This is a genomic window from Haloarcula nitratireducens (genome assembly GCF_019599505.1).
This window is the reverse complement of sequence record NZ_RKLT01000002.1, coordinates 439,527-494,150: the sequence shown is the minus strand read 5'-3', so window position 1 is coordinate 494,150 and position 54,624 is coordinate 439,527. Positions and strand designations below refer to the sequence as shown.

54 protein-coding genes and 1 tRNA gene (1 of these 55 cut by a window edge) are annotated in these 54,624 nt (G+C 68.1%); 31 read left to right on the top strand and 24 right to left on the bottom strand.

Annotated elements, in window-relative coordinates; translation table 11 throughout:
- Nucleotides 1-584, top strand: partial view of a DUF368 domain-containing protein gene (locus EGH23_RS09255; RefSeq protein ID WP_220579709.1) — the 3' portion only. The gene continues 421 nt to the left of window position 1, outside the view; only the last 584 of its 1,005 coding nucleotides appear in the window; the start codon falls outside the window, past its left edge; it ends in the stop codon at nucleotides 582-584.
- Nucleotides 585-989: 405 nt separating this feature from the next.
- Here the strand turns inward: EGH23_RS09255 and EGH23_RS09250 are convergent, their stop codons facing one another.
- Nucleotides 990-2,081 carry an NADH:flavin oxidoreductase/NADH oxidase gene (locus EGH23_RS09250; protein ID WP_220579708.1) on the bottom strand — a complete coding sequence of 364 codons (1,092 nt, stop codon included), beginning with the start codon at nucleotides 2,079-2,081 and terminating at the stop codon, nucleotides 990-992.
- A gap of 123 nt (nucleotides 2,082-2,204) precedes the next feature.
- Between EGH23_RS09250 and EGH23_RS09245 the strand changes: the two genes are divergently transcribed.
- Nucleotides 2,205-2,993 (top strand): formate/nitrite transporter family protein, encoded by a 789-nt coding sequence (locus EGH23_RS09245; RefSeq protein WP_220579707.1) that lies wholly within the window; start codon nucleotides 2,205-2,207, stop codon nucleotides 2,991-2,993.
- A 57-nt stretch (nucleotides 2,994-3,050) separates the two neighbouring features.
- Here EGH23_RS09245 and cruF read toward each other — a convergent pair whose 3' ends face one another.
- The 3 genes from cruF to crtD are packed head-to-tail and all read right to left on the bottom strand — an operon-like array spanning nucleotide 3,051 to nucleotide 6,287.
- Entirely contained in the window at nucleotides 3,051-3,929 is an 879-nt protein-coding gene (gene cruF / locus EGH23_RS09240) for a bisanhydrobacterioruberin hydratase (RefSeq protein ID WP_220579706.1), read from the bottom strand.
- Entirely contained in the window at nucleotides 3,922-4,803 is an 882-nt protein-coding gene (locus tag EGH23_RS09235) for a prenyltransferase (protein WP_220579705.1), read from the bottom strand. The genes cruF and EGH23_RS09235 overlap by 8 nt, the downstream gene beginning before the upstream one ends.
- The gene (gene crtD, locus EGH23_RS09230) at nucleotides 4,800-6,287 is read right to left on the bottom strand and encodes a carotenoid 3,4-desaturase (RefSeq protein WP_220579704.1); all 1,488 of its coding nucleotides are present in this window, start codon (nucleotides 6,285-6,287) and stop codon (nucleotides 4,800-4,802) included. Before crtD ends, EGH23_RS09235 begins: the two co-directional genes overlap by 4 nt.
- Before the next feature lie 150 nt (nucleotides 6,288-6,437).
- Between crtD and EGH23_RS09225 the strand changes: the two genes are divergently transcribed.
- Nucleotides 6,438-7,130 carry an SDR family NAD(P)-dependent oxidoreductase gene (locus tag EGH23_RS09225; RefSeq protein WP_236044716.1) on the top strand — a complete coding sequence of 231 codons (693 nt, stop codon included), beginning with the start codon at nucleotides 6,438-6,440 and terminating at the stop codon, nucleotides 7,128-7,130.
- Nucleotides 7,131-7,193: 63 nt separating this feature from the next.
- Nucleotides 7,194-8,048: a ZIP family metal transporter gene (locus tag EGH23_RS09220; RefSeq protein ID WP_220579702.1), complete on the top strand. Its 855-nt coding sequence runs from the start codon at nucleotides 7,194-7,196 to the stop codon at nucleotides 8,046-8,048.
- Nucleotides 8,049-8,088: 40 nt separating this feature from the next.
- Here EGH23_RS09220 and EGH23_RS09215 read toward each other — a convergent pair whose 3' ends face one another.
- From EGH23_RS09215 to EGH23_RS09185, 7 genes are all read right to left on the bottom strand, one after another.
- Complete coding sequence (locus tag EGH23_RS09215; protein ID WP_220579701.1) at nucleotides 8,089-8,697, bottom strand: response regulator transcription factor; 609 nt, start codon at nucleotides 8,695-8,697, stop codon at nucleotides 8,089-8,091.
- A 577-nt stretch (nucleotides 8,698-9,274) separates the two neighbouring features.
- Nucleotides 9,275-9,616, bottom strand: coding sequence for a hypothetical protein (locus EGH23_RS09210; protein WP_220579700.1), 342 nt, complete (start codon nucleotides 9,614-9,616; stop codon nucleotides 9,275-9,277).
- 63 nt (nucleotides 9,617-9,679) lie between these two features.
- Nucleotides 9,680-10,003 (bottom strand): transcription factor S, encoded by a 324-nt coding sequence (locus tag EGH23_RS09205; RefSeq protein WP_220579699.1) that lies wholly within the window; start codon nucleotides 10,001-10,003, stop codon nucleotides 9,680-9,682.
- Nucleotides 10,004-10,035: 32 nt separating this feature from the next.
- A complete protein-coding gene (locus EGH23_RS09200) occupies nucleotides 10,036-10,575 on the bottom strand; it encodes a DUF8135 domain-containing protein (RefSeq protein ID WP_220579698.1) in 540 nt (179 codons plus the stop codon).
- A complete protein-coding gene (locus EGH23_RS09195; RefSeq protein WP_220579697.1) occupies nucleotides 10,568-11,485 on the bottom strand; it encodes a TFIIB-type zinc ribbon-containing protein in 918 nt (305 codons plus the stop codon). The genes EGH23_RS09200 and EGH23_RS09195 overlap by 8 nt, the downstream gene beginning before the upstream one ends.
- An 88-nt stretch (nucleotides 11,486-11,573) precedes the next feature.
- Nucleotides 11,574-12,410, bottom strand: a complete 837-nt coding sequence (locus tag EGH23_RS09190; protein ID WP_220579696.1) for an RAD55 family ATPase — start codon at nucleotides 12,408-12,410, stop codon at nucleotides 11,574-11,576.
- A 73-nt stretch (nucleotides 12,411-12,483) separates the two neighbouring features.
- Nucleotides 12,484-13,452 (bottom strand): beta-ribofuranosylaminobenzene 5'-phosphate synthase family protein, encoded by a 969-nt coding sequence (locus EGH23_RS09185; RefSeq protein WP_220579695.1) that lies wholly within the window; start codon nucleotides 13,450-13,452, stop codon nucleotides 12,484-12,486.
- 125 nt (nucleotides 13,453-13,577) lie between these two features.
- Here EGH23_RS09185 and ilvD point away from each other — a divergent pair, with 125 nt between their 5' ends.
- A complete protein-coding gene (ilvD, locus tag EGH23_RS09180) occupies nucleotides 13,578-15,308 on the top strand; it encodes a dihydroxy-acid dehydratase (protein ID WP_220579694.1) in 1,731 nt (576 codons plus the stop codon).
- Between the two features lie 115 nt (nucleotides 15,309-15,423).
- Complete coding sequence (locus EGH23_RS09175) at nucleotides 15,424-15,666, top strand: hypothetical protein (RefSeq protein ID WP_162317874.1); 243 nt, start codon at nucleotides 15,424-15,426, stop codon at nucleotides 15,664-15,666.
- Nucleotides 15,667-15,940: 274 nt separating this feature from the next.
- Here EGH23_RS09175 and EGH23_RS09170 read toward each other — a convergent pair.
- From EGH23_RS09170 to EGH23_RS09150, 5 genes are all read right to left on the bottom strand, one after another.
- Nucleotides 15,941-16,011, bottom strand: a tRNA-Pro gene (locus EGH23_RS09170).
- Between the two features lie 72 nt (nucleotides 16,012-16,083).
- Complete coding sequence (locus EGH23_RS09165; protein WP_220579693.1) at nucleotides 16,084-16,977, bottom strand: RNA-guided pseudouridylation complex pseudouridine synthase subunit Cbf5; 894 nt, start codon at nucleotides 16,975-16,977, stop codon at nucleotides 16,084-16,086.
- Between the two features lie 2 nt (nucleotides 16,978-16,979).
- Entirely contained in the window at nucleotides 16,980-17,558 is a 579-nt protein-coding gene (cmk, locus tag EGH23_RS09160; RefSeq protein WP_220579692.1) for a (d)CMP kinase, read from the bottom strand.
- 86 nt (nucleotides 17,559-17,644) lie between these two features.
- Nucleotides 17,645-18,538: a DUF106 domain-containing protein gene (locus EGH23_RS09155; RefSeq protein WP_220579691.1), complete on the bottom strand. Its 894-nt coding sequence runs from the start codon at nucleotides 18,536-18,538 to the stop codon at nucleotides 17,645-17,647.
- 37 nt (nucleotides 18,539-18,575) lie between these two features.
- Nucleotides 18,576-19,223 (bottom strand): adenylate kinase, encoded by a 648-nt coding sequence (locus EGH23_RS09150; protein ID WP_220579690.1) that lies wholly within the window; start codon nucleotides 19,221-19,223, stop codon nucleotides 18,576-18,578.
- 117 nt (nucleotides 19,224-19,340) lie between these two features.
- Between EGH23_RS09150 and EGH23_RS09145 the strand changes: the two genes are divergently transcribed.
- Nucleotides 19,341-19,793: a peroxiredoxin gene (locus EGH23_RS09145; protein ID WP_220579689.1), complete on the top strand. Its 453-nt coding sequence runs from the start codon at nucleotides 19,341-19,343 to the stop codon at nucleotides 19,791-19,793.
- 31 nt (nucleotides 19,794-19,824) lie between these two features.
- On the opposite strand, the gene EGH23_RS09140 is transcribed toward EGH23_RS09145, so the two are convergent.
- A complete protein-coding gene (locus tag EGH23_RS09140; RefSeq protein WP_220579688.1) occupies nucleotides 19,825-20,799 on the bottom strand; it encodes a C-terminal binding protein in 975 nt (324 codons plus the stop codon).
- A 43-nt stretch (nucleotides 20,800-20,842) separates the two neighbouring features.
- Nucleotides 20,843-21,667 (bottom strand): NAD-dependent epimerase/dehydratase family protein, encoded by an 825-nt coding sequence (locus EGH23_RS09135; RefSeq protein WP_220579687.1) that lies wholly within the window; start codon nucleotides 21,665-21,667, stop codon nucleotides 20,843-20,845.
- 129 nt (nucleotides 21,668-21,796) lie between these two features.
- On the opposite strand from EGH23_RS09135, the gene EGH23_RS09130 reads away from it, so the two are divergent.
- A complete protein-coding gene (locus tag EGH23_RS09130; protein WP_220579686.1) occupies nucleotides 21,797-22,012 on the top strand; it encodes a DUF2089 domain-containing protein in 216 nt (71 codons plus the stop codon).
- A 30-nt stretch (nucleotides 22,013-22,042) separates the two neighbouring features.
- Here the strand turns inward: EGH23_RS09130 and EGH23_RS09125 are convergent, their stop codons facing one another.
- Nucleotides 22,043-22,918, bottom strand: a complete 876-nt coding sequence (locus EGH23_RS09125) for a homoserine kinase (protein ID WP_220579685.1) — start codon at nucleotides 22,916-22,918, stop codon at nucleotides 22,043-22,045.
- A 210-nt stretch (nucleotides 22,919-23,128) separates the two neighbouring features.
- On the opposite strand from EGH23_RS09125, the gene EGH23_RS27000 reads away from it, so the two are divergent.
- The 3 genes from EGH23_RS27000 to EGH23_RS09110 all read left to right on the top strand — a co-directional run bounded on the left by EGH23_RS27000 (nucleotide 23,129) and on the right by EGH23_RS09110 (nucleotide 27,561).
- Complete coding sequence (locus EGH23_RS27000) at nucleotides 23,129-25,273, top strand: sensor histidine kinase (RefSeq protein WP_220579684.1); 2,145 nt, start codon at nucleotides 23,129-23,131, stop codon at nucleotides 25,271-25,273.
- 7 nt (nucleotides 25,274-25,280) lie between these two features.
- Nucleotides 25,281-26,627 carry an NAD(P)/FAD-dependent oxidoreductase gene (locus EGH23_RS09115; protein ID WP_220579683.1) on the top strand — a complete coding sequence of 449 codons (1,347 nt, stop codon included), beginning with the start codon at nucleotides 25,281-25,283 and terminating at the stop codon, nucleotides 26,625-26,627.
- 328 nt (nucleotides 26,628-26,955) lie between these two features.
- Nucleotides 26,956-27,561 carry a hypothetical protein gene (locus EGH23_RS09110; RefSeq protein ID WP_220579682.1) on the top strand — a complete coding sequence of 202 codons (606 nt, stop codon included), beginning with the start codon at nucleotides 26,956-26,958 and terminating at the stop codon, nucleotides 27,559-27,561.
- Nucleotides 27,562-27,570: 9 nt separating this feature from the next.
- Here the strand turns inward: EGH23_RS09110 and EGH23_RS09105 are convergent, their stop codons facing one another.
- On the bottom strand, nucleotides 27,571-28,167 hold the full coding sequence (locus tag EGH23_RS09105; protein WP_220579681.1) for a DUF6149 family protein: 597 nt from the start codon (nucleotides 28,165-28,167) through the stop codon (nucleotides 27,571-27,573).
- 130 nt (nucleotides 28,168-28,297) lie between these two features.
- On the opposite strand from EGH23_RS09105, the gene EGH23_RS09100 reads away from it, so the two are divergent.
- The 10 genes from EGH23_RS09100 to EGH23_RS09055 all read left to right on the top strand — a co-directional run bounded on the left by EGH23_RS09100 (nucleotide 28,298) and on the right by EGH23_RS09055 (nucleotide 37,817).
- Nucleotides 28,298-29,548, top strand: a complete 1,251-nt coding sequence (locus EGH23_RS09100; protein WP_220579680.1) for an NAD(P)/FAD-dependent oxidoreductase — start codon at nucleotides 28,298-28,300, stop codon at nucleotides 29,546-29,548.
- 68 nt (nucleotides 29,549-29,616) lie between these two features.
- A complete protein-coding gene (locus EGH23_RS09095; RefSeq protein WP_220579679.1) occupies nucleotides 29,617-29,826 on the top strand; it encodes a hypothetical protein in 210 nt (69 codons plus the stop codon).
- A 43-nt stretch (nucleotides 29,827-29,869) separates the two neighbouring features.
- Nucleotides 29,870-30,286, top strand: coding sequence for a DUF7124 domain-containing protein (locus EGH23_RS09090; RefSeq protein WP_220579678.1), 417 nt, complete (start codon nucleotides 29,870-29,872; stop codon nucleotides 30,284-30,286).
- Between the two features lie 81 nt (nucleotides 30,287-30,367).
- Nucleotides 30,368-31,150, top strand: coding sequence for a DUF7847 domain-containing protein (locus tag EGH23_RS09085; RefSeq protein WP_220579677.1), 783 nt, complete (start codon nucleotides 30,368-30,370; stop codon nucleotides 31,148-31,150).
- A 72-nt stretch (nucleotides 31,151-31,222) separates the two neighbouring features.
- Entirely contained in the window at nucleotides 31,223-31,759 is a 537-nt protein-coding gene (locus EGH23_RS09080) for a DUF5815 family protein (RefSeq protein WP_220579676.1), read from the top strand.
- Nucleotides 31,760-31,825: 66 nt separating this feature from the next.
- The gene (locus EGH23_RS09075) at nucleotides 31,826-32,587 is read left to right on the top strand and encodes a hypothetical protein (RefSeq protein WP_220579675.1); all 762 of its coding nucleotides are present in this window, start codon (nucleotides 31,826-31,828) and stop codon (nucleotides 32,585-32,587) included.
- 96 nt (nucleotides 32,588-32,683) lie between these two features.
- Nucleotides 32,684-32,914, top strand: a complete 231-nt coding sequence (locus EGH23_RS09070) for a hypothetical protein (RefSeq protein WP_220579674.1) — start codon at nucleotides 32,684-32,686, stop codon at nucleotides 32,912-32,914.
- A gap of 131 nt (nucleotides 32,915-33,045) precedes the next feature.
- Nucleotides 33,046-36,297 (top strand): carbamoyl-phosphate synthase large subunit, encoded by a 3,252-nt coding sequence (carB, locus tag EGH23_RS09065; RefSeq protein ID WP_220579673.1) that lies wholly within the window; start codon nucleotides 33,046-33,048, stop codon nucleotides 36,295-36,297.
- 108 nt (nucleotides 36,298-36,405) lie between these two features.
- On the top strand, nucleotides 36,406-36,786 hold the full coding sequence (locus EGH23_RS09060) for a hypothetical protein (protein WP_220579672.1): 381 nt from the start codon (nucleotides 36,406-36,408) through the stop codon (nucleotides 36,784-36,786).
- Between the two features lie 104 nt (nucleotides 36,787-36,890).
- Nucleotides 36,891-37,817, top strand: a complete 927-nt coding sequence (locus tag EGH23_RS09055; protein ID WP_220579671.1) for a 2-dehydropantoate 2-reductase — start codon at nucleotides 36,891-36,893, stop codon at nucleotides 37,815-37,817.
- 103 nt (nucleotides 37,818-37,920) lie between these two features.
- Here EGH23_RS09055 and carA read toward each other — a convergent pair whose 3' ends face one another.
- Nucleotides 37,921-38,967 carry a glutamine-hydrolyzing carbamoyl-phosphate synthase small subunit gene (carA, locus tag EGH23_RS09050; protein ID WP_220579670.1) on the bottom strand — a complete coding sequence of 349 codons (1,047 nt, stop codon included), beginning with the start codon at nucleotides 38,965-38,967 and terminating at the stop codon, nucleotides 37,921-37,923.
- Nucleotides 38,968-39,069: 102 nt separating this feature from the next.
- Between carA and EGH23_RS09045 the strand changes: the two genes are divergently transcribed.
- Nucleotides 39,070-39,483 carry an Lrp/AsnC family transcriptional regulator gene (locus EGH23_RS09045; RefSeq protein WP_162317825.1) on the top strand — a complete coding sequence of 138 codons (414 nt, stop codon included), beginning with the start codon at nucleotides 39,070-39,072 and terminating at the stop codon, nucleotides 39,481-39,483.
- Between the two features lie 241 nt (nucleotides 39,484-39,724).
- Nucleotides 39,725-40,591 carry a mechanosensitive ion channel family protein gene (locus EGH23_RS09040; protein WP_220579669.1) on the top strand — a complete coding sequence of 289 codons (867 nt, stop codon included), beginning with the start codon at nucleotides 39,725-39,727 and terminating at the stop codon, nucleotides 40,589-40,591.
- A gap of 11 nt (nucleotides 40,592-40,602) precedes the next feature.
- Here EGH23_RS09040 and EGH23_RS09035 read toward each other — a convergent pair whose 3' ends face one another.
- The 3 genes from EGH23_RS09035 to btuC are packed head-to-tail and all read right to left on the bottom strand — an operon-like array spanning nucleotide 40,603 to nucleotide 45,378.
- Complete coding sequence (locus EGH23_RS09035; RefSeq protein ID WP_220579668.1) at nucleotides 40,603-43,005, bottom strand: DEAD/DEAH box helicase; 2,403 nt, start codon at nucleotides 43,003-43,005, stop codon at nucleotides 40,603-40,605.
- Nucleotides 43,006-43,027: 22 nt separating this feature from the next.
- Nucleotides 43,028-44,251 carry a heme ABC transporter ATP-binding protein gene (locus tag EGH23_RS09030; protein ID WP_220579847.1) on the bottom strand — a complete coding sequence of 408 codons (1,224 nt, stop codon included), beginning with the start codon at nucleotides 44,249-44,251 and terminating at the stop codon, nucleotides 43,028-43,030.
- Between the two features lie 56 nt (nucleotides 44,252-44,307).
- Nucleotides 44,308-45,378: a vitamin B12 ABC transporter permease BtuC gene (gene btuC / locus EGH23_RS09025; RefSeq protein WP_220579667.1), complete on the bottom strand. Its 1,071-nt coding sequence runs from the start codon at nucleotides 45,376-45,378 to the stop codon at nucleotides 44,308-44,310.
- A 59-nt stretch (nucleotides 45,379-45,437) separates the two neighbouring features.
- Here btuC and EGH23_RS09020 point away from each other — a divergent pair, with 59 nt between their 5' ends.
- From EGH23_RS09020 to EGH23_RS08985, 8 genes are all read left to right on the top strand, one after another.
- Nucleotides 45,438-46,568 carry a PGF-CTERM-anchored ABC transporter substrate-binding protein gene (locus EGH23_RS09020; RefSeq protein ID WP_220579666.1) on the top strand — a complete coding sequence of 377 codons (1,131 nt, stop codon included), beginning with the start codon at nucleotides 45,438-45,440 and terminating at the stop codon, nucleotides 46,566-46,568.
- A 196-nt stretch (nucleotides 46,569-46,764) separates the two neighbouring features.
- Nucleotides 46,765-48,750, top strand: a complete 1,986-nt coding sequence (locus EGH23_RS09015) for an ABC transporter substrate-binding protein (RefSeq protein ID WP_236044715.1) — start codon at nucleotides 46,765-46,767, stop codon at nucleotides 48,748-48,750.
- 16 nt (nucleotides 48,751-48,766) lie between these two features.
- Nucleotides 48,767-49,720, top strand: coding sequence for an ABC transporter permease (locus EGH23_RS09010; protein ID WP_220579665.1), 954 nt, complete (start codon nucleotides 48,767-48,769; stop codon nucleotides 49,718-49,720).
- A gap of 2 nt (nucleotides 49,721-49,722) precedes the next feature.
- Nucleotides 49,723-50,763, top strand: coding sequence for an ABC transporter permease (locus tag EGH23_RS09005; RefSeq protein ID WP_220579664.1), 1,041 nt, complete (start codon nucleotides 49,723-49,725; stop codon nucleotides 50,761-50,763).
- Nucleotides 50,760-51,827, top strand: a complete 1,068-nt coding sequence (locus EGH23_RS09000) for an ABC transporter ATP-binding protein (protein ID WP_220579663.1) — start codon at nucleotides 50,760-50,762, stop codon at nucleotides 51,825-51,827. Before EGH23_RS09005 ends, EGH23_RS09000 begins: the two co-directional genes overlap by 4 nt.
- On the top strand, nucleotides 51,817-53,148 hold the full coding sequence (locus tag EGH23_RS08995) for an ABC transporter ATP-binding protein (protein WP_220579662.1): 1,332 nt from the start codon (nucleotides 51,817-51,819) through the stop codon (nucleotides 53,146-53,148). The genes EGH23_RS09000 and EGH23_RS08995 overlap by 11 nt, the downstream gene beginning before the upstream one ends.
- A gap of 45 nt (nucleotides 53,149-53,193) precedes the next feature.
- Nucleotides 53,194-53,736, top strand: coding sequence for a DUF7974 family protein (locus EGH23_RS08990; protein ID WP_220579661.1), 543 nt, complete (start codon nucleotides 53,194-53,196; stop codon nucleotides 53,734-53,736).
- 39 nt (nucleotides 53,737-53,775) lie between these two features.
- The gene (locus EGH23_RS08985) at nucleotides 53,776-54,621 is read left to right on the top strand and encodes a DUF8054 domain-containing protein (protein WP_220579660.1); all 846 of its coding nucleotides are present in this window, start codon (nucleotides 53,776-53,778) and stop codon (nucleotides 54,619-54,621) included.
- Nucleotides 54,622-54,624 lie beyond the last annotated feature (3 nt).

The window sequence follows — 54,624 nt, the reverse complement described above, 5'->3', positions numbered from 1 at the left end:
CTGCTGTCATCCTGCTGCGCGAGCTATCGCTCGAAAGCGCCTTTCAGGCCGTCTCGGGCGTCGTCGGCGTCGTCCTCGCCTTCCTGCTGGCCGGCCCGGTCGAGTTCCTGGAGGGCGGCGGCCTGCTCCTGATCTTCGTCGCCGGCGCGATCGGCGTCAGCGCGATGATCCTCCCCGGCATCTCCGGGTCGCTCCTGCTGGTCATCCTCGGGCAGTACACCCGGATGTCCGAGACGCTCAGCGAGTTCATCAACTCGCTGCTCGCCTCGGTCACCGGCGGCCCGCTCGCGCCGGTGATCGAGAACGGGACCGTCGTCGTGACGTTCATGGTCGGCGGTCTCGTCGGCCTGTTCACCATCTCGCGGGTGGTCCGCCGGGCGCTCGACCGCAACCGCCGCGCCACGATGGCCTTCCTCGTCGGCCTCGTCGTCGGCGCGCTCCGCGCCCCCGTGCAGGAAGTGAGCGCCGAGGTCGGCTTCACGACGGACGTGGCGCTGGCCTTCGCCGGTGCCGCCGTCGTCGGCGCGGTCTTCCTCCTGATACTGGACTGGTACGCCGTCGACCTCGACCTCGACTCTATCTGAGCCGTTCGAGATGTCGACGCTGAGAGAGCGGTAACTTCGACCTCGAACGGCCGGAAAGCCCCCGCTCGCTCGTGGGCTGCGACTCGCTGCGCGCTCACTTCGCTCGCGTGCTTACTTCGGCTCACTCCACGAGCGAGCGGCCCCTTTCGTTCCCACCCGTGCCGGCTGTGTCACAGGCTACAGGGAGGGACTGAAAGGGGCCGTCATCGGGCGGCTCGCCGCCCGATTGCTCGGGAGACCTTCGGTATTCCGGTGTCCGAGCGCGTTTACGTGGTCGCCTGCGCGACCCCTATTCGAGCGAGAACATATCACGCAGCGGCCGCGCTCGACCGGGGGCTTTCTGGCTCTCCACGGGTTCTCTCGTTCGACGATTTACGACCCGGAGCCCAAAAACGACGCCTCGAACTAGAAGGCGCGGTGGTACTGCACCGGCGGTTCGACCTCAGCGCCCAGTTCCTCGGCGGCGTGGAGCGCGAAGTACGGATCCCGGAGGTGCTCGCGGCCGACGATGGCGAGGTCGGCGCGGTCGGTGCCGACGATGGCCTCGGCCTGCTGGGCGGTCGTGATGCCGCCGACGGTGCCGACGCCGATATCGGAGTCGGTCTCCTCGCGGATCCGCTCGGCGTACTCCAGTTGGTAGTTCGGGCCGGCGTACGGCGGCGTGGAATCGGGCGCGATGGCCCCGCCGCTGACGTCGATGAGGTCCGCGCCGACCTCGCGGAGGTCGTCGGCCAGTCGCACCGAGTCCTCGACGGTCCACGACTCGCGGTCGGGGAGCCAGTCCGTCGCGGAGATGCGGACGAACACGGGCTTGTCGTCGGGCCACACGTCCCGAACGGCGGCGGTGACCTCGCGGGCGAGGCGGGTCCGGCCCTCGAAGTCGCCGCCGTAGTCGTCCTCGCGGTGGTTGGTCACGGGCGAGCAGAACTCGTGGAGGAGGTAGCCGTGGGCGGCGTGGACCTCCGCGACCTCGAAGCCGGCGTCGAGAGCCCGCTCGGCGGCCGCGCGGAACGAGTCGATGACCGCCTCGATGCCGTCCTGATCGAGCTTCTCCGTCTTCGGAGCCTCGCCGTCCTCGTAGGGCCACGGGTCGTCGCTCGGGCCGACGACGTCCCAGCCGCCCTCGTCGGGGCCGAGCGGGTCGTGGCCCTCCCACGGGCGGCTCGTCGAGGCCTTCCGGCCGGCGTGGGCCAGCTGGATGGCCGGAACGCTCCCTTGCTCGCGAACGAACTCGGCGATGGGTTCGAGCGCCGCCGCGTGCTCGTCGCTCCAGATGCCGAGGTCTTCGGGGGAGATGCGCCCTCGCGGCTCGACGGCGGTGGCTTCGGTCATCACGAGGCCCGCGCCGCCGACGGCCCGCGACCCGAGGTGGGTGCGGTGCCAGTCGGTGGCGAGGCCGTCGCGGTCCTCGCAGGAGTACTGGCACATCGGCGAGACCATGATCCGGTTCGGTATCGTCGTCTCACGCAGGGAAAGCGGAGAGAACAGCGCTGTCATCGGCGGCGGTTAGCGGCCGAGTCGGATAACCGCAGGGACGGCAGCGGTCCCTGCCGGGGAGTCGCGGTCAACGCGTATCTAGCAGGCGATAGCCCTTTTCCGGGGCCGAGCGAGGGCTCCCGTATGACCGTTGCCCCCGACCCAGCCGAGATATTCGAGCGGGCCGCCGAGGAAGGGGAGCGGCGGCTGGACCAGACGCTACTGGAACTGGTAGCGAACAGTTTCATCGCCGGGTTCACCGTCGTCTTCGGCATCGTCGCGCTCGGTATCGTCGAGGCGCTGATCCCGGCGCGTTACGGCGGCATCGTCGCCATCGGCGGGGCGCTCGCCTTCGGCGTCGCCCTCGTGTTTCTCATCGTCGGCCGGACCGAGCTGTTCAACGAGAACTTCTTCGACCCGGTATCGGCGATAGTGAGCCGCGAGGATTCCCGGGCGATTACGCCGCTCTTGCGCCTGTGGACGCTCACCTTCGCTTTCAACCTCGTCGGCGGTGGCCTGTTCGCGCTCGTCTTCACCATCGACGGCACGTTGCCAGCGGGCGCAGTGGAGATACTGCGTCACACCGCGGAGGAGATTGCCCACCGTACGGCGACCGCCGAGTTCGCGAAGGGCATCGTCGGCGGCGCGCTCGTCGCCCTGCTCTCGTACCTCTTGGCGGCCGTCAACAGCGTCGGCAGTCGGATGACCCTGGCGTACGTCGTCGGAGTGCTGCTGACGCTCGGCCCCTTCGACCACGTCATCGTCACTATTCTGCACGTCCTCTTCGGCGTCCTCTTCGGCGCCGACATCACCCTGACGAGGCTGGCTATCTCGACCGTCGCCGTCACCGCCGGAAATCTCGTAGGTGGAGTCGGACTCGTCACTTTCTCTCACGTCGCCGAAGTGGCCGGTGCCGACGACTCGTTCGGATGACCGGCTCGGAGCGAGCCGATAGACGGACGGAGGCGCGGACAGCGAGCGACCCGACGGTTACCGGAGAACCGCTTGCCCCACACGTGTCTCAGAGAGGTCGAAGTCGAAGCGGTCGGTCCACAGCAGGCCCGCGCCGAGCAGTATCGCCAACCCGACGGGGACCCAGTTCGCGTAGAAGAGGTTGATGCCGCCCCAGAGGAGGACGAAGCTCACCAAATCGTCGAGCATGAACTCACAGGTTTCGAGACGACGGCGGAGGCCGGTCCGGTCGAAGCCCCAGTCGAACAGCAGGACAGCGACGGTCCCCGAGAGGAGCCACCCCTCGTAGTTCGACCACGGGACGCCGTAGAACTGCCCGACGTCGTACTCCCAGAAGCCGATGGCGACCGCGCCGGGGTCCAGCACGAGGTCGACGAGCAGGACGACGGCGAGCGTCGCCAGCAGCCGCGGGAGCGCGGACTCGCCGCGCCGGCCGAGCAGGAGGAGGACGAGCAGGTAGGCGTTCAATACCAGCGGGAAGAAGAACACCGGCAGGCCCAGCGGGACCTCCCCGAACAGCATCGGTCCCAGATCGACGCCGTAACTGAACTCGCCGTAGGGCCAGCCGGTCCGCACGCCGACCAGCTCGATGCCGTAGGAGTACGCCGTCAGCGCGACCAGCGCGGCGGTCGCACGGCGGTCGAGCAGCGGGAAGACGCCCGCGACCAGCGGCAACCGCATCACCATCGTCCCGAAGAGGACGAAGAGGGGGTTGTACGCGAGCGGCGGCGGGAGCAGTCCCTCGGCACTGGCGAGCAGCGTCACCGCCCCGACGAGGGGAAAGACGACGGCGATGGTGAAGCGGTGTTCCCGGACGAGCGCGTCGAGGCGCGCGGTCGCGGTCTGTCGGTCGGCCGACGAGAGCCACGTCGCCCACCGCTCGCACCACTCAGCCATACAGCATCACCCACAGGCCGAGGAGCGTGAACGCCATCCCGACGAGCGTGTTGACCGCCGGGTACCACCAGTACGCCGCCTCGACGTCGACGCCGGCGGCGAGGACGCCGAAGACGAGCACCGGGTAGACGAGCAAGAGCGCGCCGAACGCCCAGTGCGTGAGCGCGAACGTCGCGGCGGCCGCGAGCCAGCACGCCGCGCAGTAGTAGTAGGTCCTCGACGCGCCCAGATACGTCGCCGTCGTCCGGATGCCCGCCTCGCGGTCGGGTTCGATGTCGGGGATCGCCGAGAACGTGTGCATCCCCATCGTCCAGAGCCACGCCCCGGCGACGGCGCTCGTCGGCGGCGCGACGCCCGCGACGGCGGCGTAGGCGACGACGCCAGGGAGGACGTAGAGGCCGTTCGAGACCGAGTCGAGGAACGGCGTCGTCTTGAACCGCAGCGGCGGCGCGGAGTACTCCACCGAGAGGAACGCCCACGCGAGCAGTGCGACGACGCCGAGCGTCGGGAGCCACGGGAGGAACGCGGCCGCGAGGAGCCCCGAGCCGACGATCGTCCCGAGGACCACCGAATCGCCCCGATAACTGACCTCGCGCCCCTCGTCTTTCTTCGGGTTGTGCTCGTCCGCGTCCCGGTCGAAGACGTCGTTGACGCCGTAGAGGAAGACGTTCGCCGGGAGCGCGAAGTAGAGGAACAGCGCGACGGCCAGCGGCGAGAACAGCTCGCCGAGGCCGGCGGCCGCGTAGGTCACGGCGACGACGACGGGGCCGCCCTGATAGAGCCAGAACCGCGGCCGCGAGAGGCGCAGCAGATAGCCCAGACGCGTCTCGGCGGCGGGGGCGAGCGACGCGAGCCGGTCGGTGGCGAGTGTCATTCGTGGTCGCTGATGAGCCGCTCGGCCGTGTTCTGGCCGCTGATGAGACACATCGGCATCCCGATGCCGGGCGTGGTAAAGGAGCCCGTGAAGTAGAGGCCGTCGACGGCCGACGAGCGGTTGTTCGGGCGGAGCAAGGCGGTCTGCCGGAGCGTGTGGGCCAGCCCCAGCGCGGTGCCCTCGGTGGCGTTGTACCGCTCGCCGAAGTCCGAGACGGCGAACTGCTTCTCGTAGACGACGCGGTCGCGCAGGTCGACGCCGGTGTTCTCGGCGATGTCGGCGAGAATCTTCTCGCGGTACTCCTCCCGGACGGCGTCGCCGTCGTGGAGGCCGGGCGCGACGGGCACGAGGACGAAGAGGTTCGAGTGGCCCTCGGGCGCGACGCTGTCGTCCGTCTTCGAGGGGACACAGAGGTAGTACGCCGGGTCGTCGGGCCAGTCGGCCTCCTCGAAGATGTCGTCGAAGTGCGGCTCCCAGTCGGTCGGCAGGACGAGCGTGTGGTGGGCGAGCGGCTCTACGTCGCCTTCGACGCCCATGTACATGAGGAAGGCGGACGGCGCGTAGGTCCGGTCGTCCCAGTAGCCGTCGTCGTACTGGCGCTCGTGGTCGGGCAGGAGTTCGCGCTCGGCGTGGGCGTAGTCGGCGTTGACGACCACCTCGTCCGGGTGGAGCGTCTCGCCGTGGACCGTCTCGACCAGGAACCCCTCCTTCCGGCGGGCGATCTCCGCGACTTCGGCGTCCGTCTCGTAAGTGACGCCGAGCCCCTCGCCGAGTTCGACGAGCGCCTCGACCACCGACGCGATGCCGTCCTCGGGGTAGTAGACGCCGAGGTTGAAGTCGACGTGGCTCATCATGTTGTACAGCGCCGGCGTGTTCTTCGGCGACCCGCCCAGAAAGACGAGCGTGTACTGCATGATCTGCTGGAGCTTCGGGTGGTCGAAGTAGTCCCCGACGTGGCCCTGCATCGACCCGAGCAGTTGGAGGCCGATGGGGGCAGCGGTCAGCACGTCTAAGTCGACCCAGTCGCGCAGGCGCGAGCGGTCCTCGTAGACGAACTTCTCCATGGCCGTCTCGTAGTGCCGTTCGCTGGTGGCGAGGTAGTCGTCGAACGCCTCGGCCGCACCGGGTTCGTACGCCTCGAACTTCTCGCGCATCTCGGCGTTGTTCCCGGTCACGTCCAGCCGGTCGCCGTCCTTGAAGAAGACTCGATAGTGGGGGTCTAAGCGTTCGAGGTCGTAGAAGTCGCTCGGCTCCTTCCCGAAGTAGGCGAAGAAGCGCTCGAACACGTCGGGCATCAGATACCACGATGGCCCCATGTCGAACTCGAACCCCTCCGCTTCCAGCCGGGAGGCCCGGCCGCCCAACTGCTCGTTCTTCTCCAGCAGGCGCACCTCCGCACCGGCGTCAGCGAGATAACAGGCCGCCGAGAGTCCGCCGAACCCGCCGCCGACGACGACTACCTCCTCACTAGACAGGTCACTCATTACGTACATCTGGAGGCCGGGCCAGCAATAAACCCGCGGCCAAACAGATTGGGGTGACAGCGTAGCAGGGGGTGACGAACGGCGAGGGGAACACGGGTTCGAGCGGTCCCGGTGCAAACTGAGATGAAGATGGCACCCCAACGCAGAGCTATGAACGACGCGACGGTAGTCGTGACCGGAGCGAGTCGCGGAATCGGGAGAGCGGTCGCACGCGCCATCGCGGCCGCGGGCGGCCACGCCGTCGTCTGTGCCCGCGACGGCGACGCGTTGGACGCGGTGGCCGACGACATCGCCGCGGCGGGAGGGCAGGTGACCGCGATGCGGGCCGACGTGCGCGACGAGTTCGACGTCGAGCGACTGGTAGAGCGGGCGGCGCGAGCCGGCGGGAAGATCGACGGCGCGGTCGCCAACGCGGCCGTCTATCACGGCGACGCGGGGGAGACGCCCCTTCCCGAGGAGTCGTACGCGGCCTTCGACGACCACTTGCGGACGAACGCGCGCGGCGTGTTCGCGACGATCCGCGAGGCGGTTCCCCATCTCGCTGCCGACGCGCGCGTCGTCGTTCCGACCGGTGCCGTCGCCAGGCGAGGGACGTCAGGTTACGGGTCCTACGCCGTCTCGAAGGCCGCGGCGGAGGCCGTCGCTCGCGGCTTCGCGGCCGACCTCGACGCGACGGTCGGCGCGATCGATCCCGGGCAGGTGGCGACCGACCTCTCGGGCGGCGGTGGCCGCGACCCCGACGACGTCGCCGAGATGGTCCTGTGGGCCCTGACCGACGCCCCCGAACCGACCCTCGACGGCGCTGTCCTCGACTGGACGGACTATCGGGACGCGACCCGGTGAGCCCGACCGAGGGATTTATTAGTAACACCACACTGGTATTCAGTAATGCCTATTAACGAAAATATGGATTTTAATAACAACGCCCGCCCCTCGATACTCGGCGTTCTCGGCGTCCTCGGCCTGCTCGCGCTGTCGGCCGTGGCAGTCACCGGCGGGGCGCAGAAGGTCCTCGTCATCTCGTGGGTCGCGTTCGTGGCGATGGCACTCGGCGCGTGGCTGGGGACGCGCGCCGACCGAACGAACCCTCACCGGCTCGTCTGGGGCTACGGGCTGGCGAGCGGCGCGATGGTCACCTCGGCGGCGATGTTCCTCGTCCCGCAGGCGATGGGACTCGGGACGGCCGCCGGGACGCCGCGCATCGGCGGGATCGGCATCGCATTCGGTATCGTCGCCGGCTACGGCACCCACACCGTCGGCCACCGGCTGACGCATCTCGATACGTCCTTCGATACGACCACGGCCGCTATCGCCGCCCACGCGCTCTCGGCCGGGCTCATCATCGGTCTCGTCTACGCCTCGATGCCGACGCTCGGCTTGTTGCTGGGTCTGGCCATCGTCTCGCACAAGGGACCGGCCGGGTACGCCGCCGCGCGCCGGCTCCGCCGTGACGGCAAATCGGCGACGGCGCTGTTGCTCCCGGCGGCCGGCGTCGGACTCACCGCCATCCCGTCGGCCCTGCTGACGCTCCCGGAGACGCCGGTCGCCAGGGCCGTCGTCTTCGGCTTCGCCGCCGGCATCTTCCTCCACGTCGCCATGGATTTCCTCCCCAACTGCGAGGCCGGCAGCGAGATCGACGAGGTCTGTTCGCTCCACGAACACTCCCACGACCTCTTAGACCGGCTCCGGACGCACGCCGTCGGGTCGACGGTGACCGGCGCGGTGCTGGTCGTCCTCGCGTGGGTCGCGGTCGCGCCGTAAACAGGCCGCTCACCTCCGGGTCTCGGCGCGCAGACGGCTCTCAGACGTGCTCGGAAAGCCCTTCCTTTTCGAGCAGCTCTTCGGCCCGCGAGAGGTTCCGACGGAGGGCGTCTAGCTCGTCGGTCAGTTCGCTGTATCGGGCCGACTGCCGTAGCGTCGACCGGTCGACGCTCTGCTCGATGTCGTGCTTCTTCGTCACCACCGCTAACAATCGACGCTCCTCGGGATTGTACGTCGCACGCCGCTGTAACGTCTCGAAGAGGTCGTGTAGCTCTTCGGGACTCGTCAGCGGTTTCATCCGGTACGTATCGTAGTAGACGTCGAGCAGTTCCTCGTCGGGTTCGAGCGCCGACAGCATGGCGATACGGCAGTCGATGTCTCTCTGTCGGATCGTCTCGGCCACTTCGTCGCCCGAACGACCCGGCATCTGCCGGTCCAGCAACGCGAGGTCGACTGACTCGTCGAGTAGCCGTATCGCCTCCTCGCCGTCGTAGGCGACGCGAGTCGAGCACGTATCGCGGATCCACTGCTCGTAGGCGTCGGCGAGCGGCTGTTCGTCGTCGACGACCAGCACCGTCGGTTCGGCGCTCTCGTCCCGTCTCGCGTGTTCTTCCACACAGGATCCACCGTCGACCACGGCTCTACTCATGCCCCCGCTCGACTAGTTGGGAAGGAAACCGACGGTTGGTGCGAACTCTCGAACGATAGCGGAGAGTGTCTCATCGGTCTCCGACTCGGAGATGGACGTAATAAAAGACTGTAGTCGCTCCCGTCGGTTGCACGCTACAGACCGCACTGTCTCGGTCGCTACCCCGCATATCCGACGAAATAGAGCCAACGGCGTTCGTCACCTCGTTCGACCGTTGCACCGAGATTAGTTCGGGGAAATCGTCCATTTATACGCCGCATGGACCGTATAACGGGACAGAGGCCCTCCGACGCCGGGCGGACGCCAAGTTCGTTCGACGCGAGCGCGCTCCCGGTCGCTTCGACTCTCGGGCGCTCTCACCAGCCAGTGACGCTCGTCACGGCCCCGACTCCAGTCACCGATAGCCCCCGCGACCGGCCGGGCCGTCGGCCGCTCGCCCGTGGTTCGGCCCGCCGACCCTCGGCTCAACGAGCGGTTTAGGACGTGGATAAGCGACCGATAGCGGGCCGCGAGCGGGCAGGGGAGCCCTCAGGCGGTCAACCCGCCGCCGAGAGGACAGCGAAAACGTCGGCGCGGCCTACGTCTCGTCGTCGTTGAGTCCGTCGTTCGGGAAGCACTCCCCGAGGTCGTGGATCATGTCGATGGTCTCCGTCATCGTTTCGGCTTCGATGTCTTCGAGAGTCTCGATCTCGTCGAGCGCGCGCCGGAGGAGCGGCAGACTCAGGCGCTGGTCGAGGTGGCAGACCGGGAGATACAGGTCGTCGAAGTCCTCGGGCGGGATGCCCGACGTCGAGAGGAGGAAGTAGTCGTCGAGGTCGGCGATGTCGTCCGTCGGGAAGTCCGCTTCCTCGTACGGTATGCGGGGCTCTGCCTTCGTCGTCCCACGGATCGTCGGTTCGTGCAGCGTGAAATCTGGCATTGCGCTTCGAAGGACGTGACAGAGCCCGATAGAAGCATACCCGGCAAATGAAAGCAGATCGGCTCAGTTGTACTCCCGCCAGCGGTGGCCGCACTCCTGGCACTTGAAAAAGCGCGTCGGCGGTTCGTCGGCCGACCCGGTCTGTTTGATGGTGTACCACGCCTTCCCGTGGCCGCACTCGTCGCAGGTCACGTCCTCGGCGGTGGGTTTCCCCTCGAAGTTCGCGCCCTCCTCGGTCTCGATGACGTCGTCGTCGCTCTGTTCGTCCGTCGTGACGAAGTCGGCCGCCCGGTCCTCGTCCTTGGCGACGCGCGCGCCGCAGGACTGACAGACCATCTCGCCGCCGTCCGCGTGCATCATCGAACCGCAGTCGTCGCAGAATTGCATAGCCGCCACTGGGCGGTCCCCGCAAAAAGACGTTACTCCTCGTTGCCGAGCCGGCGCTGTTCGGCGACGACCGGACAGTCCAGCAGCCGCACCGTCTCCATGTCGAGAAACTCCACGATCTCGGTGTCCTCGCGCGTGCACCCGACTTCCGGCGGGCCGGAGAAGTGCTCGCACCGCTCGCAGTAGCGGTGTTTCGAGACGTCGGCGTAGCGAGTGACGCCGGCGGTCTCTCGCCCGTCGCCGTCCTCGGCGAGCGACGCCCACACCTCGTCGGCGTCGACGGAGCCGACGTCGACCGCCTCGAAGACGCCCTCGCCGGCGCCGAAGGGGTCGCCGCCGCGGGCGGCCATCCCCGAGAACGGGTCGGTCTCCCCCGCCGAAAGCGGGCCGTCGTCCGTCACCGCTTCGAGCTCCTCATCGAGCGCGAACTCCTCGGTGACGGCGTCGTCGGCCGTCCCGACCGACGGTTCGTCGGCTTTGTCGGGTGCGCCCAGATGCTCGAACGGGTCGCCCTCTCGGTCCGCCGGTTCGTCGAACTCCTTGAACGGGTCGTCGCGGTCGTCGTCACTCACCGTCCGGACCGGCCTCCAGTTGCGCGGCGGTGACGAGCCGCGCCTTCGTGCGGAAGATACCGCCCTCCGGTCGCACGTCCGAGACGGTCGTCCCGCAGTGGGGACACTGCGGATCTGTCAAGAGGGCGATCTCGACCGACTCGCCGCAGTTCTCACAGGCCGCCGTCGAAGCGCCCTCCTGTGCCGCGGCGCGCTTGATGCGGTCGACGGCCCGCTGATGGCTGTCACGGCCGCCCTGGTCCTCCCGGAGGTCGCTGACGACCCACGCGACGCGCTTGAGCTTGTCCCCGACGTCGTCGAGCCGGTCCTCGACGTCGCCCGACCCCGCTTCGAGATCGTCGATGCGGCCCGACTGGTCGGCGACGCTCTCTTCGACGCGCTCCGCGCGGTCGATGAGCTCTCGGCGTAGTTCGGTCACCTCGCTCTCGAGTTCGGCGAGCGCGTCGAACTCCGCGTGGTCGTGGTCGGCCGGGGCCTTCTCGTCGGTTTCCCGCTTGACCTGAACGACCCGTTCGCGCACGTCCTCGATCTTGGCTCGAAAGTCGGCTTCGACGGCGGCGATGCGGTCGTCGAGTCGCCCCTCGACGGCGTCGGCGATCTGCGGGAGGCGGTCGCCGACGGCCGGCTCCGCCGTCGTCTCGACCTGCCCGTCCAGCGCGTCGGCGACGGCGGCGCTGACCGCGGCGTCGAGCTGGTCCTGCATCGCGTCCTCGACGGCCGCTTCGACGTCGACGAGCCCCGATAGCGATCCGTCCTCGAAATCGGCCGCGGCCTGATACGACGCCAGCAACTGTCTGACGACCTCTTCGCGGGGGACGCCGAGCGTCGCCGCTCGCTCGTCGAGCCACTCGTCGAGTCCCGGCGACAACTCGACGGTGACGGCCCCCTCCTCCGTCGACTCACTGGCCATGGAGTACGGTTTGACGAACCTGCTAGTTAAGCGTTTGCCGCCCATTTCAGCGTCCGAGACTGGGACCAGACAGCCCGAGAAGGAGGTCTCAGCGGATCTTGCGCACGTCGCTGATGTCGAAGCCGGCGTCGCCGATCTCGGTCTCGAACTGGACGATGTTCTCCTCCTCTATCTGCGAGAGGACGCCGCGGAACTGCTTGACGACGAGCGTCCGGGCGCGGGTGGAGCCGCCCGATTCCCAGGAGAACTCCATCGTCCCGTGAGCGGCGTCGCTCAACTGCCCCTCGCGCACGTCCGAGAGCGTCTCGCTGTTGAGGTGTAAGAGGATGAGCCCGCCCCACTCGTGGGCCGCTTTCTGGAGGCCGGAGACGAGGTACGTGATGTCCGTCCAGTCGATGTCCCGGCCCAGTCCGTTGATGAGGTCCGACAGCGAGTCGATGAGCACCAGATTGCCGGGCGCGACCTCGCTGAGTTTCTCGCCCAGCGCCCCCAATAGGTCGTCGCGTTCGTGGCGCGCCCGCAGGTCCTTAATGGTCGGCGTCTCCTCGGCGTACCACTCTCTGGGCACCGGGCTCACGTGGAAGTACCGCTCGGAGAGGTCGTGAAACTCGACGCCCGCGAGGCCGGCCTCCAGCAGTTCCTCGTCCATCGCCAATCGCATCTCGGCTTCGAGTTGCCCGCCGCTCGCGGTGAAGGAGACGTAGTGGACGGCCTCTGGGACGACGGCGTCGGCCGACGGCGACCCGTAGTGGAGGTCGAAGAGGTCGCCGTCTTCCTCGGCCAGCCCGTTGATGACCGCGCTCGTGTGCATGAACTCCCGCGTGCCGGCTCCGGCCTCTCCCGAGAGCAGGACGACGCTACCGGCCGGCGCGCCGCCGTTGACGACGGCGTCCAGTTGCCTGACGCCGAACGGGATGCGCTCCATACCGCCAGTGGCTCGTGCGGTCGCTTAAACGCTTGGCTCACGCTACCACGATTGGTAACGGGACGGTGGGCTACTACCCCTCGTTCAACTTCGCGCCCGTGTTCCGCGGGGCGACCACGTACACGTCGCCGTCGACGCCGGCCGCGTCGAGGGCGTCCGCACCGGCCGCTCGTGCCGCCGCCGCGCCGTCGGCGTCCGTCAGCCCCCAGACGGTCGGCCCCCAGGAGGACTGGCCCGCACCGGTCACCGTCGGCGCGTCTGCGAGGGACTCGACGATGGTGCCCGCCGGCGGGCGATAGACGCCGCCCTGCTCGTCGGCGTACCACGCGCCGTTGAGACGGCCGAGTCGAGCGGCGGCCGCGCCGAACCGGCGGCGGTCCCGCGTGGCGATGGCCGGCAGGAGTCGGCGGGTGAGCAGTGTCGATATCTCGTCGGCGATACCGGGGTCGGCCCGTTCGATGGCCTGCCGCATGCTCCGGTCCTCCTCGCTCCCGCTCTGTCCGGGGTCAGTATCTGGGACGACGACGAGGAACCGCCAGCGAGCCGGTACGTCGTGACGGGCCAACACCGGCGGCACGTCCCAGTCGCCCTCGGCGGGCGGTTGGGCGGTAAAACGTTCGGTGGGGTGGCCGCCGTCGACGACGAACCCGCCGTTCTCGAACGTGGCGACGCCGATCCCGCTTCGGCCGCCCCGTCCGAGCCCTGGTGCGGCCGTTCGGGCGTCCGCGGTCAGGTCGTGCGCTCGCGCCACGGCGACGAGGGCCGCGAGCGCCAACTGGGTTCCGCTGCCGAGGCCGACGTGGCGCGGGAATCGCTCTTCGACGGTGACGCGCGCCCCGGGTACGTCGAGCGTCTCGACGACGCGGCGGGCGTACGGTTCGACGGCGGCGTCGTCGCACGCTATCTCCTCGCTCGCCTCGGCGGTGACGACCAGCCGCGGCTCGTCGAGCGCGAGGCCGACGCCGCCGTAGAGGCGATCGTGGGCGAGCGAGAGGTTCTGAAAGCCGAAGTGGAGTCGCGCCGCGGTCGTGACCGTCGCCATCGAGTGCCGGTTCGGGGCGAGCGGGAAAGAAGGTACTGTCGGCGGTGGGATTCGCCACGGACGAGAGTGCGGGACGGTACCACGATTACAAGGCGTTTAAGATGCCCCGCGGCTTCCCTCGAAGTATGAGCCAGCAGGAACGCCGCGAGCGTCCGGAGAAGGACCCGGACCTGCGGAGCAACGAAGTCACCGAAGGGGTCGAGAAGGCCCCCCACCGCGCGATGTTCCGCGCGATGGGCTACGACGACGAGGACCTCGCCTCGCCGATGGTCGGCGTCGCCAACCCCGCCGCCGACATCACGCCCTGTAACGTCCACCTGGACGACGTGGCCGACGCCGCCTACGAGGGCATCGACGACGCCGGCGGGATGCCGATCGAGTTCGGCACCATCACCATCTCCGACGCCATCTCGATGGGGACCGAGGGGATGAAGGCGTCGCTCATCTCCCGGGAGGTCATCGCCGACTCCGTCGAGCTCGTCTCCTTCGGCGAGCGCATGGACGGCCTCGTCACCATCGGCGGCTGTGACAAGAACATGCCGGGGATGATGATGGCCTCCATCCGCACGGACCTCCCCAGCGTCTTCCTCTACGGCGGTTCTATCATGCCCGGCGAGCACGACGGCCGCGAGATCACCATCCAGAACGTCTTCGAGGGCGTCGGGGCCGTCGCCGACGGCGAGATGAGCGAGGACGAACTCGACGAGATGGAACGACAGGCCTGCCCCGGTGCGGGCTCCTGCGGCGGGATGTTCACCGCCAACACGATGGCCTCTATCTCCGAGGCGCTCGGGTTCGCGCCGCTCGGGAGCGCCTCCCCGCCCGCCGAACACGAGTCGCGCTACGACGTGGCCCGCGACAGCGGCGAACTCGTCCTGGACGTCGTCGAGAACGACCGCAAGCCCTCCGACTTCCTCACCATCGAGAGCTTCGAGAACGCCATCGCGCTGCAGGTCGCCGTCGGCGGGTCGACTAACGCCGTCCTCCACCTGCTGGCGCTGGCCGCCGAAGCCGGCGTCGACCTCGACATCGAGCAGTTCAACGAGATCAGCGCCCGGACGCCCAAGATCGCGGACCTCCAGCCCGGCGGCACCCGGGTGATGAACGACCTCCACGAGGTCGGCGGCGTCCCGGTCGTCCTGAAGGCCCTCGACGACGCCGGCCTGCTCCACGGCGACGCGCTGACGGTGACGGGCAACACCATCTCCGAGGAACTGGAAGCGCTCGACCCGCCGGCCATCGAGGACCTCGACGTCGACTTCCTCAACACGGTCGAGAACCCGATCCACGAGCGCGGGGCCATCCGCATCCTCTCGGGCAACCTCGCGCCCGACGGCGCGGTCATCAAGATCACCGGCGAGGACCACCTCCACCACGAGGGGCCGGTCCGCGTCTTCGAAGAGGAATCCGGCGCGATGGAGTACGTCCAGGAGGGCAACGTCGAGAGCGGCGACGCCATCGTCATCCGCAACGAGGGACCGCGCGGCGGCCCCGGCATGCGCGAGATGCTCGGCGTCACGAGCGCCGTCGCCGGACAGGGCCACTCCGAGGACGTGGCGCTCCTGACCGACGGTCGCTTCTCGGGCGCGACCCGCGGTTTCTCCATCGGGCACGTCGCCCCCGAGGCCTACGTCGGCGGCCCCGTCGCCGCGCTGGAAGACGGCGACACAATCACCATCGACATCGACGACCTCGAACTCTCGGTGGACCTCTCCGACGAGGAACTCGAAGAACGACTCGCCGACCGCGACACCCCCGAACCGAACTACACGAACGGCGTGCTGGCGAAGTACCACCGCGACTTCGGATCGGCGGCCAACGGCGCGGTGACGAACCCCGGTGCGAAGTGGGAGTGACGGGCCGCGCCGGCGGCGGTTTCGCGGACGACGTGTAACCCGTTCTGAATTTCGTACCGGGAAATCGCTGACGGACGGCGCAACGCCCGAGTAGTAGGAGGCCCAAGCAGGGGGTGTGACCGAAACGTACGTCTGTGCCAACTGCGGTGCGACCGCCACGCGCTCCTTCGGCGTCCGGTCGATCATCCGTACCTGCGACGACTGCGGGGAGAACGGTCGGTTCCTCCACCGCTCGCTGGTCGATTCGCTCTCCTCGCTCCCCGACGACGAACTCCCGGAGAACTGGGAGTCGATGGCGCTGGACGACCGCTTCGAAGAAGCGCTGAAACGCGGCCTAATCGAGATTACGCGGAGCTAATCCCTATAGATTTGTAGCGACTGGACGGCCCTTTCTAAATTTACATTTTTGACTCAGCGTAGGTGTTTCTATTGTCAATTAGTTCTCTCGTATCACCACGAGGATTATCAACCATTGGTGTTCGACGACTAAGCATACGCCGAGCGTAGCGAGGCGTTTCTCCGGACGCGAACGTAGTGAGCGTCCGGCAGTTTTTCCCCACGTTTTTACAAGGAGCCCTCCCCGCAGCGGGCCGTAGGCTCGCGAGGAAGGGCGACGCCGTAAAAAGTAGTAGTGGGACCGCCGAGATTCGAACTCAGGTCCGACGCACCCCATGCGCCGAGGATACCGCTACCCCACGGTCCCGCACTCGGGAGGAGGGGGGTGTTTTAATTAAGGGCTTCGCTTCGCCGCCGCCGTGGGCCGCCGTGTCGGGGGTCAGACCAGCACGCGTTCGAGGGCGACGACGGTGCCGCTGTCGGCGTCGGGGTCGCCGACCAGCGTCCCGAGACAGACGGCAGCGCCGTCGGGGGTGTAGCAGGCGACGAGCGATTCCAGTTCGAGGGTGGCGTCGCCGACTTCGGCCGGGGACGCGTCGATGACGCCGGGGCCGAACACCGACGCGCCGTTGGCGACTTCACGGGCGGCGCTGGGGGCGATGGTGACCCGCGGCAGGTGGACGAGCGCGCGTTCGGCGGGCCGGATGGTCTCGCGGAGCGGGGCCGTATCGTCGTCCGCCTCGGCGAAGGCCAGCGCGTCCACGAGGTCGTGCATCGTCGCGAGGTCGCTATCGTCGAAGGTGCCCGTGGCGGTGCGGCGGAGGTCGCCCATGTGCGCGCCGGTGCCCAGCGCCAGCCCGATGTCGTGACAGAGCTTCCGGACGTAGGTGCCCGACGCACAGCGGACGCGGAGGAGCGCGCGGCGGTCCTCGCGTTCGAGGACGTCGAGGGCGTGGATACGGCGGGTGCGTAGCTGCCGTTTGACGGCGCTCTTCCGGGGCGGTTTCTGGTAGATCTCGCCCTCGAACTCGGCGACGACGCCCTCGAAGTCCGCGGGGGCGTCGCCGTGGAGTTCGAGGACGGCGACGTACTCCTTGACGGCGTCGTCGAAGACGCGGGCCATTCGGGCCGCGTCGCCCAGCAGGATCGGGAGACAGCCGGTGACTTTCGGGTCGAGCGTGCCGCCGTGGGCAACGCGGTCCTGTCCGGTGGCGTCGCGGACCCACGCGGCGACCTGGTGGGCCGACGGCCCGGGCGGTTTATCGAGGTTGACGACGCCGAACGACCGGAGGGCGTCGGGATCGCGGTCGTCGGGTGGGCCACGGACGGGCATCGTCAGAACTCGTACCGGATGTTCTCGATCGGGGCTTTCCCCTCGTCGCCGTCGGCGCGGTAGGAGTCGATGGCGTGGAGCGTCACGCTCAGGACGCCCTGCGGGTCCCAGCGGGCGGTGTTGACCGAGAGGTCGTAGATCGAGAGGTCGTCGAAGTCGATGTCGTAGTAGTCGTTGTAGCGTTGCGCCTCGCTCTGGCCGCGCTCTGCGGTCTCGGCGCGGGCCTGGTCGAAGGGCTTGTTCTCCCGCTGGGCGATGCGGTCGGCGCGGACGTCGAGCGGCGCGGTGAGCCAGAGCTTGATGTCGGCGTACTCGCCGGCCATCCAGCCCGCGAGACGTGACTCGAGCACGAGGTCGTCGCGCTCGGCGGCGATGTCGCGCAGGCGGCAGTCGAGGTCGCGGTCGATCTGGTCGTCCTCTTCGGCGGCCTTGTTCAGTTCCAGCGGCGTCATCCCCCGTTCCTCGGCCAGCGAGCGGAAGATGTCCCCGCCGCTGACGTGGTCGTAGGAGAGCGCGTCGGCCAGGCTCTTGGCGAGTGTGCTCTTGCCACTGCCGGCCGGGCCGGAGACGGTGATCAACATGGTCGTTCTCCGGGGGAGGCGATAAAAGGAGTTGTGTCTTCACGCGGCCGCGGACCGCTCCCACGGCGATACGAGCGACGGCGAAGTTAGCTCGCCGTCGGGCTGGTCTCGACGTTGAGCGCCTTCCGGATGATCTGGGTGAACGAGATGGAACAGAGGAAGTACCAGACGATCCACGCCTGCATCGGTCCGGCGACGCCCTCCTGCCAGCTGGCGACCTCGCCGAGGATGGGGAACGTCATGACCGGTGCCTCGACGGACATCCCGGTGCCGAACACCATCCAGTAGATCCAGAGGAAGACGGGGATGTTGATGAGCATGATCCAGACCATCGGGCGGAACATGGCGAACATCGACCCCATCTGCTCGGTCATCGCCTCCATCTGCTCCTGTTCGATGCGCTCTACGGCCTCGTCGTCGCCGCGCTCCTTGGCGTCTTCGAGGCGGTTCTGGATGTCTTTGATCTGTTCCTGACTGTCCTGCATTCCCTCCATGTCCATCAGCTGGTCCTGCAGAATCGAGGACGTGGTGCCGGTGAAGACGGCCAAGACGAGAATGACGACGTAGAACGGGAGGATTTCGGCGAGCGGGCCGAGCGCGATGTCGATGACGCCGCCGATGGCGTCACGGACCGACGTCAGCGAGTAGCCGGCGAACAGCCCCAGCGTCGCGAGGCCGGCGAGTTTGTCCCACGTGCTCCAGCCCCCGTCTTCGTCGTCCTCGGCCGGTTCGGGATCCGATTCCTCGAGCGCCTCGCGGACGCCCTCGGGGTCGTCGACGACGAACCCCTCGCCGTCGGCGTCGATGAGCAGGCCGGATTCGATGAGTCGACCCCACTCGCCGCTGGTGAGGTCGTCGCTGACGTCACTCCACGTGACGGTGCCCTTCTCCTCGGCGACCGAGAGGACCGTCGCGAGCGCGTCGGTCATCGCTTCGCCTTCGTCGGCGAGTCGGTCTACCTTCGGCGCGGTGCGTGCCATTGTACTGTGTTCAGCGATGACGGCTTATCAACGTTTATTATACGCGGGCGTCGACTGCGGTTTCGATGTCGTCCCAGACCTCGTCGGGGGGCTGCTCGCCGTCGATGATGACGAAGGACTCGTTGTTCTCGTAGTGGTCGATGACCGGCGCGGTGTTCTCCTCGAAGACGTCCAGTCGGTTGCGCACCGACTCCTCGTTGTCGTCGTCGCGCTGGATGAGCTCGCCGCCGCACTCGTCGCAGACGCCCTCCTCCTCGGGCGGGTTGAACTCGACGTGGTAGTTCGCGCCACACTCGTCACAGACCCGGCGGCCGGTCAGGCGCTCGACGAGTTCCTCGCGGGGGACTTCCAGCGAGAGGATGACGTCGAGGTCGGTCATCCCTTCGAGTTCCTCGGCCTGATCGAGGTTGCGCGGGTAGCCGTCCAGCACGAACCCGTCGTCCTGTGAGAGGGCTTCCTCGACGATGGCGTTGACCACGGCGTCGGGCACCAGGTCACCGGCTTCCATGTACTCGCGGGGCGTGTCGTACTCCGTGTCCATGTCGCTGATGTCCATGTCCTTGTTGTTCCGGAGCGCGTCGCCGGTGGTGACGTGTTCTACGTCGTACTCCTCGGCGAGGTTCGCGCTCTGAGTTCCCTTGCCGGCTCCCGGCGGTCCGAGAATCAGGATTCGTGGGTTCGACATGCCCGCGAGTTCTGCGGCGCGCGTTAAATGGTTGTCCAAACGCGATTCGAGTGGGGGATGCCGGTCTCTGGCCTCCGCGACCCAAATCGCTAAACTCGTCGCGGCGCACGCTACTGCATGCTCGACGCAGGCGACCCGGCTCCGGAGATCAGCGCACAGAACCAGTACGGCGAGACGGTCAGCCCGGACTTCTCGGCCCCGACGGTCGTCTACTTCTACCCGGAGGACTTCACCGGCGGGTGTACAATCCAGGCCCGCGACTTCCGAGAGGTCCTCCCGGAGTTCCGCGAGGGCGGTATCACCGTCTACGGCGTCTCGATGGACGACGTGGCGACCCACGACGAGTTCGCCGAGGAGGAGGGACTGCTGTTCGACTTGCTCGCCGACCCCGAGGGCACCGTCGCCGAGGCGTTCGGACTGGACACGAGCGGGGGCCGCACCGGCCGACGGACGTTCGTCCTCGCCGACGGCGAGGTGAAGGCGGTGTACGACCCCGACCGGTCGGACCCGTCGGGACACGCCGAGGAAGTGCTGAACGACACGCGCAACGAGTACGTTCAGGGCGGATAACCGGTCGGAGCGGACGCCACCGTCGAGCCCCTCAGAGCCACGGCGTCTCGGGGTCGACCGGGTTCGAGGGGGCCTCCCCCTGCAGGACGGCTGCGACGTCGCTGGCGACGCCCCGCGAGAGGTCCGCGCGACTCTCCTCGGAGTACCAGCCGACGTGTGGCGTGAGAACCACGTCCTCTCGGTCGAACAGCGGGTTGTCCGGGGACGGCGGTTCGCTGTCGAGCACGTCGAGCCCCGCTTTCGCTATCTCCCCGTCGTCGAGCGCCGCGACTAACGCATCCTCGTCGAGGACGGGTCCTCGCGACGTGTTGACGACGATGGCGTCGTCGCGCATGCGTTCGAACTCCTCGGTCGAGAACAGGTGACGAGTCTCCTCGAAGAGCGGCGTGTGGACCGAGAGGAAGTCCGAGCGGTCGAGGAGTCCCTCGAAGGAAACCTTCTCGACGCCGTAGTCCTCCATCGTCGCCGCGTCGACGTTCGGGTCCTGCGCGACCACGTCGAGCCGATAGGCGCGGAGCTTCGAGGCGAGGCGGCGAGCGATGCGACCGAACCCGGCGAGCCCGAGCGTGCGACCCGCCATCCGGTGGAGCGGCTGGCCGGTCGCCCAGTCCCACGTCCCGTCCTTGACTTCCCGGTCGTAGTGGGGGACCGCTCGCACGCAGGCGAGCAGCAGCGAGAGCGCGTGGGTCGACACCTCGTCGAGGCAGTAGTCGGGGACGTTCACGACGGTGATATCGTTCGCGGCGGCCGCGTCCACGTCGATGTTGTCGACGCCGATGCCCGCCCGCCCGACGACGCGAAGCGTCTCGGTCCCCGCGAGGGCGGCCTCGGTGATAGGCGTGCCCGCGTCGACGATGATGCCGTCCGCGCCCCGGACGGCGTCGGCGACCGCCGACTCGGTCTTCTCGTCAAGTATCTCGATCGTCGCGCCCGCGGCTTCCAGAATTTCCGATTGCGTCGTCGGGTCGACCGTCTTGTTGTCACAGAGAACGACCGTGTAGCTCATACCGGCGCTTCTCGCGGGCGCTACAAAGAGACTGTCCCCGACATCACGCCGGCGGCCCGTCCCACTCCTCACCGGCGTCCCGCGGCTCGTAGCCGATGGTCTCGCGGGCGTGTTCGAGGTCGTCGAGCCAGCGGCGCTCGTTGCCGCTGACGCCGTAGAAGTGGTCCCACTCGACGGACTCGTCCTCCAGACAGCACTCGACCATGTGCGCTAGGTCGCGGCGGGACTGCCAGAGCCCCTTCAGTCGGGCGACCTGCTCCTCGTAGTCGTCGCTGCCCCGCTCCCAGCGGCCCTCCTCGACGCCGCGCTCGGCGTCGCCGTAGGGGTGGTCGTACTCGGGGTCGCGAACCGAACCGATGCGGAGGGCGTAAAAGCGGACGTCGTGGGCCTCGGCGGCGAGTCGTCCGAGGTCCTCGCCGTAGGCCTTGGTGAGGCCGTAGCGCGAGTCGGGCCGGTGCGGTTCGTCGTGGCCCGCCCGCACGCCGCTGTCATGATATACTTCGGGTCTGTTGCGCATCTCGACCATCCCGACCGCGTGGTTCGAGGAGGCGAAGACGATGCTGTCGAGGCCGGCGTCGACGGCGGCCTCGTAGACGTTGTGGATCCCCTCGAGGTTGTCAGACTGGGGCTGTGACCACGCCAGCGACCGGTCCTCGGGGCCGCCGGTACCGGGCGTCAACGCGAGATGGACGACGGCGTCCCGTCCGTCGAAGTGCGGCCGAACGTCGTCGTACTTGCGCACGTCGGCGATCAGGTCGGTGCGGTCGCCCGGCTCGACGTCGAGGCGCGCGAAGTCGTACTGCTCGCCGAGGTGGTCCGTGATCGCCGTGCCGACGGTGCCGTTCGCACCGGTGAGGAGAACGTCCATACGTTGCCTTCGAGCGACAGCCGTTTAGGTGCCCGCCGTCCGAACCCACCGCGACCGATACTCGGCCGAACGTGACCGTTCGACTGGTCGGCCACAAAACATATTCGACAGTCCGAGAGAAGAGGGACAATGCGACTCAACTTTCTCCGCCGGCTCAGAGCGGCGTTTTCCCGGGACGACCCCGCGACCGGCCAGGCGTCGAATACGCCGGACTGGTCGACGACGGCGCTGCGGACCTGCCCGGACTGCGAGAAGACGTTCATCGTCGACGAGATGGACGCGTGCCCGGACTGCGGGACGGCCGTCGAGGTGACGCCGACCGAGCGGGACCTGGGACTGCGGTAGTCGAGTCGCCGAGCGGGCGCGGCGGTCGAGTCAGAAAATCTGCGCGCCGCGACCGATACGAGTCTGGTAGACGCGGGCGTCGATGCCGCGGTCGGCGAAGGCGTCGAGCATCGTGCTGGCGATGGCTCGCTGCCGGTCCTCCTCGCAGGCGGCGATGACCGTCGGCCCGGCCCCGGAGATGGTGACGCCCGTCGCGCCGGCCGAGAGCGCCGCCTCCCTGACCTCCTCGTAGCCGTCGATGAGTTTCGCCCGCGAGGGCGTGACCACCGTGTCGTGCATTCCCTCGCCGACGAGTTCGGGGTCGTCCCGGTGCATCCCGGTCGTGAGCGTGGCGGCGTTGCCGACGGTCTCGACCAGTTGCTCGACGCGGGCCGTCTCGGGGACGACCCGGCGGGCGTCCCGCGTCGAGACGACGATGTCGGGGAGACAGGCCACCAGCGGGATGGACGCGTCGACCTGCCGGACGCCCGCTTCGGTGGCGATAGTGAACCCCCCCATTATCGAGGGAGCGACGTTGTCGTCGTGGGCGTCGCCCGAGACGACCGCCTCGCCCTTCGCGGCGATGGGCACCAGTTCCTCGCGGGAGTGGCCCCGGTCGTACAGTTCGTTGAGACCGACGGCCGCGGCGGCGGCGCTCGCCGCCGAGGAGCCGAGTCCAGACGCCGGTCTGACGCCCTTGTCGATCTCGATGTGCGCGGGCGCGTCGAGCGCCTCGGCGACCGCGCCGACGGTGTTCTTCTCCGGGTCTTCGGGGATGAACTGGCTCCCGGCCCCGGTCACGTCGATGGTCGTCCGGTCGGCCTTCGAGAGGCGGACGACGTCCGCCGGGCGCTCCAGCGCGACGCCGAAGACGTCGAAGCCACTCCCGAGGTTCGCGCTGGTGGCCGGCGCCCGGACGGTCAGCATGCCTGCGATTTTCCACAGTATCATCAAAAAGGTAGCGAACCGCCCCAGCGGCCCGCGAAGCAGTCTCAGGATTGAGAACGCCGCCCAAAGCGCTAAGACGCGGAGCGGTGTCCGACGGGCAAGGAGAGCCATGGACGGTAACGTCGCGACGCTGGTCGTCGTCGGGAGCCTCGTCGGTGGCGTCTGTAGCTTCGGTCTCGCCGTCGCGGCGTGGCGAAACCGGTCGATCGCGGGCGCACCCCGTTCGGCTGGCTCATCGTCGCCGCCGGCGGCTGGTGTTTTCTCAAAGCCGCCTGGTTACTGACGACCGACCAGCAGGTCGCGGCGACGCTGTTCTTGCTCGTCAGGCTCACCTCCGGTGCGATGGTCGGTCTGTGGGTCGTCTTCGCGCTCACCTACACCGGCCGACGGGAGTGGCTCACGCCCGTCCGCGTCGGCGTCCTGTTAGTGATTCCGTCCGGCTACGCCCTGCTGGCGCTGACCAATCCGCTACACGGCTTCGTCGTCGCCGACGTCACGCTGGTGACGCGGAACGGGCTGTCGCTGTTCGTCGGCCGGACGGGCACGGCGTACGCGATACAGACGGCGATCTCGTTCGGATTCATCGGGGCCGGCTACGTCCTGTTCGGCGAGTTCCTGCTGCGCTCTCGGAACCTCTACCGGAAGCAGACCTTCGCGGTGCTCACTGGCGGGATACTCACCGCCGGCGCGCACGCGCTGTTCGTCCTCGGCGCGACGCCGCACCCGGGGATCAATCCCGCGCCGCTCACCTTCGCGCTCAACGGCCTGCTCGTCGGCGTCGCGCTGTTCCGGTACGACTTCCTCACCGTCGCGCCGCTCGCCGGTGACCTCCTCGTCGACGAACTGCCCGACCCCGTGCTGGTGCTCGACACCGAGGGGACGGTTATCGACTACAACGCGGCCGCGACCGCCGAACTGGGGGGCGACCTCAACGGCGCGCGCCTCCCCGAAGAGGACCCCCGACTGCTGGCACAGATCGAGCGCGGCGAGTCGTTCACCGCGTCCGGGACACAGCGGTACTACGCCCCGCAGACGAGCGAGATAACCGACCAACACGGAGCCGCCCGCGGCCGATTGGTCGTCCTCCGGAACGTGACCGGCCAGCGCCGCCGACAGGACCGGCTCGAAGCGCTGCAGGCGGCCACCCGGGAGTTCATCGAGGCCGACCAGCGGGAGACGGTCGCGGAACTGACCGTGGCGTTCGCGACGAGCACGCTCGACCAGAACGCCGCCGGCGTGTTCCTGAGTAACGAACGCGGTCACCTCGAACCGACCGCTCTCAGCGACGCCGTCGAGGCGCAGGTCGACGACGACCTGCTCTACGTCGATCCGGCGGAGACGCCGGACCGGCACCTCTGGCGGACCTACGAGAGCGGCGAGCGCCGCGTCGCGTCGTTCGTCGACGAGGACGTCGGCCCGTTAGAGACGTCGCTCATGCTGCCCCTCGGTGACCACGGCGTCGTCGCCATCGGCTCCGAGGGCGAGACGTACGCCACGGAGGACGAGCAGTACGCGGAGATCCTCGCCCGGACGACGCAGGTCGCCCTCGAACAGGTCGAACGCGAGCGGGAGCTCCGTGAGAGCCGAGCCTCCGTCGAGCGCCGGAACGAGCAGATAGAGTTCTTCAACGGCGTGTTGCGTCACTCGCTCCGGAACGCCATGCTGGTCGTGGGCGGGCGCGCCGAACACCTCCGCGAGCACGTCCCGCCGGACCAGCGCCGTCACGTCGACAGCATCGAGCAGTGGTGCGAGAAGCTCACGGCGATGAGCGAGACCATCCGCGACATCAACGAGACGGTGGCCGCGAGCGAGGGGAAGCGACTGGAGACCGTCGACCTCTCGGCGGCGGTCCGGCGCGCGGTCGAGACGACCGGTGCCGACTACCCGGACGCGACGATCACGCTCGACGTGGGCGAGACGCGCGTGCTGGCGAACGGCCTCGCCGAGGCGGTGCTGACGAGCGTCGTCGAGAACGCTCTCGAACACAACGCGGGCGACCCGTGCGTCGAGATCACCACGCGGGACGCCGGCGACTGGATACAGGTTCACGTCGCCGACGACGGGCGCGGTATCAGCGACGAGCTGAAGGCGACGGTGTTCCAGCGATCGCTCACGCCCAACCAGACCGCCGGCGGGTTCGGGCTCTACTTCGTCACCGTGATGATGGACCTCTACGGCGGCAACGTCTGGTTCGAGGACAACCACCCGACCGGGACCGTCGCCGTCCTGGAGTTCCAGCGGGCGAGCGACGACGGTTCGGCGACCGCCACCGACGAGACGGCCGCCGCCGACGCCGGCGCCGAAACGCAAGGTAAATCTCCGGACGACTGGTAGGGCGGGTATGATTGGTGTCGTCGGCGGCGGTATCGCCGGCCTCTCCGCGGCGTACCGACTTCAGCAGCAGGGCCACGAGGTCCGCGTCTTCGAAGCGAGCGACGACCTCGGCGGGCTGGCCGCGGTGTACGAGACCGCCGGCGACCCCATCGAGAAGTTCTACCACCACCTCTCGAAATCCGAGGAGACCATCGTCGAACTCGCCGAGGAACTCGGTCTCGGCCGGGACGTCGAGTGGCGCATCGGCAAGAACGCCTACTACGTCGACGGCGTCGTCCACCCGATGGACAAGCCCTGGGAGATCCTCGCCTACCCCCACCTCTCGCTGTACGACACGTTCCGGCTGGGAATGCTCGTCCTCGACGTCGATATGCGGGGCGGTATCCCCTCCTTCGACAGCTACGAGCGACTGGAGGACTACGAGGACGTGCCCATCGAGCAGTTCGTCGTCGAGCACACGACCCGGGGCGTCTACGAGAACTTCTTCGAACCGCTGTTAGACGCGAAGTTCGGCGACCGGAAAGACGACGTGAGCGCCGCGTGGCTGCTGGGCCGCGTGAAGTTCCGCGGCGAGCGCGACATCCTCAACGGGGAGATCCTGGGCTACCTCGACGGCGGCTTCGGTCGCCTGCTGGACGCGCTGGTCGAGGCCGTCGGCCGCGAGAACATCGAGACGGGCACGCGCGTGACCGACCTCGACACGTCCGGCCGCGAGGTGGCGTCGCTGACCGCCACCGACGGCGAGGAGACGACGACCCACGACGTCGACAGCGTCGTCGTGGCGACGATGCCGGACGTGCTCGAAGACCTCACCGGCTACGCCTGCGACATCGACTTCCAGGGGACGGTCTGCTCGGTCATCAGCATGGAGGAGTCGCTGTTCGACACCTACTGGCTCAACATCGCCGACGAGGCCCCCTTCGGCGCGCTCATCGAGCACACGAACTTCGTCCCCGCAGAGCGCTACGGCGGCGAACACCTGCTGTACGTCGCCCGGTACGTCCAGTCTCCGGAGGAGGACATCTGGCAACAGGACGACGACGGGGTCCGAGAGACGTGGCTCTCGGGCATCGAGGACCTCTTTCCCGAGTTCGACCGCGACGCCGTCAACTGGGTCAAAACGGCGCGAAACCCCCGGACCGCGCCGGTGTACGAACGGGGCTACCTCGACATGGTGATCCCCTACGACCTCGGCGAAGCGGTGGCCGAGGGCGTCTACTACGCCGGGATGGCTTCGAAGGCGCAGTACCCCGAGCGGTCGCTCAACGGCGGCGTTGTGGCTGGGTACGAGTGTGCGGATAGAGTTGCCCATAGGGCAACTAAGCGAGCGGGGAGCGAAGCGACCCGCGAGTAGGGTGGCCCGAAGGGCCACCAGATAAGCGAGCGGGGAGAGCGAGGCGCGAAGCGCCTCGAAAGCGAACGGTGCAAACCGTGAGCGAAGCGATCCGCGAGTAGGGAGACTCCGAGTGAAACGAGGAGTCTCCGACGACGAGCGGCGCAGCCGCGAGTAGGGTGGCGCAACGCGCCACCGATACGTGAGCGGGGAGGAACGACCCGCGAGTAGCGTTGCTCTGTGAGCAACGAAATAGGCGAGCGGGGAGGAACGACCCGCGAGTAGGACGACGAAAACGCGCCACCACCGACGTTCGGACTTTTACCAGCGGCGACCGAACGACGAGGCGATGCACCGACGGACGTTTCTCGCCGGGTTCGCGGGGCTCTTCGGCGGGTGTACTGGTCTGGGGGCGGACGCCGGGGATGCCGCCGACCGGGTGACGCCAGCGCCGGTGCCGTCGGCGACGGAGACGGCGAGACGGAGCCGGGACCGGGATCCGCTCGACGGCCGGGCCTGCCCCACGTTCGACCTGCGGACCGACCAGACGGTCTGTTCGCACGCGCAGTCGGAGACGGCACCCCTCGCTCTCACGCCGAGTCGACCCGTGGTCACGCTCGCCGACGGGGTTCCCGCCAGCCCGCTCTGGTTCACGCTCCACTGGCGCGGGGCAGGTGACCTCTCGGTGTTCACGGAGAGCTGGTATCTCCGGCGGCGGACCGACGGCGGCTGGATGCGGGCCGCCGACACGCCCTCGTCGTCACGACTCGTCACCCTCGATTCCGGCGAGCAGTTCACGTGGGTTCTCGGCGGGGACTCGACGGGGCGAGCGGTCACCGTCGAGGCGACGCTCGAACCCGGTAGCTACGCGTTCGCGGTGCAGACCGTCGGGTCGGAGAGCCGATTACATTCCGAGTGCCTCGCGCTGTTCGACGCGGTCGAAGAGCGGGGCTGACCGGCGCGATCAGTCGCTTCGCGCGCTCTCGTCGTCGACGCCGGGAGCGTCGGAAACCGAGACGTCGGCGGGTTCGTCCTGTCCGCCGACGATCGTCTCGCCGTCGTCGGTCTCCACGTAGACGTCGTCGGCGAACCCGCCCTCGGCGTGGGGGTGTTCGGGGTCGTCGAGCCGCTCCGGCGTCGAGGGGGCCTCTCGGATGCCGTCGCCGGGTCGGAACGCGCCGAGCGGGTCCGCGATGGTGATACCGTGGCGCTCGAAGAAGCCGGCGTAGCGGTCGTAGTGTTCCTGCAGTTCGTCGCTCGGGAACTCCATCATCTCCGTCCAGCCGTGGTTGTAGAAGTCGAAGTTGGCCTGGACGTGGGTTATCTCGCGGGCCTCGGCCTCCGGGTAGCCGGCGTCGAGCGCCGCGACGTAGGTGTCCATCGTCGCGTCGAAGAAGTCGGCCAGATGGGGCCGGCGCTCATCCGCCCGCCCGTCGGCGGACTTCTCGGCGAAGTAGTCCGCGTGGAAGTCGACCAGCCGGTCGTTGACCTTCTGGCCGACCACCGGGAGCGTCAGCGCCTGCTTGGCCGCGAAGTGCTTGACGTTCTGACGGAGTTTCATGGTATCCGAATTGAGGGCGCGAGCGCCTTCAATGCCCCGATACCGCACCTCTCGCCGGCTCGGCCCGATACTATCGCAAACGATACGGAGATAGCAATCCACATTAGGCCCGATTTCCTATCCACCGAACATGAGCACGTCGCACGTGATTATCGGAGACGGCATCGCGGGTGCCTCCGCGGCCGAGACGATTCGGGAGGACGACCCGGACGCAGACGTCACCATCATCACCGACGAGGGCGAGGCCCTCTACAACCGCATCCTGATCAAGGAGTTCGCCAAGGGGAAACTCCCCGAAGCGCCGATCTCGATCCACGAGCCCGAGTGGTACGAGGAACGCGACATCGACCTCGAACTCAACACGCACGTCACGGACATCGACCCCGACGCCCACGAGGTCAACACCCACAGCGGGACCACCTACCACTACGACAAGCTCCTCCTCGCCACCGGCGGGACGCCGGCCCAGCTCCCCGTCGAGAACAGCGACGCCGACGGCGTCCACCACTTCTGGACGTTCCAGGACGCCCGCGGCATCCGGGAACACGCCGCCGAGTCCGAGACCGGTATCATCGTGGGGGCCGGCCTGCTCGGCATCGACCTCGCGGCCGTCTGTGCCGCCCAGGAGATCGACGCCAAGTTCCTCATGCGCGGCAACCGCTGGTGGCGCTACGCGCTCTCGGAGGACGGCGCGGAGATCATCCACGACGCCCTGCGCGAGAACGGCGTCGACCCGGTCTTCGAGTCCGGCGTCGACAGGTTCGAAGTCGACGACGACGGCCACGTCACGGGTGCCGTCGACCCCGACGGCAACCACTACGACGGCGAGTGGGCCGGCGTCGCCATCGGCCTCGATTTCAACACGGAGTTCCTCGCCGGCTCCGGGCTCGAACTCGACGACGGCGTCGTCGTCGACGAGTACATGCAGACGAACGTCGAGGACGTCTACGCCGCCGGCGACCTCACGAAGTTCTACGACACCATCCTCGACGCGCAGGCGCAGAACGGCGCGTGGGGATCGGCCAAGGAACAGGGCTCCGTCGCCGGGTCGAACATGGTCGCGGGCGACGAGGCCGAGGCCTTCCGCTGGGTCTCCTCGTACTCCATCACCCACTTCGACTTCCCGTTCCTCTCTTTCGGGCATCCGACCCGCGGCGACGACGAGATCGAGCAGAAATACTCCGACACCGAGTGGCGGCGGCTCGCCTTCGAGAACGGGCAGTTGGTCGGCGGCGTGCTCATCGGCGACCTCTCCCAGCAGTCGAAGTTCAAACAGCTCATCCGCGAGGAGCGACAGGTCGCGGACAAGAAGGAGCTCCTCGTCGAGAAGGAAGTCGACTTAGAGGAAGTGAAGGCCCAGACCGCCGCGCCCGCGGAGTGACCGTCCCCGTCGCGACGGCCGCGTGATCGGCACGCGCTTTTTTGCTTCCCGCGACCGTCTCTCCGACTATGTTCCGAGCGTTCGTCCGGCGGTTCGTCGACCTCCTGACTCGCGGTGACGACGCCGACGAGAGCGGGAACGATGGGTTCGCGCGCTCTCGGCTGGACGCCTCGGTCAACGAGAGCCACGGCGAGAGCGGGCGCGAAGCGGCCCGCGAGATGGCAGACGTACAGCGACAGGCCGAGCTGTTGGGCGAGCGAGAGCGCCATCGACGATAGGGAAAACGACGCCCTTTTTTCCGCAGGATGCGGAGTCACGCGCATGGACGGCGGCAGCGGCGACATGACGCTCGCCTTCGACTTAGACGCGCTGCGGGAACTGGCCTACCCGGACAGCGTGTTCAACGACGCGCGCCAGTGGTCCGAGTACGTCGGCGTGATCTCCGACCAACCCACGTACGTCGTGACGAACTTCACGCGCAAGCATCGCATCCGACAGGACTTCTTCTCCGGCCCGCGCGGCCGCGAGGAGAGCCTCGAGAACGTCAGAGAGCAGTTTGACACCGACCGGCACGTCTTCGTCGGCACCGAGGACGCCGACGCCGACCTGGCCGAGGCCGCCGGCTGGGAGTACCTCCCCGTCGAACAGGCCGCCGAGGCCGCCGACTGGGAACTGGGCGAACCCGACGCCCCCGCGGCGACGACCAACGAGGACGACGACCGCGACGACTGGCCGTAGGCGACGGGCGCGTCCGGTCTCGGCGATGGCTTTCGAAACCGAGTAGTTGGTTTTATTACGAAGTCAGCCGGGGATCCATTTATGTCCCTCAGCATCGGTGCGGCCCTCCGAAACGGTTTCGACGACTTCGCGTCCGAGAAGGGCGCGCTCTTCACCGCGGTGTTCGTCCTCCTCGGGATCGCGAACGCGGTGTTCTCCCAGACGTTCTCCGTGGCGCTGTACGAGCGACTGTTCGATTTCATCCCGACCACGCCGGAGAACCAGGCGCAACTGGAGCAGGCGCGACAGGCCGTCGTGGAGCAAGCGCCGCTGTCGCTCGGGACCTCCCTCGCCGCGGCGCTGTTGGGCCTCTTCGTCCTGTTCCTCGTCGCCGAGGTGCTCCGGATCGTCGCCATCCGCGCCTTCGGTGACGACGCGGGCAGTCCGCTCCCCGACGACGCCACGCGAGCGCTCGGCTCGACGGCGCTGACCGCGATACTCGCGGCCATCCTCACCGGCATCGTCGTCGCTATCGGGACGGTCCTCTTCGTCATTCCGGGCATCGTCGCCGTCGTCCTGTTCGCCTTCGTCCGACAGGAGATCGCGCTGAACGACAGCGGCGTCATCGAGTCCATCCGAAACAGCGTCGGCCTCGTCACCGACGACGCCCTCGCGGTGACGGGACTGCTCGTCGTCCTCGTCCTCTTGGGTATCGTCGTCGGGCTCCCGCTGACGCTCGTCCCGGTTCCACTCTCGCCGGTCGTGACGCTCGCGGTCAACACGATCATCGGGCAGTTGGTCGCCGTCTACGGCATCGCCGTCCTCACGGACGCTTACCAGCAGGTCACGGCCGAGACGGTAACCGAGGACGAGTTCACGGTATAACCTCGGTCGGTGACGACGAACGGGCAGCGGCGTATCGCGGCCTTTAATCCCGCGACCCTCCTAGACGCGTCAATGGCAGAACCGCGCGTACCCGGCGGACGCGAGTCCGAACTCGAACTCGCCTGTGGCGAGGTCATCGACACGCACGACGACCTCCACATGGGGATTCGAGCGCTCGACTGCGCCTGCGGCGAGACTCACGCCGTCGTCCTCGGCGCGCACCCGCTCTCGCGTTTCGTCCCCGAGTTCCTGGTCGACGTCCTCACCGAGACGGTCGAACCGGCCGACGACCACGACGAGTTCACGACGGCGCACCTGATGGGCGTCGTCATGGAGGAGTTCCCCGAGGAAGTCGCCGTCGCCGACGCCGCCGACGACGGCGCGGTCGGCTTCTCGATGGCGTGGATCACTGACTTCGACTCCCGTCGGCTCCACGAGGTCGTCGTGGAACTCATCGTCGAACTGATGGAACACGCCGTCAGCCACAGCGAGGACGACGACGTGATGTCCGAGTTCGAAGCGCAGATGCTGGAGTTCGACGTCGAGGCGTTCGTCGACCAGTACCGCGCCGAGCGGAACTTCGACGACCGACACGACTCGGCAGTGTGAGTCGTCTCCGAGGGCGAGCCATCCGCGCACCGCGAGTATTTCTACCTCGCAGTCTAACGCTCCCCAATGCGCCCGCGTCCGGTCGCTCTCGCGGCTCTGTTCGTGCTGGCCGGCTGTAGCGGGTTCGCCGCCAGCGACCGGACGGAAGCGGTGACGCCGGCGCCGGTCCCCGACGCCGACCCGGGTGCCACCGGCGTCCCGGGGTTGACGAACGACAGCGTGAATCCCGCGATCCTCGCGCAGACCCATCGGAACGCGCTCGACGACCACTCGTACACGCTGACGGTCGACTGGGACGCGGGCGGCCGGGAGTGGGAGACGTGGCTCGGCGTCGAGGGCGAACGTCGCTATCGGTATCTGAGCACGCAGACGACGGGCGCTTACAGCGATCGGCTCTTCGTCGAGGGCGACGTTCGGTACAGCCGCCACCGGCGACCGCTGGGCATCCAGTACCGTCGGAATCGATCGGTCCCCGCGAGCGAGCGTTTCGGCCACCACACCGGCCGGCTCGTCGAGACGTATCTCCCGACCGGTCCGGTGGCCGTACGACAGCTAGCGGGCGGGTATCTCGTCGTCGCCGACCGCGCGCCCGCGACCTTCGACCGCGTGCGCAACTACACCGTCCGCGTCACCGTCGCGTCGAGCGGGTGGGTACGGACGTTCTCGGTCCGCTACTTCGACCCGTATCAGGATGTCTCCGTGCGCTATCGCTTCGAGTACAGCGCCATCGGCGAGACGACCGTCGAACGGCCGGCGTGGGTAGAACGGCGCTGGCCCGACGATTTCCGGCGTGAGACGGCGACACCCGCGACGTCTGACGACGGGTGACGGGGCCGGCCGCTCGCCCTCCGTCGATTCCGGCTAAAACGCAGTCTGACGGTTGTCTGACGGTGATATATGGTGTTCGGGGTGTTGTAGTACTGCATGGCCATCCGTCGCGGCGAGTTCGAGCGAATCCGGTCGGTGCTCGACGACGCCGACGCCGACGGCCCGTTCACGGCTCGGGAGATTCTGGACCTGTTGGCCGAACACGACGAGGACTTCGACAGCGCCCACCGCGTCGCGACGGTGCTCGGACGGCGCGCGCAGACGGACGAGGTCGAAGTCATCGAGGGCCAACCGTACCGCTATCAGGTCAGCGAGCTCGGCAACTGAGCGGTCCCACGGCCGCCCGGGCGCGTGAGTGTCTCCCGTGTGACACCGTCGCATTACGATATTCGAAATCCGCCTTCGAGACTCGTACATTTTCGCCGGGCTTATTACGATGTGTCGGTTCGAGTCGGGTAATGACAGACGAGGAAGACCGCACTATCCTGCTCATCGGGAGCGGCCCGATAAAGATCGGACAGGCCGCCGAGTTCGACTACTCCGGTGCACAGGCCTGCCGGGCGCTCCAGGAAGAGGGCGCGCGCGTGGTCCTGGTCAACTCCAACCCGGCGACCATCATGACCGACCCGGAGATGGCCGACAAGGTGTACCTCGAACCCATCAACACCGAGGCCATCACCGAGATCATCCGGAAGGAGAACCCCGACGGCGTCATCGCCGGGCTGGGCGGCCAGACCGGCCTGAACGTCACGGCCGAACTCGCCGAGGAAGGCGTCCTAGAGGAGTACGACGTCGACGTGATGGGCACGCCGCTCGATACCATCTACGCGACGGAGGACCGCGACCTCTTCCGCCAGCGCATGAAGGACATCGACGAACCGGTGTGTGCGTCGACGACCATCTCGCTCGACGACGACGAGTCCGTGACCGACTTCGACGAGGAGACGTTCCGGCAGAAGGTCGAAGACGCCGTCGACGAGGTCGGCGGCCTGCCGGTCATCTCCCGCACCACCTACACGCTCGGCGGCTCCGGCTCCGGCGTCGTCCACGACTTCGAAGAACTCGTCGAGCGCGTCCGCAAGGGGCTTCGCCTCTCCCGCAACGGCGAGGTGCTCGTCACGGAGTCCATCGAGGGCTGGGTCGAACTGGAGTACGAGGTGATGCGCGACGCCGACGACTCGTGTATCATCATCTGCAACATGGAGAACATCGACCCGATGGGCATCCACACCGGCGAGTCCACCGTCGTCACGCCCTCGCAGGTCATCCCCGACGAGGGCCACCAGGAGATGCGCGACTCCGCGCTAAAGGTCATCCGCGAGCTCGGTATCGAGGGCGGCTGTAACATCCAGCACGCCTGGCGCGACGACGGAACGCCCGGCGGCGAGTACAGAGTGGTCGAGGTGAACCCGCGCGTCTCTCGCTCCTCCGCGCTGGCCTCGAAGGCGACGGGCTACCCCATCGCCCGCGTGACCGCGAAGGTCGCCATGGGCAAGCGCCTCCACGAGATCACGAACGAGATCACCGGGGAAACGACGGCGGCGTTCGAACCCGCCATCGACTACGTCGTCACGAAGGTCCCGCGCTGGCCCATCGACAAGTTCCGCGACACGGACTTCGAGCTGTCGACGGCGATGAAATCGACCGGCGAGGCGATGTCCATCGGCCGGACGTTCCCCGAGAGCCTGTTGAAGGCGCTTCGCTCCTCGGAGTACGACCCCGCCGTGGACTTCGGGGAACTCGACGACGAGGAACTCGAGACGGGGTACCTCGTCCGCGCCTCGCCCGACCGCCCCTACGCCATCTTCGAGGCGTTCACGCGCGGCTACACCGTCGAGGAGGTCGTCGACCTGACCGACATCGAGGAGTGGTACGTCGAGCGCTTCGAGGAGGTCGCCGACGCCGCCGAAGCCGCGATGGACGGCGACTACGAGACGGCCGCACAGGCCGGCTTCACCGACCAGGAGATCACCGCCCTCGCCGGCGGCGAGTTCAACGACACCCACGTCTCGTGGCTCCCGGCCAGCCTCGACGCCGACGATGGCGGCGAGGCGGAGGTCGAGGCCGCCACGGACGGCTCCGGCGTCACGGTCGACACCGTCGAGAGCGAGACGACCCACCGCGACTACAAGCTCGTCGACACCTGCGCCGGCGAGTTCGAGGCGACCACGCCGTACTACTACTCGACGCGCGACCCGGTCTCGGGCATCGACCGCAACGAGCTCCAGATCGACCCCGACGTCGAGAGCGTCGTCGTGGTCGGCGGCGGCCCCATCCGCATCGGACAGGGCGTCGAGTTCGACTACTGCTCGGTCCATGCCGTGCGCGCCCTGCGCGAGATGGGCATCGACGCCCACGTCGTCAACAACAACCCCGAGACCGTCTCGACGGACTACGACACCTCCGACGGCCTGTTCTTCGAACCGGTCACTGCGGAGGAGGTCGCAGACGTTATCGAATCGACCGGCGCCGACGGCGTGATGGTCCAGTTCGGCGGCCAGACCTCCGTCGACATCGGCGAACCGCTCGAAGACGAACTCCAGCGCCGCGACCTCGATTGCGAGGTCCTCGGGACCTCGGTCGAGGCGATGGACTTAGCCGAGGACCGCGACCGCTTCAACAAACTGATGGACGACCTCGGCATCGCACAGGCCGAGGGTGGCACGGCGACCAGCAAGGAGGAGGCCCTCGACCTGGCCCACGACATCGGCTACCCGGTCCTCGTCCGCCCGTCGTACGTGCTGGGCGGCCGCGCGATGGACGTCGTCTACAACGACGACGACTTAGAGACCTACATCGAGGAGGCGGTCCGCGTCTCGCCCGATAAGCCCATCCTCGTCGACGAGTTCCTCGCCGACGCGGTGGAACTGGACGTCGACGCCGTCGCCGACGAGGAGAGCGTGCTCATCGGCGGCGTGATGGAACACGTCGAGACGGCCGGGGTCCACTCCGGCGACTCGGCGTGTATGATCCCGCCTCGCTCGCAGGAGATCAAGGACGTGATGCCCCGCATCCGCGAGGTCACGGAGCAGATCGCCGACGCGCTCGACACCGTCGGCCTGCTGAACGTCCAACTGGCCGTGCGCGACGGCGAGGTCTACGTGCTGGAGGCGAACCCCCGCTCCTCGCGTACCGTCCCGTTCATATCGAAGACGACGGGCGTCCCCATCGCCAAGCTCGCCGCGCAGGTGATGGCCGGCACGTCGCTTTCGGAGCTCGACGTCCAAGAGCAGATCCCCGAACAGGTCTCGGTCAAGGAGGTCGTCCTACCGTTCGACCGCCTGCCGGGTTCGGACCCGCGCCTCGGCCCGGAGATGAAGTCCACGGGCGAGGTCATGGGCACCGCCGGCTCGTTCGGCAAGGCCTACCAGAAGGCCCAGATGAGCGTCGGCAAGCCCATCCCGCTCTCGGGCACCGCCATCGTCGACCTGCCGGTCCTCGGCTACGAGGAGCACTTCGACGTGAGGGACTTGGACGACTACGCGGACACCGACGCCGTCATCGAGGCCATCCAGAACGGCGAGGTCGACCTCGTCGTCTCCCGCGACCGCGACGTGCTCGAAGCCTGCGTCGAGGAGACGGTGACGTACTTCTCGACCATCGAGAGCGCCGAGGCCGCGCTGGAGGCCATCAACTCGGACGACCAGCCGCTGGCCGTCCAGGCCATCGGCGACCGCCCGAAGACCGCCCGCGACTGGGGCGACGAGTAACGCTCGCGCCGTCGGGCAGATCTCTTCGGTTCGTCGCCTGTTCTACGTCGCCGGTTTCGGCGTTTGCCTGCCGCACGTTTACGTGGGATTCCGCCCAATTCCGGGCGTATGTCCGACGACCACGACCGGATCGCGGTCGACTTCGACAACACGCTCAGCGCCGGTGAGCGGGGATACGTCGACGAGGAGCCGGAGGAACCCGACGAGGAGATGGTACAGTGGGTCAACGAGCGGTACGCCGAGGGCGACACGATAATCGTCTGGACGGCTCGACCCTGGGAGGCCGCGGCGAGGACGGTCGCCCGGCTCACCGAGTGGGGCGTCGACTGGCACGGCATCCGTATGGAGAAGGGCAACGCCGACGTCTACGTCGACGACAAGGGCGCGGTCCCGAGCGAGGAGCTGCTGGAGGACGGATACGACGGCGACGGCGAGGTAGACGGCGACGAGCAGAAGGACGGTCGACACGACGACGCCAGCGATAGCTGACCGGTCGCTCGGTCGGGTAGCGGCCAGACCGAACACCCGCTGAGCCACGGCACTATCGGCACACGGCCAAACAGCTACGGTCCGGCCCGCCGTCAGTGTCGGCCATGCGCTTCGCTATTTTCGGCGCTGGCGGCGTCGGCGGCTACCTCGGCGCACGACTGGCCGACGCCGGCCACGACGTCCACCTGATTGCACGGGGCGACCACCTCGACGCGTTGCGGACCGAGGGACTTCGCATCGGGAGCATCGCCGGCGACACCGCGGTCGAACTGCCCGCGACGGACGACCCGGCCGACGTCGGGCCCGTCGACTACGTGCTGTTCTGCGTGAAGGCCCACGACACCCGCGAGGCCGCGGCCGACCTCGAACCGCTCCTCGGCGAGGACACCGCCGTCGTCTCCTTCCAGAACGGCGTCGACAACGAGCGGTGGCTCGCCGACGCGATCGGCGAGGCCCGCGTCGTCGGCGGCGTCGCCTACATCTTCTCGACCATCGCCGAACCGGGCGTCGTCGAACACACCGGCGGGCCGGCCCGGTTCGTCTACGGCGAACTGGACGGCGAGCGCACCGACCGCATCGCGGCGCTCGACGCCGCTCTCCGCTCGTGTTCGGGCGTCGAGGCCGTTCTCGCGGACGACGTCCGAATCGAACTGTGGCGGAAGTTCGCGTTCATCTGCGCTCACTCCGGGATGACCGCGGCGACGCGCCTCCCAGTCGGCGATATCCGCGACGCCGAGGAGTCGTGGCGGATGTACCGACGCGTCGTCGAGGAGGTGTGTGCGGTCGCCCGAGCGAACGGCGTGGCGCTCCCCGACGACACCGCCGCGGAGTGGGTCGAGTTCGCCGAGGACCTCGATGCGGACTCGTACTCCTCCCTGCACTACGACCTGACCCACGAGAAACCGATGGAACTCGACGCGCTGAACGCGGCCGTCGTTCGCCACGCCGAGGGAACCGACGTCGACGTGCCGATGAACGAGGCTGTCACGGCCGTCCTCCGACCGTGGGCCGACCGGTTCGCGGAGGGGTAATTCGCTTCGCTCGTCCGCTCGCTCCGAACCGCGTTGCTCGCGGGTCGTCCCTCCCCGCTCGCTAAAACCGAGGGCCGCGCTCCTTCCAGTCGCGCGCCCCTCGCTACTCCCCCGCCATCCCGAGCACGTCGTCGAAGAAGCCGAGCGAGTCGTGCGGGCCGGGGTTGGCCTCGGGGTGGTACTGGCGCGTGATGATGTCCAGGTCGTCGTTCTCCAGGCCCTCGGGGGTGTCGTCGTTGACGTTGACCTGCGTGACGTCGAGTTTGTCGCCGGGTTCGGCGACGGTGTAGCCGTGGTTCTGGGTCGTCATCACGACCTTGTTCGTCCGGAGGTCGCGCACCGGCTGGTTGACGCCGCGGTGGCCGAACTCCATCTTCGACGTCTCGCCGCCCAGCGCGTTGGCGACGACCTGCTGGCCGAGACAGATGCCCGCGAGCGGCACGTCGCCGACGTAGGTCTCGACGAGTTCGCCGGTCTGCTCGAAGTTCTCGGGGTCGCCGGGGCCGTTCGAGATGAACAGCAGGTCGGGGTCGACCTCGGCCACGTCGCCCTCGCTGGCGTCGTACGGGAAGACGTGGACGGCGGCGTCGCGTTCGACCAGGGACTCGACGATGGAGCCCTTCGCACCGCAGTCGACCAGCGCGACGGTCGCGCCGTCGGCGTCGGCGTTGTGGGTCTCGACCTCGTCGACGGAGACCTGCGCGCCGATGTCGGTGTGGTCGGACATGTGCTTGCACTGGCGGAGCTCTTCGAGCGCGTCCTCCTCGGTCGCGTCGGGACCGGCGGCGATGCCGCACTTCATCGCCCCCTCGTCGCGGATCTCCGTGACGATGTCGCGCGTGTCGAGGTGGTCGACGGCGGGCACGCCCTCGCTCTCGAGCCACTCGGCCACGTCGTCGGTGAGTTCGCGGGCGACGGCCCCGCGGGGGTGGACGCGGTCGGATTCGAAGCGCTCCTCGCGGACGCCGTAGTTACCGATGAGCGGGTACGAGAACGTGAGGATCTGCTCCTCGTAAGAGGGGTCGGTCAGGCTCTCCTCGTAGCCGGTGTAAGCGGTCGTGAACACGATTTCGCCGCGCGTCGCGCCCGGCGCGCGGGAGCGGGCTTCGATGACGCGCTCGCCTTCCAGTGCTACGTATGCGTCTGTCATTACGAGATGCGTACAGTATTCCGGTTCATAAGGGTTGCTTTCGAAGCCGAGTTACGATTTTCGTAATCCTCAAGTTCGGGAGGTGAGAAGGGTTCAATCTCGATGGACGAACTGGACAGCGAGATACTCTCGATACTCCGACGGGACGCCAGAACCCCGTATACGGAGATCGCGGACCAGATCGGCACGTCCGAGGGGACCGTCCGGAACCGCGTCGAGCGCCTCGTCGAGGACGGCGTCATCGAGCGCTTCACCGTCGCCACTCGCACCGGGAACGTCAAGTCGATGGTCGAGGTCGGCGTCGACGTCGACGTCGATACGTCGGCCGTCACCGACCGCATCGCCGAGTGGCCGTCGGTCGACTTCGTCTGGCAGGTCTCGGGTGAGGAAGACATCGTCGTCGTCGTCGACGCCGCCGACACCGGCGCGGTGAACGACCTCATCACGCGGGCGCGGGAGCTAGACGAGGTCGTGAGCACGAAGACGCGGCTGATTCTGGACGAGCGAGTGGGGTGAACGGCGGAACCGTGAACCCGGTGTGCCTGCTCGCTAACTCGGAATTCGCCGAGTGAGGCTAATCCTCGACGAACGCGTCGGCCGAGCCGGTGGAAAGCGACGCGTACCGGGGATTCGCCGAGTGAGGCCAATCCTCGACGAACGCGTCGGCTGATCCGGTGGGAAGCGACGCGCGGACCGAACGGCGACGACCTCGCCGTCGTCCGCGGACATTCATATGCGCGGCGGCGGTAACGCGACCATGCAGCTCGACCCGTTCTCCGGCGACCTCGCCTCGACGTACGCGCAGCTCGTCGAGACCGGAGCGGAGTTCATCGTCGTCGCGGTCGTCCTGTACGCCGCCGGGCGACTGCTGGCGGTCCCCGCCATTCGGTGGGGCCTCTCGAAGTCGCGAATCGATAAGACCCTGGAGAGCGCACTCGGGAGCCTATCACATCTCGTCGTGGTCATCCTCGCGATCGTCGTCGCGGCGCGAATCGCTGGCTTTCAGGGGGCGCTGGCCGGTTCGACGCTGGTCGCGGCGGGCGTCACGATCGCCGTCGGCCTGGCCGCACAGGACGTGCTCGGGAACTTCGTCTCGGGGGCGTTCATCGTCACCGACCCGGATCTCAACGTCGGCGACACCATCGAGTGGGCGGGCAAGCAGGGCGTCATCGTCGACATCGATCTGCGAGTGACGCGGGTTCGCACTCCGGACAACGAGGTGGTCGTCGTGCCGAACAACGACCTGGCGACGAGCGCGGTGACGAACCGCACCGCGACCGGACCGGTCGGCATCTCCTACCAGTTCGGCGTCGACTACGGTACCGACCTCGACGAGTTGGAGGCGCTCATCATCGGCGTCGCCCGAGAGGTGGACCACGTCGCCGAGAATCCGGAACCGATGGTCGCCGTCGACGAACTCACGGACGAGGCCGTCGTGGTGACCGGCCGCGTCTGGATTCCGAACAACCGCCGGAACCGGCTGCCGGCGGTTCGGTCGGCGTTCATCCGCGGCGTCCACGAGGCCTGTCGTGCGGCGGGAATCGACCTCAGCACGACGAGCCAACACGAAATCGGCGGTGAACTCGCGATGACGGAACCGGAGAGCGAGAACGGACCTAACTAGACTCGGCGGCGTCAGCCGCCGGCGTCGCCGGTGAGCCGGTCGAGGAGGTGAATCGCCCCGTCCTTCGAGAGCGGGTCGTTGGCGTTGCCGCAGTGAGGGGACTGCACGCAGGCCGGACAGCCGCTCTCGCAGTCACACGACCGGAGCATCGACAGCGTGGTGTCCAGCAGCGACCCGATATCGCGATAGCCCGCTCGCGTCAGGCCGATGCCGCCGGGGTAGCCGTCGTAGACGAAAATCGTCGGCGCGTCTGTGTGGGGATGATGCGGCGTCGAGAGGCCGCCGATGTCGCCGCGATCACAGAGGTACTCGAAGGGGAACATCGAAATCGCGGCGTGCTCGGCGGCGTGGATGGCACCGGGGAAGTCGCCCGCCGCGGCCGTCGTCTCGCCCGCGCCGTTCGTCCCGCACGCTCCGTCTTCACCGTCCGAATCGCTTACCGCCGCTCTCTCGTACGCTCCACGGAGAATCTCGTCTTCGAGGGCCGCCGGCACGGTGTGATACAGCGCCTTCGTCTCCAGGGTCGTCTCCGGCAGATCGAGCGAGCGCCGCCCCAGCACCTCGCCCGACGAGCCGTCGCGCCGTTCGTAGCCCGTGATCTGCTTTCGCATCGTCACCGAGGCGAAGCGGACGAGCACGCCCTCTCGGGTCGGCAGCGGGCGCTCCCGTAAGTCGGTCTCGACGGTGATGGTCTTGTCGTGGAGGACGCGCGTGTAGTAGTTCGCCCACGTCCGGTCGAGTTCGGCGACGCCGGTCGAGAGGTCGAGGTCGGTCACCTCGTAGCGCCGGCCCTGATGGTGATAGATCGCGCCGGGATGGGCGTCGCGCAGCGCGTCCTCGAAGGGGAGTTTGGCGACGACGTCGCCCTTCGCCACCAGTTTCACCTCGCGGTCGTCGACGGTGCGGAGGCTCATGTCGTGGTGCGGGCGGCCGTTCGAGGTCCAGCGAATCCCCTTGTCCGTGTTCCGACGATCGAGTTTCCCCGCCGATTCGAGGTCGGCGACCACGTCCGGGAACGTCGTGCCGAAGTGGCGGTCGTCGGCGGCCGAGAGCCAGTTCTCGCCGGCGGCCGCCTGCACGTGATCGGGGAGCAGCTGCTCGTTCTCGGGGTTCGTGACGGCTCGCTCGGCGTCTTTCCCGAACAGCGTCGCCGGGTTTCGGAGCACGTACTGGTCGAGTTGGTCCTCGCCACCGACGAGGACGACCAGCGCTGGGTCGGTGCCCCGCCCCGCGCGACCGGCCTGCTGGAACGCCCGCATCCGCGTGCCGGGGTAGCCGTCGAGCACGACGGCGTCCAGCCCGCCCACGTCGACGCCCAGTTCCAGCGCGCTGGTCGACCACACGCCTCGGAGGTCGCCGGACTGGAGCCGGGTTTCGAGGTCCCGGCGCTGGTCGTCGGTGAGCGCCGCCTGATACGCGCCGATTCGGTCCGCGAGGTCGTGTTCGCCTCGCTCTCGCAACTCGTCGGCGCTGTCGCTGGCGTAGCGCTCCGCGGTCTGTCGGGACCCGGCGAAGACGACGGTCTGGAGGCCGCGGGAGACGAGGTCCACGAACAGGCGCTTGGTCTCGACGTGGCTGGACTTCCGGCGGCCGCTCCCCCAACCGTCCCCTCCTTCGTACTCCGGCGGATTCCACAGCAGCCAGTGCCGCGGGCCGCTGGCGCTCGCGTCCTCGTCGACGAGCGCGAACGACGGTTCGGGCCGGTTCGTGACCGTCGCCGCGTGTTCGACGGGGTTGCCGATGGTCGCCGAACAGCAGATCCACTCGGGGTCGCTGTCGAAGCGCTCGGCGACCCGCGCGAGGCGGCGAAGCACCAGTGAGACGTGGCTGCCGAAGACGCCGCGGTAGCCGTGGACCTCGTCGACGACGACGGTTTCGAGGCGCTGGAAGAACCAGTCCCACAACCGATGAGCGTGCGGGAGGATACCGTAGTGGAGCATGTCCGGCGTCGTCAGGAGGACGGTGGGCTGGCGCTCCCGAATGGCCTCCTTCTCCGATTTCGACTGCCGGCCGGTGTACTGGGCGACCGAGACCCCCGAGGCGAACCCGAGGCCCTGCGCCAGTTCGGATAAGGTGTCCGTCTGGTCGTTGATGAGCGCGACCTGTGGGGCGACGTACAGCGTCGTCGCGCGCCTGTCGAGCGCGCGCTCGAAGGCGGGGACGGTGTAGGCCAGGCTCTTGCCGCTGGCCGTCTCCGTGGCGAGGACGACGTTCCGCCCGTCCCTGACGGCGTCGATGGCCCGCGTCTGATGCGCGTAGAGATCCGTGATGCCCTCGTCGGCCAGCACGCCGGCGAGCCGGGAACCGAGGTCGCAGTCGGCGACGGCGGCCTCGCGGCCGGGGACCGTCCGCTCGTCGGCGATCTGACCCTCGTAGTAGGGTCGGTCGCGGAGCCACGCGATGGTGTCGTCCACGGGCGGGCTACGGCGCGGGCGGCTATCGGTCTTGCTGTTCCCGACTCACGCGCTCTGGTCGGGACTGCCGTTCAGCGTGGTCCGGCAGAGCGGCCACCGCGTCGGGAAGCCCCTCGACGCTGGTGACGGTGGTTCGCCCCGATTCGACGCGCGGGACGCCCTCGCCTTCGACGGCGACGAGGCGGCGCGCGGCCGCGACGACGGACTGGTTGGCGTCGCCCGCGTCGCCGGCGAGGACGGCGGCGTCGGCCTCGCGGGCCAGTTCGGTCGCCCGCTCTCGCGAATGCTCGTCCACGCCCGCGAACGGCGGGACGGTGACGGCCTCGCAGTCGAGTTCGCCCGCGCGCTCGGCGGCGGCGTCGCCGGCCGGCACGACGCCCACGCTGACTGTGAGACCGGCCGCGACGAGGCGGGCGACGGCCGCCGCCGCCTGCGTCCCGGTGCCGACGACGTGGACGCGCGCGTCCACGGGGTCGCGGTCGGCCAGCGGCGTCACCAGCGGCGCGTCGAAGCCGGGCTGGCCGGTGACGAGCGTCTCAGCGTCGAAGGCGTCGCCGAGCGTCTCCGTCGTGAGTACTTCCCGAGGGGTGCCCGCCGCCCGCACCTCGCCGTCCGCGAGCAGGACGAGTTCGTCGCAGTACCGCGCGGCGAGGTTCAGGTCGTGGATGGCCGCGACGGCCGTCTTCCCCTCGGCGACGAGCGACGACGCCAGTTCGAGGGTGCGGACGGCGTGGTTGATATCCAGGTTCGCCGTCGGTTCGTCGAGCAGGAGCACCGGCGTCGCCTGTGCGAGGGCGCGCGCGAGCAGCACGCGCTGGCGCTCGCCGCCGGAGAGCGACGTGACCGCCCGGTCGGCGAACCGCGCGACCTCGGCGCGCTCCATCGCCGCCTGTACGGCCTCGCGGTCGGTCTCGTCCGCGCGGTCGAACCGCCCGAGATGCGGCGTCCGCCCCATCTCGACGGCCTGCTCGACGGTGAAATCGAAGGAGAGCGTCGTCGTCTGGGGCGTGCTGGCGACCAGCCGACTCACTTCGCGCGCCGAGAGGTCGGCGAGCCGTTCGCCGGCGACGCGCACCGTCCCCTCGTCGGGAGCGAGCGTCGCGCGCAGGGTCCGCAACACCGTCGTCTTGCCCGCGCCGTTCGGCCCGACGAGGCCGACGAGCGAGCCGCGGTCGACGGCGAGGTCGACGTCCGAGAGGATCCGCTGACCGCCGAGTTCGACCGACAGGCCCGACGCGTCGAGCATCGGGTCAGCGGCGGCGTCGCCCGCGGCGGCCGCGAGGGTACGGTCGGCGTCGTCGGTCACAGCTCGTGCACCTCCCGCTTCCGGAGCAAGTAGAGGAAGAAGGGGGCACCGAGCGCGGCGGTGAGGATGCCCACCGGCACCTCGGCGGCCCCCGAGCGAGCGACGGTGTCGGTGGCGACTAGGAACGACGCGCCCGCGAGCGCCGCCGTCGGGAGCAGGATGCGGTGGTCCGGGCCGACCACGAGTCGCATGACGTGAGGGACGATGAGGCCGACGAAGCCGATGACGCCCGTGACGGCGACGCCGGCGGCCGTGACGAGCGAGGAGAACGCCAAAAGCAGGCGCTTGGTCCGCTCGACGTCGATACCGAGACTCTGGGCGTCCTCCTCGCCGAGCAAGAGGACGTTCAGGTCCCGCGCGTAGACGAGCAGGCCGACGAAGGGGAGCGCGACCAGCAGGAGGGTCGTCCACACCTCCGGCCACGTCGCGCCCTTGAGGTGGCCCATGAGCCAGAACAGCGCCCGGCGGATGCTCTCGCCGCTCTGGAGCAGGAGGAAGGAGACGACCGCGCCGAGGAACGTCTGGACGGCGACGCCGGCGAGCAGCAGCGTCGCCACGGGTGTGCGACCGTTCTGCGTGGCGATGAGGTAGACGCCGAAGGCCGCGACGAGCGCGCCCGCGAAGGCCGCGCTACGGAGGCCGAGGCCGAAGGGGAACGCCATCGGCGCGACGATGAACCCCACCGCGCCGACCGCCGCGCCCGAGGAGACGCCGATGATGGAGGGGTCGGCCATCGGGTTCCGGAAGATGCCCTGCATGATGGTGCCCGCCGCCGCGAGCGAGAAGCCGACGACGGCTCCCAGCAGGATGCGGGGGAGCCGGACCTGCAGCACGATCTGGCGCTGTAAGTCCCCGACGGGGAATCGGAACAGGGGTTGGGTGGTCACGTCGAGCGCCGTCCCGGAGACGTCGACGGCCGTTGGCACGACGATGGCCTCTAAGAGGACCTTCGCCACCGCGGCCGGCGGGATCCACACCGGGCCGATGCCGGCGCTCACGGTGACGACGAGCGCCAGCAGCGCCGTGAGCGCGAGCGACCACGAGACGACGCGTCCCCCTGTACGCATGGCTGCAAGGTCACTTGCAGTAGGTAAATATTTATTGTTACTGCCCCCCGGACAACACGATGCGACGATTCGCCACGCTGTTCGTTGGATTGCTGTTGCTCGTTTCGACCGCGGGGGTCGCGCCGGCGACCGCCGCGAGTGCGCAGACGACGGACGTCCAGTGTACGTTCCCGGTGACGCTGACCGACGCGACGGGGACCGAGATAACCCTAGAGGAACGCCCGGAGCGGGTGGTGACGACCAACCCCTCGGCCGCCCAGACCATGTGGGGGATCGGCGGCCGCGATCAGGTGGTCGGTCTCACCCAGTACGCCTCGTATCTGGAGGGGGCCGATAGCCGAGCGAACGTCTCCGCCGGTTTCGGCGTGAACGTCGAGAAAGTCGTCGGGGCGAACCCGGACCTCGTCATCGCGCCGAACGCCAGCGCGGGCGACGTCCAGGCGCTCCGGGACGCGGGGCTGAAGGTCTATCACCTGCCCGCGGCGACCAGCGTCGAGGACATCAGCGAGAAGACGACGACCGTCGGCCGCCTGACCGGCAACTGCGAGGGCGCGGCCGAGGCCAACGCGTGGATGAACGCCAACGTCGACGCCGTCGAGAACGCCTCGGCCGAAGCGGGGGAGAACCCCGAGGTGCTGTACGCGATGGGCGGCGGCTACGTCGCCGCCGACGGGACGTTCATCGACGCGCTGTTCGAGACGGTCGGGGCCGACAACGTCGCCGCGCGCGACCACACCGGTTACCCGCAACTGAGCGACGAGGTGCTGTTGCAACTCGACCCCGAAGTGCTCGTCGTCACCGAGGGGATGACGGGCCTCGTGAATCAGGAGCCGTACGCCAGCACGACCGCCGGGCAGACGAACAGCACCGTCGTCCTACAGACGCGCGACCTGAACCAGCCGGCCCCGCGGAGCGTGGTCCACGCCGTCCACAACCTGTCGAGTCAGCTCTATCCCGAGCGGTACGACGAGGGGAGCTACGTCCCGCGTTCGGCCGTGACGACGGGGACTGACAACTCGACGGCGAGTCCGACGGAGACCGGGGCTTCGCCGTCGGCATCGACGAGCGCGGCGGAGCCCGACGCAAACTCGCCGGCGTCGACGACGGGCGGGGACGGACCCGGATTTACCGCGGTCGCGACGCTCCTCGCGATCGTCGCCGCAGCGGCGATGGCCCGCGGCCGAGAGTAATAATTTCTTAACCACTCTAAAGGAGGTAAAATTTTACTACTCCGTCTCGATTCAATAGTAAAATCCCACGTATATACCGGTTCCCTGTCCATAACTGCTGACCCGTCGGGCTCCGTCGGGGTAACTACAGCGTAAATTTGCGCAAAATTTTTTGTTTAGCACCATATCCATCACGATAGACCATTTGTGATCTCACATGACTGACACCAACCGAACGCTCTCCGACGTCCTGTCCCGCCGCAACCTGATGCAAACCGTCGCCGGTCTCGGTGCCGCTTCCGTAGCCGGCTGTTCCGGCCTCACCGGCGGTGACGGTGGTGACGGTGGCGGCGGTTCCGTAGACCCCGTTCAGGAACGCGTAACCGTCGAACCGGGTAACATCAAGGAAGGCGGGACGTTCAAGACGGCTATCGGCGAGAACCCCGACACCTTCGACTACGTCGAGAGCACGTCCGCGTCGGCGACGATCCTCCACAACCTCCTCTACGAGGGGATGGTGACGACCGACGCCGCCGGGAAGCTGTACCCGTGGCTGGCCGAGTCCTACGAGCAGGTCGCGGTCAACGACGTCACGGCCAGCGACTACACGTCGTACATGACGTCGGCGCAGTACGCCGAGACCGACGACGGGAGCGTCTACATCGACACGGACGCGCAGGTCATCCTCGAGAGCCCCGACAACCCCGACAGCCCCTCCGCCGGCGACGAGGCGCAGGTCCTGACCCCGAAGGAGGCCACGCAGGCCGTCTCCGACGGGACCTTCGGGATGCACTACACGTTCCAGCTCCACGAGGGGATCAAGTTCCACGACGGCGAGGAGCTGACCGCGCCCAACGTCGTCGCCTCCTACGAGCGCGTCCAGAACTCCGGCCTCTCGGGGCAGATCTACGACTCCCTGCTGGACATCCAGGCCAACGGCGACTACACCGTCGAGCTGTACATGCAGCTCCCGGACGCCGCCGCCATTCGCGAACTCGGCGGGCTCCCGGTGTACCCCACGAAGATGACCGACCTCGAACTCGGGCAGATGGACCCTCGGCAGGGCAACACCCCGCTCGGCACGGGAATGTTCAAGCTGAAGGAGTTCAACAACGAGGAGTACGTCCTCTTCGCGAAGAACGAGGAATACTGGTTCGACACGGAGATGAAAGACTGGTTCGAGGGTCCCTCGGAGTTCCCGAACGGCCCGGCCGTCGACGAGGTCGACGTCGCCATCATCGGGTCGGACTCCCAGCGCGCGGCCGCCCTCGAGAGCGGCGAGATCGACATGAGCTACGGGCTCACCGCGAGCACGCTCACGAACTACCAGCAGTCGGAGGACTACCGCACCGCGCCGACCAACGGGGCCGGCTACACCTTCCTGCAGTTCCCGGTCAAACAGGAGCCCTGGACCAACGCGAAGATCCGCCGGGCCGCGAACAAGCTCATCCCGCGACAGAGCATCTCCGAGAACATCTTCCAGGGGTGGGAGAAACCCGCGTGGGTCCCGCTCCCGCCGCTGGCGGCCAGGACCGGCTCGACCGACTACGAGGCGATGGTCGAGAACCTCAAGAGCTACAACACCTACGAGCCGGAGCAGGCCGCGAAGCTGGCCGAGGAGGCCGCGGGCGAGGCCGACGTCGAGTTCCCCATCGAGGTGACCTTAGAGACCAACTCCGACAACGACGACCGCGTTCGGACCGTCGAACTCATCGCCGAATCGATGAGCCAGGAGATAGACGGCACGCAGTACTTCGACGTGAGCGTCAACACGAAGGAGTTCCTCACCTTCATCAGCCAGCTCCTCTCGCAGGACTACTGGAAACAGGGGAAACTGGCGTTCATCGGTCTCTCCGGCGGGTTCAACCCACACGGTTACGCCAAGGCGGTCCACAGCCCCCAGAACTTCGCGCAGTGCTGTAACTTCCAGAACATCGACATCGAGGAGCTCAATCAGGCGATGGAGCAGGCCCGTTACGGCCCCGAAGTCGCACAGGACCCCGAGCTCCGACGCGAGCGCTACGAGGAGGTCTGGAAGATGATCTTAGAGCAGAACGCCAACTCCTACGGGACCCACAGCACGCTCGTCGGCGTCGTGAACAACGCCGTCAAAGGGTTCAACACCTATCCGAGCACACAGGACATCATCGGTTACGCGATGTACAACCCGGCCGACCAGCAGATAACCTACCTCGACCGGTAATCGCGGCCCACAACCCATGAGTCTGCGACGCTTCATCGCCAAACGCGTTCTGCTCATCTTCCCCATACTGTTCGGTGTCTCGGTCATCACGTTCGCGCTCGTCCAGATCACGCCGGGTGATCCCATCGACGTGGTCGTCGCGCTGAATCCCGACATCTCGCCGGCCGAGGAGGCGCGGCTCCGCGCCAGATACGGCCTGAACGAACCGATATGGGTGCAGTACTTCGAGTGGCTCGGCGGCGTCCTACAGGGGGACTTCGGTCGGGTCATTAGCACCGACCGCGCCGTCAGCACCGTCATCGTGAACCGCCTCCCCGAGACGGTCGCGCTGGGCCTGTTCGGCTGGGTGTTCGCGGTCGTCATCGCCGTTCCGACCGGCATCTACGCCGCGGTGCGGAAGGACAAGCTGGGCGACCACGTCAGTCGCTTCGTCGCGCTGTCGGGCATCTCGATTCCGAACTTCTGGCTGGGGCTGATGCTCATCCTCATCGGCGCGCTGACGCTCAACCTCTGGCCCGTGCTCGCCCCGCGAAAGCCGCTCTACTCCCCGGAGATGCTGTGGTATCTCCTCCTGCCGGGCATCACCATCGGCACCGCCTCGGCGTCGACGCTGATGCGCATCATGCGCTCGTCGATGGCCGAGGAGATGAACAAGGAGTACGTCACCGCCGCGCGAGCGAAGGGGCTGCCCGAGCGGACGGTCGTCCTGAAACACGTCCTGCGGAACTCGCTCATCTCGGTGACCACCGTCGCCGCCTTCCTGACCGCGAGCATCGTCTCGGGGTCGGTCGTCGTCGAGACGGTGTTCGGCTGGCCGGGACTGGGACGCTCGCTCATCAGCGCCGTCTCGAACCGAGAGATCGACCTCATCCTGGGGATCACCCTGTTCATCGGGGTCGCCATCATCCTGGCGAACCTGGTGGCCGACATCCTCTATGCGGTACTGGACCCGCGGATACGATACGACTAACTATGTCTACAGAACGAGGACGCATCCGAGTCTCCGGATTCGACACCGACCGAGTGACCGAACGAGAGGAGTTATCAGACTGGTCCGAGGCGACGACCGGCGGGACCGAGAGCCGCTGGCGACGAGCGCTGCGGCGCTTCCGACAGAACCGGGTCGCCATGCTCGGCGTCTACGTCGTCGTGGCGATGTCCCTGCTGTCGCTGTTCGCCCGTCCGGTCGTCGTCGCGGGTATCCCCGTCCAGCCGTTCTCGCTGGCTCCCTACGACCCGGGACAGATCCTGTACCTCGAACCCGGCTCGACCGTCGGCCGGTACGACCCGCCGACGCTCGCGCACCCGATGGGGACCGACGCCTCCGGTCGGGACCTGTTCTCGCGGGTGCTGGTCGGCGGCCGGTACAGTCTCTCCATCGGCTTCGTCGTCGTCGGCATCACGGCCACCATCGGCATGATATACGGGGCCGTCGCCGGCTACTACGGCGGCTGGGTGGACGAGATACTGATGCGCTTCGTCGACGTCATCTTCGCCTTCCCCGGCCTCGTGCTGGCGCTGGTCATCGTCGCCCTGCTCGGCGGCGGCTACTGGCAGCTGGTCATCGCCTTCGTCGTCCCGGGGTGGGCCGGCTACGCCCGCCTCATCCGCGGCGAGATCCTCTCCGTGAAGGAGAACGAGTACGTCCTGGCGGCGCGGGCGCTCGGCGCGCGCGACCGCTCGGTCATCTTCAGACACATCGTTCCGAACGCCATCGCGCCGCTCATCGTGCAGGCGTCGCTCTCCATCGGGACCGTCGTCATCGGCGTGGCGGCGCTCGGTTTCCTCGGACTGGGCTTCGAACCGGGCACCCCCGAGTGGGGGACGATGCTCGACCAGACCCGAGAGACCCTCGTGCAGGGTCCCGGCGGCTCTATCCCCTGGTGGGCGACGGTGTTCCCCGGCGGGGCCATCTTCCTGTTCGTGATGGCGATGAACATGATCGGCGACGGCGTCAACGACGCGTTGGACGCCCAGGAAGTCGACAGCGTCCAGCAGGGAGGCGGCGGATGACCCTGCTGGAGGTCAACGACCTCACGGTGAACTTCTACACCGAGGAGGGGGTCGTGACCGCCGTCGACGACCTCTCCTACCGCATCGAGAGCGGCGAGACGTTCGGCGTAGTCGGCGAGAGCGGGGCCGGCAAGTCGGTCACCGCCCTCTCGCTGATGCGCCTCATCGAGAGCCCGGGCCGCATCGAGAGCGGCGAGATTCTCTTCCGGGGCGAGGACCTCTTGGAGATGAGCGACTCGGAGATCCGGGACGTGCGCGGCAACGAGATCGCCATGATATTCCAGGACGCACAGACCGCGCTCAACCCGGTCTACAGCGTCGGCGACCAGATCGCCGAGGCGATCCGCCACCACCTCGACTACGGCGACGGCGAGGCCCGCGAGCGGACCGTCAAACTGCTGGACCGCGTCGGCATCCCCGACGCCGAGAGCCGCTACGACGATTACCCCCACGAGTTCTCCGGCGGGATGCAACAGCGGGCGGTCATCGCGATGGCGCTGTCCTGCGACCCGGACCTGCTCATCGCCGACGAACCGACGACGGCGCTCGACGTGACGACGGAGGCGAAGATTCTGGACGAGATTCAGGACCTCGCCGAGGAGTTCGACGCGGCCATCCAGCTCATCACCCACGACCTCGGCGTCGTGGCGAAGATCTGCGAGCGCGTGATGGTGATGTACGCGGGCCGGCCCGTCGAGAAGGCGAGCGTCGAGGACCTCTACTACGACCCGAAACACCCCTACACGGTCGGCCTGATGAGTTCGATCCCACGCATCGGCGACGAGCGCGATCGGCTCCAGACCATCCCCGGGACGATGCCGGACCTCGTGGACGTGCCGCCGGGGTGTTCGTTCCACCCGCGGTGTCCCTACGCCGAGGAGTCCTGCGCGCGGAAGGAGCCGCCGCTGGTGAACCCCGAGACGGGCAAGTCGGCGACGATAGCGGACGAGCGGGCCGCCGCGTGTCTCGCCTACACCGGCGACTTAGACGGCGAACTCGACTACGAGGTGACCGTCGAGGGCGAGGATCTCGACCGAATCGAGGAGGAACAGGATGTCCAGTGACGACCCCATCCTCCGCGTCGAGGGGCTGAAGAAGTACTACGACTCCAGCAGCGGCTTCATCGACTCCTTACTCGGCGACGAACAGAAGGTGAAGGCCGTCGACGGCGTCGACCTCGAACTCCGCGAGGGGGAGACCCTCGGCGTCGTCGGCGAGAGCGGCTGCGGGAAGACGACGCTCGGCCGCGCTATCCTGCGGTTAACCGAGCCGACCGACGGGTCCGTGTACTACCGCGGCGACGACCTGACCGAGATGGGCTCCGGAGAGCTCCGAGACCTCCGGAAGGACTTACAGTACATCTTCCAGGACCCGTTCGCCAGCCTCAACCCCCGACTGACCGTCGGCGACATCATCGGCGAACCGCTCGACATCCACGATATCGCCGAGGGGGAGGCGCGCGAACAGCGCATCTACGACTTATTGGAGACGGTGGGGCTGAACTCCAGTCACTCCCATCGCTACCCTCACGAGTTCTCCGGCGGCCAACGCCAGCGTATCGGCATCGCCCGGGCGCTGGCGGTCGACCCGGAAGTCATCATTTGCGACGAGCCCGTCTCGGCGCTTGACGTCTCCGTGCAGGCCCAGATCCTCAACCTCTTAGAGGAGCTACAGGAGGAGTACGGCCTCTCGTACGTCTTCATCGCCCACGACCTGAGCGTCGTCGAGCACATCTCCGACCGCATCGCGGTGATGTATCTCGGCGAACTCGCCGAGGTCGGGACGACCCAGGAGGTGTTCGACCCGCCGTATCACCCCTACACGGAGGCGCTGCTGTCGGCGGTGCCGGAACCGGACCCGCTGTGGGAGGGCGAGCAGATCTTCCTCCCCGGGACGGTCCCGTCGCCGCTGGATCCACCTTCCGGCTGCCGGTTCCACACGCGCTGTCCGAAGGTCATCCAACCGGCGGAGTACGACCTCGAACAGGAGGTGTGGCGCTCGGTGATGGACCTGAAACTACGGGCGGCCGACGCCGACGACGTCGACTCGGTGACGGCCGTGACGGAGGGCGAGGAAGACGACCCGACGCGGGCCTCGCGGGCCGAACTGGGGCGGTTGGTCCGCGCGGAGTTCGGTCTGCCGGAGCGACTGGCCGACCCCGACGCCGAAGAAGCGGTCTCGCTCGGCATCGACAAACTCCACGACGACGGCGTCGAGGCCGCGGCCGACCACCTCGACGCGGCGTTCACCTCGCCCTGCGAGACGACCCACCCCGACCAGATCCCGACCGGCGACAGCCACCGAATCGCGTGTCTGCTGTACGACGACGAGTACCGCGACCGCGGCGAGGACGGCGCGGCCGGCGGCGCGTACGCCGACGACTGACCGACGGAGGCTTTCACCGCACAGCACCTATCATCCCGTACCCCAATGCGACGCATCTACGACTCCCACGCGCTCAAGCGCGACGACGACGATTCGTTCGCCCCGCGCGAGCGCCGCGGCGACGACGCGACTCCGGCCGCGATGCGCTCGGTCCCCGGCGAGGCGCTGAGCCGCCTTCTCGTCCCCGAGTGGCTCCGCAACCGCGCGCTCGGCGTCGCCGTCGAGACGCCCCAGTCGACCTACGTCGCAGGGGAGGACGTCCCGGTTCGCGTGACGCTGACGAACGCGTTTCCGATTCCCATCACGGTTCGGACGCCCACGCCGCGGCTGTGGACGTGGGACGTAGACGGCCATCCCGAAGCGTCGAAGGTGCCCGACGACCTCCCCGAAGAAGAGCGCCTCTTCTCGTTCGACCGCGGCGAGCGAAAGCGGTTCACCCGCCGGTGGCCGCAGTTGTTCAAGGTCAGCGAGACGGAGTGGGAGCCGGTCGGCCCCGGCGAGTACACTATCGGCGCGTCGCTCGACCTCCCCGACGCGGCCGAGAAAGGGCTGGCCGCCGAGACGACGGTCCGCATCGAGGAAGCATGACGGTACGGACGTTTCGCCGTCGCGCCGAGAGGGGTACTCATGTCTGAGGGGGCGTCGCCGCTTTCGCGACTCCGCGATCCCGAGCACACCGGCGAGAACCGCTGTCTCCCGTGTACCGCCGTCAACCTCGTCATCGCCGCCGCGCTGTCGGGACTCGCGGCGTTGGTCGCGGTCGAACTCGCCGCCGTCGTCGCCGTCGCCGCCGCGGCGGCCATCGCCCTGCGGGGCTACCTCGTGCCGGGGACGCCGCGTCTCACGAAGCGGTACCTCCCCGAGCGCGTTCTGCGGGCGTTCGGGAAAGACGCCACGCCCGCCGAACCCGACGACTTCGATACCCTGGAGAAAGTCAGGAACCACCGGGAGAACGCCGTCGACGCCGACATCTTTCTGACCGAGGAGGGGATCGTCACCGGCGACGGCGGGGACCGCCAACTCACCGACGGGTTCGCCGCCGCCGTCGACGACCGACTGGACGCCGACGGGGGGAGTGTCGACCTGCGCGACCCGCTTGCGAGCGCGTTCGAAGTCGAACCCGACGAGGTGTCCGTCGAGGGCGGCGACCACCCGTCCGTGACCGTCGGCAACCGCATCCGCGAGTGGCCCTCGCAGAGCGCGTTCAGAGTCGACGTGGCCGCTCACGAGGCGTTGACCGAGTGGACCGACCGCTGGTGGGACGTGCCGCTCGAACAGCGGGTGAACATGCTGGAGACGATCCGCTCTCACTGGCCGGCGTGTCCGGCCTGCGGCGGGCGGGTCGAGGGAGCCAGCGACGTCCAGACCTCCTGCTGTGGCGTCCACGAGGTGCTCGCCGTGGCCTGCGTCGACTGCGGGGAACGACTCGCGGAGCTCGATCCGACGACCCATTCCGGTCGCCTCGTGAGCTAACGA

Bases quoted from the DNA above. Each gene is read 5' to 3' on its own strand.
- EGH23_RS09250 (WP_220579708.1), bottom strand. From the start codon at position 2,081: ATGACAGCGCTGTTCTCTCCGCTTTCCCTGCGTGAGACGACGATACCG.
- EGH23_RS09245 (WP_220579707.1), top strand. From the start codon at position 2,205: ATGACCGTTGCCCCCGACCCAGCCGAGATATTCGAGCGGGCCGCCGAG.
- cruF (WP_220579706.1), bottom strand. From the start codon at position 3,929: ATGGCTGAGTGGTGCGAGCGGTGGGCGACGTGGCTCTCGTCGGCCGAC.
- EGH23_RS09235 (WP_220579705.1), bottom strand. From the start codon at position 4,803: ATGACACTCGCCACCGACCGGCTCGCGTCGCTCGCCCCCGCCGCCGAG.
- crtD (WP_220579704.1), bottom strand. From the start codon at position 6,287: ATGAGTGACCTGTCTAGTGAGGAGGTAGTCGTCGTCGGCGGCGGGTTC.
- EGH23_RS09225 (WP_236044716.1), top strand. From the start codon at position 6,438: ATGAACGACGCGACGGTAGTCGTGACCGGAGCGAGTCGCGGAATCGGG.
- EGH23_RS09220 (WP_220579702.1), top strand. From the start codon at position 7,194: ATGGATTTTAATAACAACGCCCGCCCCTCGATACTCGGCGTTCTCGGC.
- EGH23_RS09215 (WP_220579701.1), bottom strand. From the start codon at position 8,697: ATGAGTAGAGCCGTGGTCGACGGTGGATCCTGTGTGGAAGAACACGCG.
- EGH23_RS09210 (WP_220579700.1), bottom strand. From the start codon at position 9,616: ATGCCAGATTTCACGCTGCACGAACCGACGATCCGTGGGACGACGAAG.
- EGH23_RS09205 (WP_220579699.1), bottom strand. From the start codon at position 10,003: ATGCAATTCTGCGACGACTGCGGTTCGATGATGCACGCGGACGGCGGC.
- EGH23_RS09195 (WP_220579697.1), bottom strand. From the start codon at position 11,485: ATGGCCAGTGAGTCGACGGAGGAGGGGGCCGTCACCGTCGAGTTGTCG.
- EGH23_RS09190 (WP_220579696.1), bottom strand. From the start codon at position 12,410: ATGGAGCGCATCCCGTTCGGCGTCAGGCAACTGGACGCCGTCGTCAAC.
- EGH23_RS09185 (WP_220579695.1), bottom strand. From the start codon at position 13,452: ATGGCGACGGTCACGACCGCGGCGCGACTCCACTTCGGCTTTCAGAAC.
- ilvD (WP_220579694.1), top strand. From the start codon at position 13,578: ATGAGCCAGCAGGAACGCCGCGAGCGTCCGGAGAAGGACCCGGACCTG.
- EGH23_RS09165 (WP_220579693.1), bottom strand. From the start codon at position 16,977: ATGCCCGTCCGTGGCCCACCCGACGACCGCGATCCCGACGCCCTCCGG.
- cmk (WP_220579692.1), bottom strand. From the start codon at position 17,558: ATGTTGATCACCGTCTCCGGCCCGGCCGGCAGTGGCAAGAGCACACTC.
- EGH23_RS09155 (WP_220579691.1), bottom strand. From the start codon at position 18,538: ATGGCACGCACCGCGCCGAAGGTAGACCGACTCGCCGACGAAGGCGAA.
- EGH23_RS09150 (WP_220579690.1), bottom strand. From the start codon at position 19,223: ATGTCGAACCCACGAATCCTGATTCTCGGACCGCCGGGAGCCGGCAAG.
- EGH23_RS09145 (WP_220579689.1), top strand. From the start codon at position 19,341: ATGCTCGACGCAGGCGACCCGGCTCCGGAGATCAGCGCACAGAACCAG.
- EGH23_RS09140 (WP_220579688.1), bottom strand. From the start codon at position 20,799: ATGAGCTACACGGTCGTTCTCTGTGACAACAAGACGGTCGACCCGACG.
- EGH23_RS09135 (WP_220579687.1), bottom strand. From the start codon at position 21,667: ATGGACGTTCTCCTCACCGGTGCGAACGGCACCGTCGGCACGGCGATC.
- EGH23_RS09130 (WP_220579686.1), top strand. From the start codon at position 21,797: ATGCGACTCAACTTTCTCCGCCGGCTCAGAGCGGCGTTTTCCCGGGAC.
- EGH23_RS09125 (WP_220579685.1), bottom strand. From the start codon at position 22,918: ATGCTGACCGTCCGGGCGCCGGCCACCAGCGCGAACCTCGGGAGTGGC.
- EGH23_RS09115 (WP_220579683.1), top strand. From the start codon at position 25,281: ATGATTGGTGTCGTCGGCGGCGGTATCGCCGGCCTCTCCGCGGCGTAC.
- EGH23_RS09110 (WP_220579682.1), top strand. From the start codon at position 26,956: ATGCACCGACGGACGTTTCTCGCCGGGTTCGCGGGGCTCTTCGGCGGG.
- EGH23_RS09105 (WP_220579681.1), bottom strand. From the start codon at position 28,167: ATGAAACTCCGTCAGAACGTCAAGCACTTCGCGGCCAAGCAGGCGCTG.
- EGH23_RS09100 (WP_220579680.1), top strand. From the start codon at position 28,298: ATGAGCACGTCGCACGTGATTATCGGAGACGGCATCGCGGGTGCCTCC.
- EGH23_RS09095 (WP_220579679.1), top strand. From the start codon at position 29,617: ATGTTCCGAGCGTTCGTCCGGCGGTTCGTCGACCTCCTGACTCGCGGT.
- EGH23_RS09090 (WP_220579678.1), top strand. From the start codon at position 29,870: ATGGACGGCGGCAGCGGCGACATGACGCTCGCCTTCGACTTAGACGCG.
- EGH23_RS09085 (WP_220579677.1), top strand. From the start codon at position 30,368: ATGTCCCTCAGCATCGGTGCGGCCCTCCGAAACGGTTTCGACGACTTC.
- EGH23_RS09080 (WP_220579676.1), top strand. From the start codon at position 31,223: ATGGCAGAACCGCGCGTACCCGGCGGACGCGAGTCCGAACTCGAACTC.
- EGH23_RS09075 (WP_220579675.1), top strand. From the start codon at position 31,826: ATGCGCCCGCGTCCGGTCGCTCTCGCGGCTCTGTTCGTGCTGGCCGGC.
- EGH23_RS09070 (WP_220579674.1), top strand. From the start codon at position 32,684: ATGGCCATCCGTCGCGGCGAGTTCGAGCGAATCCGGTCGGTGCTCGAC.
- carB (WP_220579673.1), top strand. From the start codon at position 33,046: ATGACAGACGAGGAAGACCGCACTATCCTGCTCATCGGGAGCGGCCCG.
- EGH23_RS09060 (WP_220579672.1), top strand. From the start codon at position 36,406: ATGTCCGACGACCACGACCGGATCGCGGTCGACTTCGACAACACGCTC.
- EGH23_RS09055 (WP_220579671.1), top strand. From the start codon at position 36,891: ATGCGCTTCGCTATTTTCGGCGCTGGCGGCGTCGGCGGCTACCTCGGC.
- carA (WP_220579670.1), bottom strand. From the start codon at position 38,967: ATGACAGACGCATACGTAGCACTGGAAGGCGAGCGCGTCATCGAAGCC.
- EGH23_RS09045 (WP_162317825.1), top strand. From the start codon at position 39,070: ATGGACGAACTGGACAGCGAGATACTCTCGATACTCCGACGGGACGCC.
- EGH23_RS09040 (WP_220579669.1), top strand. From the start codon at position 39,725: ATGCAGCTCGACCCGTTCTCCGGCGACCTCGCCTCGACGTACGCGCAG.
- EGH23_RS09030 (WP_220579847.1), bottom strand. From the start codon at position 44,251: ATGCTCGACGCGTCGGGCCTGTCGGTCGAACTCGGCGGTCAGCGGATC.
- btuC (WP_220579667.1), bottom strand. From the start codon at position 45,378: ATGCGTACAGGGGGACGCGTCGTCTCGTGGTCGCTCGCGCTCACGGCG.
- EGH23_RS09020 (WP_220579666.1), top strand. From the start codon at position 45,438: ATGCGACGATTCGCCACGCTGTTCGTTGGATTGCTGTTGCTCGTTTCG.
- EGH23_RS09015 (WP_236044715.1), top strand. From the start codon at position 46,765: ATGACTGACACCAACCGAACGCTCTCCGACGTCCTGTCCCGCCGCAAC.
- EGH23_RS09010 (WP_220579665.1), top strand. From the start codon at position 48,767: ATGAGTCTGCGACGCTTCATCGCCAAACGCGTTCTGCTCATCTTCCCC.
- EGH23_RS09005 (WP_220579664.1), top strand. From the start codon at position 49,723: ATGTCTACAGAACGAGGACGCATCCGAGTCTCCGGATTCGACACCGAC.
- EGH23_RS09000 (WP_220579663.1), top strand. From the start codon at position 50,760: ATGACCCTGCTGGAGGTCAACGACCTCACGGTGAACTTCTACACCGAG.
- EGH23_RS08995 (WP_220579662.1), top strand. From the start codon at position 51,817: ATGTCCAGTGACGACCCCATCCTCCGCGTCGAGGGGCTGAAGAAGTAC.
- EGH23_RS08990 (WP_220579661.1), top strand. From the start codon at position 53,194: ATGCGACGCATCTACGACTCCCACGCGCTCAAGCGCGACGACGACGAT.
- EGH23_RS08985 (WP_220579660.1), top strand. From the start codon at position 53,776: ATGTCTGAGGGGGCGTCGCCGCTTTCGCGACTCCGCGATCCCGAGCAC.